General features: G+C 62.9%; 56 protein-coding genes (1 of these 56 cut by a window edge). 26 read left to right on the top strand and 30 right to left on the bottom strand.

Translation table 11 applies throughout. From position 1 onward, the window contains the following. On the bottom strand, positions 1-192 hold the 5' end (the start) of the coding sequence (locus ACIQC5_RS22520) for an iron-siderophore ABC transporter substrate-binding protein (RefSeq protein WP_400287323.1). Its footprint begins 879 nt before the window's first position; only the first 192 of its 1,071 coding nucleotides appear in the window; its start codon is at positions 190-192; its stop codon lies off the left edge, out of view. Positions 193-711: 519 nt separating this feature from the next. Between ACIQC5_RS22520 and ACIQC5_RS22515 the strand changes: the two genes are divergently transcribed. After that, complete coding sequence (locus tag ACIQC5_RS22515; protein WP_400287322.1) at positions 712-1,215, top strand: FBP domain-containing protein; 504 nt, start codon at positions 712-714, stop codon at positions 1,213-1,215. A gap of 26 nt (positions 1,216-1,241) precedes the next feature. Here ACIQC5_RS22515 and ACIQC5_RS22510 read toward each other — a convergent pair whose 3' ends face one another. From ACIQC5_RS22510 to ACIQC5_RS22500, 3 genes are read right to left on the bottom strand one after another with little or no spacing between them, the layout of a single operon-like run. After that, positions 1,242-4,742 carry an ATP-binding protein gene (locus ACIQC5_RS22510; protein ID WP_400287321.1) on the bottom strand — a complete coding sequence of 1,167 codons (3,501 nt, stop codon included), beginning with the start codon at positions 4,740-4,742 and terminating at the stop codon, positions 1,242-1,244. After that, positions 4,739-5,752, bottom strand: coding sequence for a DUF4194 domain-containing protein (locus ACIQC5_RS22505; RefSeq protein WP_400287320.1), 1,014 nt, complete (start codon positions 5,750-5,752; stop codon positions 4,739-4,741). The genes ACIQC5_RS22510 and ACIQC5_RS22505 overlap by 4 nt, the downstream gene beginning before the upstream one ends. Beyond that, a complete protein-coding gene (locus ACIQC5_RS22500; RefSeq protein WP_400287319.1) occupies positions 5,745-7,202 on the bottom strand; it encodes a DUF3375 family protein in 1,458 nt (485 codons plus the stop codon). The genes ACIQC5_RS22505 and ACIQC5_RS22500 overlap by 8 nt, the downstream gene beginning before the upstream one ends. A 256-nt stretch (positions 7,203-7,458) precedes the next feature. Here ACIQC5_RS22500 and ACIQC5_RS22495 point away from each other — a divergent pair, with 256 nt between their 5' ends. Both ACIQC5_RS22495 and ACIQC5_RS22490 read left to right on the top strand, forming a co-directional pair. Beyond that, entirely contained in the window at positions 7,459-7,761 is a 303-nt protein-coding gene (locus ACIQC5_RS22495; RefSeq protein ID WP_400287318.1) for a hypothetical protein, read from the top strand. Between the two features lie 62 nt (positions 7,762-7,823). After that, entirely contained in the window at positions 7,824-9,776 is a 1,953-nt protein-coding gene (locus ACIQC5_RS22490) for an acyl-CoA dehydrogenase family protein (RefSeq protein ID WP_400287317.1), read from the top strand. A 132-nt stretch (positions 9,777-9,908) separates the two neighbouring features. Here ACIQC5_RS22490 and ACIQC5_RS22485 read toward each other — a convergent pair whose 3' ends face one another. Next, positions 9,909-10,313, bottom strand: a complete 405-nt coding sequence (locus tag ACIQC5_RS22485) for a YchJ family protein (protein WP_400287316.1) — start codon at positions 10,311-10,313, stop codon at positions 9,909-9,911. A gap of 186 nt (positions 10,314-10,499) precedes the next feature. Between ACIQC5_RS22485 and ACIQC5_RS22480 the strand changes: the two genes are divergently transcribed. After that, positions 10,500-11,519 carry a hypothetical protein gene (locus ACIQC5_RS22480; RefSeq protein WP_400287315.1) on the top strand — a complete coding sequence of 340 codons (1,020 nt, stop codon included), beginning with the start codon at positions 10,500-10,502 and terminating at the stop codon, positions 11,517-11,519. Between the two features lie 59 nt (positions 11,520-11,578). Here ACIQC5_RS22480 and ACIQC5_RS22475 read toward each other — a convergent pair whose 3' ends face one another. Then, positions 11,579-12,070 (bottom strand): flavin reductase family protein, encoded by a 492-nt coding sequence (locus ACIQC5_RS22475; protein ID WP_400287314.1) that lies wholly within the window; start codon positions 12,068-12,070, stop codon positions 11,579-11,581. A 279-nt stretch (positions 12,071-12,349) separates the two neighbouring features. Between ACIQC5_RS22475 and ACIQC5_RS22470 the strand changes: the two genes are divergently transcribed. From ACIQC5_RS22470 to ACIQC5_RS22460, 3 genes are all read left to right on the top strand, one after another. Next, positions 12,350-13,384, top strand: a complete 1,035-nt coding sequence (locus ACIQC5_RS22470) for an aldo/keto reductase (protein WP_400287313.1) — start codon at positions 12,350-12,352, stop codon at positions 13,382-13,384. A 161-nt stretch (positions 13,385-13,545) separates the two neighbouring features. Beyond that, the gene (locus ACIQC5_RS22465) at positions 13,546-14,649 is read left to right on the top strand and encodes a sulfite oxidase (protein ID WP_400287312.1); all 1,104 of its coding nucleotides are present in this window, start codon (positions 13,546-13,548) and stop codon (positions 14,647-14,649) included. Positions 14,650-14,800: 151 nt separating this feature from the next. After that, positions 14,801-15,178 carry an RNA-binding S4 domain-containing protein gene (locus ACIQC5_RS22460; protein ID WP_400287311.1) on the top strand — a complete coding sequence of 126 codons (378 nt, stop codon included), beginning with the start codon at positions 14,801-14,803 and terminating at the stop codon, positions 15,176-15,178. A gap of 226 nt (positions 15,179-15,404) precedes the next feature. Here ACIQC5_RS22460 and ACIQC5_RS22455 read toward each other — a convergent pair whose 3' ends face one another. Then, the gene (locus ACIQC5_RS22455) at positions 15,405-15,623 is read right to left on the bottom strand and encodes a hypothetical protein (RefSeq protein ID WP_400287310.1); all 219 of its coding nucleotides are present in this window, start codon (positions 15,621-15,623) and stop codon (positions 15,405-15,407) included. A gap of 10 nt (positions 15,624-15,633) precedes the next feature. Here ACIQC5_RS22455 and ACIQC5_RS22450 point away from each other — a divergent pair, with 10 nt between their 5' ends. Next, the gene (locus ACIQC5_RS22450; protein WP_400287309.1) at positions 15,634-16,065 is read left to right on the top strand and encodes a DUF6318 family protein; all 432 of its coding nucleotides are present in this window, start codon (positions 15,634-15,636) and stop codon (positions 16,063-16,065) included. A 38-nt stretch (positions 16,066-16,103) separates the two neighbouring features. Continuing rightward, a complete protein-coding gene (locus tag ACIQC5_RS22445; protein WP_400287308.1) occupies positions 16,104-17,018 on the top strand; it encodes a hypothetical protein in 915 nt (304 codons plus the stop codon). Positions 17,019-17,228: 210 nt separating this feature from the next. On the opposite strand, the gene ACIQC5_RS22440 is transcribed toward ACIQC5_RS22445, so the two are convergent. The 3 genes from ACIQC5_RS22440 to ACIQC5_RS22430 form a co-directional block, all read right to left on the bottom strand. After that, positions 17,229-17,690, bottom strand: coding sequence for a DUF3817 domain-containing protein (locus ACIQC5_RS22440; RefSeq protein ID WP_400287307.1), 462 nt, complete (start codon positions 17,688-17,690; stop codon positions 17,229-17,231). A 60-nt stretch (positions 17,691-17,750) separates the two neighbouring features. Beyond that, positions 17,751-18,359, bottom strand: a complete 609-nt coding sequence (locus tag ACIQC5_RS22435; protein WP_400287306.1) for a hypothetical protein — start codon at positions 18,357-18,359, stop codon at positions 17,751-17,753. Between the two features lie 172 nt (positions 18,360-18,531). Further along, entirely contained in the window at positions 18,532-19,038 is a 507-nt protein-coding gene (locus ACIQC5_RS22430; protein WP_400287305.1) for a hypothetical protein, read from the bottom strand. Positions 19,039-19,168: 130 nt separating this feature from the next. On the opposite strand from ACIQC5_RS22430, the gene ACIQC5_RS22425 reads away from it, so the two are divergent. The 5 genes from ACIQC5_RS22425 (at position 19,169) to ACIQC5_RS22405 (ending at position 24,942) form a co-directional block, all read left to right on the top strand. Further along, positions 19,169-19,885 (top strand): FadR/GntR family transcriptional regulator, encoded by a 717-nt coding sequence (locus tag ACIQC5_RS22425; protein WP_400287304.1) that lies wholly within the window; start codon positions 19,169-19,171, stop codon positions 19,883-19,885. Further along, positions 19,882-20,916, top strand: a complete 1,035-nt coding sequence (locus ACIQC5_RS22420; protein ID WP_400287303.1) for an asparaginase — start codon at positions 19,882-19,884, stop codon at positions 20,914-20,916. Before ACIQC5_RS22425 ends, ACIQC5_RS22420 begins: the two co-directional genes overlap by 4 nt. Before the next feature lie 103 nt (positions 20,917-21,019). Next, a complete protein-coding gene (locus ACIQC5_RS22415) occupies positions 21,020-22,435 on the top strand; it encodes an aspartate ammonia-lyase (protein WP_400287302.1) in 1,416 nt (471 codons plus the stop codon). Positions 22,436-22,572: 137 nt separating this feature from the next. After that, a complete protein-coding gene (locus ACIQC5_RS22410) occupies positions 22,573-24,081 on the top strand; it encodes an amino acid permease (RefSeq protein ID WP_400287301.1) in 1,509 nt (502 codons plus the stop codon). A gap of 189 nt (positions 24,082-24,270) precedes the next feature. Further along, the gene (locus ACIQC5_RS22405) at positions 24,271-24,942 is read left to right on the top strand and encodes a FadR/GntR family transcriptional regulator (RefSeq protein WP_400287300.1); all 672 of its coding nucleotides are present in this window, start codon (positions 24,271-24,273) and stop codon (positions 24,940-24,942) included. Between the two features lie 3 nt (positions 24,943-24,945). Here the strand turns inward: ACIQC5_RS22405 and ACIQC5_RS22400 are convergent, their stop codons facing one another. The 8 genes from ACIQC5_RS22400 to ACIQC5_RS22365 form a co-directional block, all read right to left on the bottom strand. Then, positions 24,946-25,833, bottom strand: coding sequence for an amidohydrolase family protein (locus tag ACIQC5_RS22400; RefSeq protein ID WP_400287299.1), 888 nt, complete (start codon positions 25,831-25,833; stop codon positions 24,946-24,948). Further along, positions 25,826-26,767: an aldo/keto reductase gene (locus ACIQC5_RS22395; protein WP_400287298.1), complete on the bottom strand. Its 942-nt coding sequence runs from the start codon at positions 26,765-26,767 to the stop codon at positions 25,826-25,828. Before ACIQC5_RS22395 ends, ACIQC5_RS22400 begins: the two co-directional genes overlap by 8 nt. Further along, complete coding sequence (locus ACIQC5_RS22390; protein ID WP_400287297.1) at positions 26,764-27,078, bottom strand: L-rhamnose mutarotase; 315 nt, start codon at positions 27,076-27,078, stop codon at positions 26,764-26,766. Before ACIQC5_RS22390 ends, ACIQC5_RS22395 begins: the two co-directional genes overlap by 4 nt. Next, a complete protein-coding gene (locus tag ACIQC5_RS22385) occupies positions 27,071-28,378 on the bottom strand; it encodes an alpha-L-fucosidase (protein WP_400287296.1) in 1,308 nt (435 codons plus the stop codon). Before ACIQC5_RS22385 ends, ACIQC5_RS22390 begins: the two co-directional genes overlap by 8 nt. A 99-nt stretch (positions 28,379-28,477) precedes the next feature. Beyond that, complete coding sequence (locus ACIQC5_RS22380) at positions 28,478-29,473, bottom strand: ABC transporter substrate-binding protein (protein ID WP_400287295.1); 996 nt, start codon at positions 29,471-29,473, stop codon at positions 28,478-28,480. A gap of 70 nt (positions 29,474-29,543) precedes the next feature. After that, the gene (locus tag ACIQC5_RS22375; RefSeq protein ID WP_400287294.1) at positions 29,544-30,581 is read right to left on the bottom strand and encodes an ABC transporter permease; all 1,038 of its coding nucleotides are present in this window, start codon (positions 30,579-30,581) and stop codon (positions 29,544-29,546) included. Then, positions 30,578-32,110 carry a sugar ABC transporter ATP-binding protein gene (locus ACIQC5_RS22370; protein WP_400287293.1) on the bottom strand — a complete coding sequence of 511 codons (1,533 nt, stop codon included), beginning with the start codon at positions 32,108-32,110 and terminating at the stop codon, positions 30,578-30,580. Before ACIQC5_RS22370 ends, ACIQC5_RS22375 begins: the two co-directional genes overlap by 4 nt. 50 nt (positions 32,111-32,160) lie before the next feature. Further along, positions 32,161-33,456, bottom strand: coding sequence for an L-fuconate dehydratase (locus ACIQC5_RS22365; RefSeq protein WP_400287292.1), 1,296 nt, complete (start codon positions 33,454-33,456; stop codon positions 32,161-32,163). A gap of 141 nt (positions 33,457-33,597) precedes the next feature. On the opposite strand from ACIQC5_RS22365, the gene ACIQC5_RS22360 reads away from it, so the two are divergent. Both ACIQC5_RS22360 and ACIQC5_RS22355 read left to right on the top strand, forming a co-directional pair. Further along, positions 33,598-34,527, top strand: a complete 930-nt coding sequence (locus ACIQC5_RS22360) for a fumarylacetoacetate hydrolase family protein (protein ID WP_400287291.1) — start codon at positions 33,598-33,600, stop codon at positions 34,525-34,527. Further along, positions 34,527-35,285, top strand: coding sequence for an SDR family NAD(P)-dependent oxidoreductase (locus ACIQC5_RS22355; protein ID WP_400287290.1), 759 nt, complete (start codon positions 34,527-34,529; stop codon positions 35,283-35,285). Before ACIQC5_RS22360 ends, ACIQC5_RS22355 begins: the two co-directional genes overlap by 1 nt. A gap of 35 nt (positions 35,286-35,320) precedes the next feature. Here ACIQC5_RS22355 and ACIQC5_RS22350 read toward each other — a convergent pair whose 3' ends face one another. Continuing rightward, positions 35,321-36,469, bottom strand: a complete 1,149-nt coding sequence (locus tag ACIQC5_RS22350; RefSeq protein ID WP_400287289.1) for an FG-GAP repeat domain-containing protein — start codon at positions 36,467-36,469, stop codon at positions 35,321-35,323. Between the two features lie 211 nt (positions 36,470-36,680). Between ACIQC5_RS22350 and ACIQC5_RS22345 the strand changes: the two genes are divergently transcribed. The 4 genes from ACIQC5_RS22345 to ACIQC5_RS22330 all read left to right on the top strand — a co-directional run bounded on the left by ACIQC5_RS22345 (position 36,681) and on the right by ACIQC5_RS22330 (position 41,011). Further along, on the top strand, positions 36,681-37,979 hold the full coding sequence (locus tag ACIQC5_RS22345) for an ATP-binding protein (protein ID WP_400287288.1): 1,299 nt from the start codon (positions 36,681-36,683) through the stop codon (positions 37,977-37,979). Between the two features lie 111 nt (positions 37,980-38,090). Continuing rightward, on the top strand, positions 38,091-39,335 hold the full coding sequence (locus ACIQC5_RS22340) for a low temperature requirement protein A (protein ID WP_400287287.1): 1,245 nt from the start codon (positions 38,091-38,093) through the stop codon (positions 39,333-39,335). 207 nt (positions 39,336-39,542) lie between these two features. Further along, a complete protein-coding gene (locus ACIQC5_RS22335) occupies positions 39,543-39,809 on the top strand; it encodes a helix-turn-helix transcriptional regulator (protein WP_400287286.1) in 267 nt (88 codons plus the stop codon). Beyond that, on the top strand, positions 39,806-41,011 hold the full coding sequence (locus ACIQC5_RS22330; protein WP_400287285.1) for a type II toxin-antitoxin system HipA family toxin: 1,206 nt from the start codon (positions 39,806-39,808) through the stop codon (positions 41,009-41,011). Before ACIQC5_RS22335 ends, ACIQC5_RS22330 begins: the two co-directional genes overlap by 4 nt. 57 nt (positions 41,012-41,068) lie before the next feature. Here ACIQC5_RS22330 and ACIQC5_RS22325 read toward each other — a convergent pair whose 3' ends face one another. Then, positions 41,069-41,605 carry a phosphohydrolase gene (locus ACIQC5_RS22325; protein ID WP_400287284.1) on the bottom strand — a complete coding sequence of 179 codons (537 nt, stop codon included), beginning with the start codon at positions 41,603-41,605 and terminating at the stop codon, positions 41,069-41,071. A 109-nt stretch (positions 41,606-41,714) separates the two neighbouring features. Beyond that, positions 41,715-42,503 carry an SDR family NAD(P)-dependent oxidoreductase gene (locus tag ACIQC5_RS22320; protein ID WP_400287283.1) on the bottom strand — a complete coding sequence of 263 codons (789 nt, stop codon included), beginning with the start codon at positions 42,501-42,503 and terminating at the stop codon, positions 41,715-41,717. Positions 42,504-42,606: 103 nt separating this feature from the next. Here ACIQC5_RS22320 and ACIQC5_RS22315 point away from each other — a divergent pair, with 103 nt between their 5' ends. Next, on the top strand, positions 42,607-43,233 hold the full coding sequence (locus ACIQC5_RS22315; protein WP_400287282.1) for a TetR/AcrR family transcriptional regulator: 627 nt from the start codon (positions 42,607-42,609) through the stop codon (positions 43,231-43,233). Here the strand turns inward: ACIQC5_RS22315 and ACIQC5_RS22310 are convergent. After that, complete coding sequence (locus ACIQC5_RS22310; protein WP_400287281.1) at positions 43,211-44,362, bottom strand: serine hydrolase domain-containing protein; 1,152 nt, start codon at positions 44,360-44,362, stop codon at positions 43,211-43,213. The two genes, ACIQC5_RS22315 and ACIQC5_RS22310, sit on opposite strands and share 23 nt — an antisense overlap. 9 nt (positions 44,363-44,371) lie before the next feature. Further along, positions 44,372-45,274, bottom strand: a complete 903-nt coding sequence (gluQRS, locus tag ACIQC5_RS22305; protein WP_400287280.1) for a tRNA glutamyl-Q(34) synthetase GluQRS — start codon at positions 45,272-45,274, stop codon at positions 44,372-44,374. 312 nt (positions 45,275-45,586) lie between these two features. Here gluQRS and ACIQC5_RS22300 point away from each other — a divergent pair, with 312 nt between their 5' ends. From ACIQC5_RS22300 to ACIQC5_RS22290, 3 genes are all read left to right on the top strand, one after another. After that, positions 45,587-46,084, top strand: coding sequence for an Lrp/AsnC family transcriptional regulator (locus tag ACIQC5_RS22300; protein ID WP_400287279.1), 498 nt, complete (start codon positions 45,587-45,589; stop codon positions 46,082-46,084). Positions 46,085-46,197: 113 nt separating this feature from the next. Beyond that, entirely contained in the window at positions 46,198-47,676 is a 1,479-nt protein-coding gene (locus ACIQC5_RS22295; protein ID WP_400287278.1) for a WXG100 family type VII secretion target, read from the top strand. Further along, positions 47,673-48,341 carry a hypothetical protein gene (locus tag ACIQC5_RS22290; protein ID WP_400287277.1) on the top strand — a complete coding sequence of 223 codons (669 nt, stop codon included), beginning with the start codon at positions 47,673-47,675 and terminating at the stop codon, positions 48,339-48,341. The genes ACIQC5_RS22295 and ACIQC5_RS22290 overlap by 4 nt, the downstream gene beginning before the upstream one ends. 78 nt (positions 48,342-48,419) lie before the next feature. On the opposite strand, the gene ACIQC5_RS22285 is transcribed toward ACIQC5_RS22290, so the two are convergent. Beyond that, a complete protein-coding gene (locus ACIQC5_RS22285) occupies positions 48,420-48,875 on the bottom strand; it encodes an Lrp/AsnC family transcriptional regulator (protein WP_400287276.1) in 456 nt (151 codons plus the stop codon). 103 nt (positions 48,876-48,978) lie between these two features. Between ACIQC5_RS22285 and ACIQC5_RS22280 the strand changes: the two genes are divergently transcribed. Beyond that, positions 48,979-49,623 (top strand): LysE family translocator, encoded by a 645-nt coding sequence (locus tag ACIQC5_RS22280; protein WP_400287275.1) that lies wholly within the window; start codon positions 48,979-48,981, stop codon positions 49,621-49,623. Between the two features lie 20 nt (positions 49,624-49,643). On the opposite strand, the gene ACIQC5_RS22275 is transcribed toward ACIQC5_RS22280, so the two are convergent. From ACIQC5_RS22275 to ACIQC5_RS22265, 3 genes are all read right to left on the bottom strand, one after another. Next, on the bottom strand, positions 49,644-50,114 hold the full coding sequence (locus ACIQC5_RS22275) for an SRPBCC family protein (RefSeq protein WP_400287274.1): 471 nt from the start codon (positions 50,112-50,114) through the stop codon (positions 49,644-49,646). Beyond that, positions 50,111-50,476 (bottom strand): ArsR/SmtB family transcription factor, encoded by a 366-nt coding sequence (locus ACIQC5_RS22270; protein WP_400287273.1) that lies wholly within the window; start codon positions 50,474-50,476, stop codon positions 50,111-50,113. Before ACIQC5_RS22270 ends, ACIQC5_RS22275 begins: the two co-directional genes overlap by 4 nt. A 92-nt stretch (positions 50,477-50,568) precedes the next feature. After that, complete coding sequence (locus ACIQC5_RS22265; RefSeq protein ID WP_400287272.1) at positions 50,569-51,537, bottom strand: hypothetical protein; 969 nt, start codon at positions 51,535-51,537, stop codon at positions 50,569-50,571. Between the two features lie 154 nt (positions 51,538-51,691). On the opposite strand from ACIQC5_RS22265, the gene ACIQC5_RS22260 reads away from it, so the two are divergent. After that, complete coding sequence (locus tag ACIQC5_RS22260; protein ID WP_400287271.1) at positions 51,692-52,168, top strand: DUF4383 domain-containing protein; 477 nt, start codon at positions 51,692-51,694, stop codon at positions 52,166-52,168. Positions 52,169-52,267: 99 nt separating this feature from the next. Here the strand turns inward: ACIQC5_RS22260 and ACIQC5_RS22255 are convergent, their stop codons facing one another. From ACIQC5_RS22255 to ACIQC5_RS22245, 3 genes are all read right to left on the bottom strand, one after another. Then, a complete protein-coding gene (locus ACIQC5_RS22255; RefSeq protein ID WP_400287270.1) occupies positions 52,268-53,071 on the bottom strand; it encodes an IclR family transcriptional regulator in 804 nt (267 codons plus the stop codon). Positions 53,072-53,157: 86 nt separating this feature from the next. Beyond that, positions 53,158-54,414, bottom strand: coding sequence for an aminopeptidase P family protein (locus ACIQC5_RS22250; RefSeq protein ID WP_400287269.1), 1,257 nt, complete (start codon positions 54,412-54,414; stop codon positions 53,158-53,160). A 28-nt stretch (positions 54,415-54,442) separates the two neighbouring features. Beyond that, on the bottom strand, positions 54,443-55,819 hold the full coding sequence (locus tag ACIQC5_RS22245) for an MFS transporter (RefSeq protein ID WP_400287268.1): 1,377 nt from the start codon (positions 55,817-55,819) through the stop codon (positions 54,443-54,445). Between the last annotated feature and the right edge of the window lie 363 nt (positions 55,820-56,182).

Below are 56,182 nucleotides of genomic sequence, written 5' to 3'. Positions count from 1 at the left end.
CTTGATGGTGGTCTCACCGAAGACGTGCTTGATGGTCACCGGGAAGGCCGACGATGCAGCTTCCTCAGACGCCGGTGCGGTGGTGGCGGGTCCAGTGGAGCAGCCAGTGAGGGAAAGGGCGACGGCGGCCAGGGCGGCCGTCGCGGTTCCTGCGGTCTTCAGCAGGGCGCGGCGTGGGAGAAGGGTAGCCACGGGACTCCTTAGGTAAGTGATGCGAACCTAAGTAAGGCTAGCCTAGCCTCTCGATAATTACGAAACGTTTGCGTCACGTAATCCCCCCATGGCGGGCGGATGGCGATCAATGCGATGCAGATCACACCACATTGCGCCCCCTCTCCCACATCCCAACCCGTTTCCCTCGACGCACTCTCACATCCCGGCCCGTTTCCCCCGACGCACTCTCATATCCCGTCGTTGGACATGCCCGCCTGAGCTCTGGGAGGATAGCGGCAGCGGACTACCGCTTCCAAAGGATTCGACGAAGGGATGGGCATGCGCACTTTTTCCGTTGCTGCTGCCATGGATGGCGAGGTGGCCGCTGTGGCCTGCTTGGCACTCCCCCGCGCGTCGGCATCTCTCTAGGCACGAGCACTCCCCGTTGCGGGTCTCCTTGTTGTGCTCATTTTGCTTCCACCGATGACCGACACTGCCAGCCATCCCGCGCGCCTTCAATTCCGCGCGGACGTCGAACATTCCGAAAGAAGCTTTGCCATGCAGAAAATTACTCCCAAAGAAATCCGGGCCTCCTTCATTAACGCCAGCCGCTCCGAGGCCGCGAAACTCAACCTGCCCCGCGACTTCGAGGCCATCGACTGGGACGCGCTTGAATTCCTGGGGTGGCGCGACGAAAAGATGCCGCAGCGCGGCTACATCGTGGTCCAGCACCACGGGAAACTGACAGGGATCATGTTGCGCGCCCCGGAAGGCGGTTCTGGAAAGAAGCGCGTTGTTCTCTGCGAACTGTGCCGCGACGTCTTCTCCAAGGACGACGTCTACCTCTGGGTGGCCAAGAAAGCGGGCCAATCCGGCAAGGACGGCAACACAGTCGGGACGCTGATCTGCGCCGAGTTCGGTTGCAGCGCCAACGTGCGCAAGGAACCGCCGGTCAACGAGATCAACCCTGACCCGGCCGTCGTCGTGGTTCGACAAATCGCCGGGCTGCGGTCCAGGGCCGAACAGTTCCTGGACCGCGTCCTCGACGGGTCTAAGCGCTAACCCGGCCAGCGCAGCAGGAGGTGCCCCTACCGCAGAACGATATCCACGGGGTTCGCCTCGGACCGCCATGCTCCGGGCTCGCCCGGTCCGGCGATGACCGGAGCCGTGAGCACACCAGAGCGGTTGGTTCGCTTGTCGCGCAGGATTTCGGTCACGGACCCGAGGTGCCTCGACAGGTCGATCACGTTTTCCGGGGCAGCGAGCAGCAGCTGGAAGCCGAACTCGTGCAGCGCTTTGATGCCCGCACCTGCGAATTCCTCGGACGCGAGCACGAATGCTTCGTCCATCATCACTGTGCCGTACGTCGTGAAGCCTTGCTCTGCAATGCCCAACTGGTAGCTCAACGCCGCAGCCATGATGAACGCTGTGAATCGCTGGCGCTCACCACCGGACATGGAACCGGTATCCGCGTGCATGAAGACTTCTGTCTTCTTCCTGGCCGGCTTGGCGGCGTTGCTGGCTTTACCGGACTTGCCGGGCTTGTTCGACGCCGGTCCGGTCACCTCGCGGTGTTCCTTGCACTGGATGAACAGATGCCCTCGGACGTCCAGGACCTCGGCGCGCCAGCGCCTATCCTCCGGAGTCTGGGAACCGAGCCTCTTCACCAGGGTTTCCAACGACTTGTAGCGGGTGGTGAGCTCGGCGTCGTCGTCCGTTTCCGTCGCCGAGGAGGCAGCGGCGCCCCGCGACGGCCGCGTGTGCTTGGCCTTCAGGGCGTTCTGGATCGCATCCTTGAACTGTTTGGCCGTTGCGGGAAGTGTCTGCTTGATGTCCAGTTCCAGGAAGCTGCCCTCGTGGAAATTGACCTCGGACAGGATCCCGTTGAGCGGCAGGATACGGCTGGTGATGCTGCGGCGTTCCTCGTCCAGGAGATGCAACAGTGTGCTGAACGATTCGTGCGTGCGCTGGTTGAAGAACAGCCGGAACTCGGCCTCTTGGGCTGGCAAGCCGTCGCTCACGATCGCGTGGTACCGGGATTCGAAGTCCCCGGCTGCCCCGATCGATGTGCCGTGGTCCGCACTGATGGCGCTGCCCCAATCACGCACAAACCCCTCGAAAATGCGCGTGAGGCGCTCGGCGGTCGCTTGGCTCCGCGACTCCGCTGCGTGCAACTCATCGAGCAGTTTGTTGCGGACCCCGTTGGCCAGATTGTCGAGTTCGTACAGTTCGGATACCTCGCCGACGCCGGCAAAGTACGGTTCCAGCGCGGCCACGGTGGAGCTCGACGGCGGTGCTTGCTCAAGTTTCAACCTGGCAGCATCGAGCAGGCCGTCAGCCGTGGTCATCTTTTGGTCGAGCGCTTTGTATTCACTCTGCAGCACGGCCGCCGTACCTGTGGAGGACTGGTGCTTGTCACGCACAGCTTCGATGTTGGCACGCAACGGTTCAAGATCGGCCTGGGCCGCCAAAGCATCCGTGAGTCGCTGTTCAATGCGGGCAAGTTCATCCGCAGCAACTGCTGCCGAGACCTGTTCCCAGGACCGCTCGTCTTCTGCAACGCGGCGCAGGGCTTCCAGCTGGCGCGCCATCCCCTGGTGGGAATCTTCTCGGCTTTGGGCCAGTTCAGCAGCCTTGATCAGCTCGTTTTCGAGCTCGCCCACCCGGGCAGCGACCAATTCAAGCTTGGAAGCGTTGTCAAACCCCAGAACGTAGTCCTGGCGGCTCGTGAAACGGTCGTCCTTCTCCACAGTGTGCCTGTTGCGCTTGACCACACCACCCAGGCTGAGGCCCTTGTCCATGGCAGAAAGCTCGTCCGGATCCTCGACGCACGGGTAAGCGAAGTCCACGGCGATCCGCTCCCGGATCCATTCCCCGGCATCGGCGTTGGCGCCCGAGGTGAGAATGCTCAACTTAGTCAAGAGGTCGCCGTCGGACACGTCCTCCACAGCCAGCGCGCCGCCGGGCAGAGGCTTGGATACATCCACGGCGCGAAGGGCGCCGCGAACGGTGTTGTCGTTCAGATAGCGGGTCACCGCCGCGAAGTGTTCACCCGGGACAAGCAAAGTAGTGGCGAGGTTCCGCAGGGCGCGCTCAGCCGCCGGGCGCCACTGTTCTTGTCCTTCTGCGAGGTCCATCAGCTCGCCGCCGAACGGCATCCGCTCTTCAGGGACGCCTGTCGCGGCGGCGATGGCCGCCCGGTTTTCAATGCTCGACGGCGGCAACAGGGACTTGCGCGACCGCAACGACCTGAGTTCCTGCTCAGCCGCGGCAAGCTCGCGCTTCTTGGTCGCATGGCCATCGAACGCCTCGAAACGGAGCTCCTTCAAAGCCTCCGAATCATCCTTCAACTCCGCCGAACGGGCAGCCGCCTGTTCGTGGGCTTGGTCCCAGCCCTCCGCGGACCACTCAAGGTTCAGTCCCGCGTCAGCCAGCGCCTTTCTGGCCGAGTCCTCCACTTGCCGACGCAGTTTGAGGCCCACTTGGGCGTTTTCCAACGACTGCTCAATGGCCGAAATCGCATTGCCGCCGCGGTTGTTGTAATCCAGCTCCAGCTCGCGGAGCTCCTTGGCCAAGGCATCCCTGACCGTTCGTTCGGCCGCGAGTTCCTGTGCCTTGGACTGCGCCAACTCCTTGAACCGGGTCAGCGTCTTCGCGTGCACCGTGACCGCGAGCTGATGCTTGTACGCCTCAAATTCCTCGCCCGCGAGCTCCCGCAGCTTGTTGGCATCAAGCAACGCCTGCGCATAGTCCTTGTTCAGCCCCGGAACCGGAGCCAACTGGTCGCGCTGCTGCCGGACATCTTCCAATCGCTGCCGAATGGACATGAGGTTGCTGAATTCCTCCACAACGTCATCCGCTGCGGCTAGCGTGGCCGGAGCGTCCAGGACCTGGTCACGGAAGAAGGTGTTGACGCTGCCACCCAGGCCCTTTCCGGCCTGAATCACCCGGAGCAGTGGAAGAGCCTGGTCCGAGTTGATGCCCAGCAAACGACGGAACCGCTCGGCGAACGCCTTATGGACATCGAACACCTGGCCGTCCGGGAAAATCGACTCCAACGCGCCCTTGGTAAAACGCTTCCGGGCAATCCCTTCGATCGCGTCGAGGTCCAACGGCTTGCTGTCGATCACGTAAAAACGGCCAACACTCGACTCGGTGCCATTCTTCGGCAGGTCAAAGAGCGCGGAGACCGTCACCTTCGTGCCGGCCGCGTTATCGAACGTCAGTGCGACGGCGGACCAGGTGGCACCAGGCCGCTGGAAGGCACTGGCGGATCCCTCACCGACGGCCTTATCACCAACCTTGCCGCGCATGTACGTGAACGTGGTCCTCTTGTCCTCCACAGCGCCGCCCGAACGCTGTGCAGCCGCTTCATTGGAGCGCGGGCGGGCATCAAAAACGCGGAGCATGGCATCGAACAACGTGGACTTGCCGACGCCGGAATTGCCCGTCAGGAGGGTACCCTTGCGGTCCACATGGATCGTGTGCGCCCCGTGGAAGGTTCCCCAGTTGACCACCTGCACCAAGGCCAAACGCATCTGGCCAGGGTTCGTGAGCTCGCCCAGGGGAAGCATGCTTGCGATGGTCACTTGGTAGTCCCGTCAGTCGTGGTTGCGTCCGCGGCGGTACCGGACACATGCTCTGCATGCTCGCTCGTCCCTCGCTTGGACGCATGCTGCCGCATGTCTCCGGGATCGCCGCTCGTGCCGTTCCCAGGCCCGTCACCTTCTACATCGTCGTCCAGGTCGTCACCTGCGGAGGCGGGTGGGTTTGAGTCGGAATCCAGGTCGATCAACGGCTCCGTGCCCGACTCGTCGGCTGCCACAGCTATCAGTGCTTCGATTTGGGCCGGGATGTCGCCGATGTTCTCGTACGGGAGTGCCAGCGGGAGGGCGTTGCTGATGGTGTAGGTGTCGTCCAACGGGGTGGCCAGGAGGAGTTGGCGCGCCAGGAGCTTGGTGATGGTGCGCGTGACCACGTCCGAGTCACGGAGTGCGTCCTGTTGTCCGGACGGCTGGTAGTTGGCCACGAGGTCTGAGATCTCTTCGCGCGTGATCGTCGGATCCGTTTGTGCTGTGACGTGGCGGTCCAGGAGCAGGCGCAGGCGCAGCAACACGATGGTCTCCACACGGCTCAGTGCGCGCTGCTGGCGCAGGATGCTCGAGCGCGAGCTGCCACCGATCGCGTCCGGATCGACAGGACGGAGTACTGCGATCTTGCGATCGTGGTCCAGCTGCAAGGTCAGGAACAGCTCCGAGAGACGGCTGCGCAGGATCAGCTGGTTGTCCAGAAGCGTGGTCCACAGTTTTTCGTCGCGGCCGCCGTCGATGTATGGACCCTTCAGCAGTTTCACCAGCGCCTGGCGGACCTTCATGGGAAGCACGCCAGTGTCGCCCGGGAACAACGCCGCGCCGTCCACGAACGTGTCGCGCGGCGTCACGCGGAACGGATCACCATGAGCCGCGTGATCAGCGTGAGCCTCCGCATGCGAGTCCGACGATTCAGGCGACACCGACACCGGCTCCGGGCTGACGTCGCTGGCTTCGGCCGTGAAGTCGTCCGCGTCGGTAACGTCCGTCGTCGTGATTTCCTCAGTCATCAGAATCCTCATTCAGCGTGACGACAGGCAAGTACGCAGTGCGGATGCTGCCGTCGATTTGTTCGAAGTCGATGTGTTCCCAAGCCGCCCGGTCAAAGGCCGCGCCGGTCTGCAGTGCGATGGACAGGAGGGAGCGGACGGTGTTGATGTGTCGCTCCTCGGCGGGCAGGTTTTCCCAGGCCTCGCCCAAGGTGGCGGAACCGGCCATCGCCGCACGGACGACGTCGGGCCTCGCCTTTCCGGTCCGGGCCGACCGCACGCGGTCCGAATCGCTGAACGCGATGGGATCGGCAAGGCGCGGTGGCGTGGCGAACTCGTCCGGGTCGAAAAGTTTGACCATTGCCAGGGACTCGAACCCTGCGTTGAACAGGGCCGGTCCGCGCACCAGACCGGGCCTGTCGCGCTCGTAAGGCATGGAGCGGATGGCCTGCTCGGCTTCGGCAAGGACCTTGCGCAGGCTGACCGACTGCCGAACGTCGTCGCTCTGGATGTAGGTGTTCAGGCTCTCGGAGAGCTTGCCGTAAATGCGCTGAATCTGGCTGTGCTGTGTGCGCAACTCGGCCACGAGGTTCTTCAGCGTCTCGCGGTCCTCATGCGAAAGATCGTCCGCGAACTGCCGGCTCAGGACCTCGCCGATCGCCGACCTGAAGCGCAGCTGCTGCTGTGGGTCCTCCAGGAAAGCCGTGAAGGAACGGAACGTACGCCCCTCCGGGCTCTGGCGGAGCCGCTTGTCGGCCTCCAGGACCTGGGCCATCGTGGCGCCCTTGCTGAGCGACTCCTCGATGATCTGGTTGCGGAGTTCGCCCACGAGCTCCTCGATGCGGTCGCGCATTTTCTTGTAGTCGGCGGGAAGGCTGGCTGCGAGGTCAAGGATGTTGCCGGCGGCTTCAACAGCTTCTTCGTCGTCCAGGAGGCCGTCGAACTCACCGGAGCTGATGTCTTCCACCAGCTGCTGGCGTTCCTGGATTTCCTCCTCGAGGGCTTCCAGGCGCGCACTTTGGTCCGGGTTCGTCTCGTTGGCGAGCTTCTCCACATCGCCCAGGAGCGTGCCAAGCCGCGAGCCGTTCAACGTGGAACGCTCGCTGGACAGGCTGTCCAGGAACGCGAGCACGCGGGCTGCGGCCTCAGTGACTTCGTAGACGATCTGGCCGGACTGATTGCGTCTTGTGAGGAACTGCTTGCGGGTCCATTCGTCTCCGAACAGTTTGCCGTTTTGCTGGCCGCCCAGGCCCGGCTCTTGGCGGCGGAGCTGCTCAAGGAAGGCGTCGACGTCGGCGTGGAACTCTTCGAGCGGAAGTTGCGGCCGGGTGCGCGTAAAGGAAGCCTGCAGCACCGCGATCACCCATGGTGCCGAACGCGTCAACGCCCACGCGGGCCCTTTGGTCAGTTGCTCGAGGTCGCGAAGCCTTGCACTGATGGCGTCTGCGGAGGACATGGCTGAACGGGACAACTACTCTCCTTCAGCTGCTGCGAAACCTGGCTGGCAGCGAAAACTGCCCCGTACAAGGTTAACGCAGAGTGGCGCGGCCCCACCGAGAGGGCTGCCGCAACCATTCCGTAATCTACCTCCCGGAATGGTTTCGAATCCATATCAACCGCGTCGCGACACGTTTCCTTGCTGGCCGTAATGCACCCTCGGCCCTAATGTCAAATCATCGACGCATCCACGCCGCATCTACCCACGCAATGTCGCTCCGGGGGGAACCATGAATTTCGATTTCACTGCGCTTGAAACAGGTACGTACGTTGTCATTGGAACGCTGGTCTTCGCCGCAATTTTGGTGGCCTTCGTCGCAACGGCAGCAATGGCAACGATTGTTCTTATCGGCGCCATGGGTTTGGCCTGGTACACCGTCAAGGGTGTCCTCGGCGGCTTGGTCCATGGCATCAACTTCGCGTGGGACCGCCTGGTCCACCACGCCGGACAAGTGGAACTTCCGGGCGACTTCCAGCCCCAGGCTTCCCCTAGCACGGGTAGCTACTCACGGGTAGCATTGAGGGACAGCTGAAGGGTTCCCACCCGCGGCGGACCCTGGCTCCAACCGGCACAACCGGCTAAAGGAGTTCTCCCATGACGTCTGCCACTGACAGCACCACCGTCGATGCCACAGCAGAAGAAGCCCGCGCCGTCGCCGAGGCCGCCCGCGAAACCGAATGGAACCGCCCCAGCTTCGCCAAGGGGCTGTACCTGGGCAGCTTCGATCTCAGCCTGATCCACCCCTGGCCACAAGCCAAAGCGGACGACGTTGAGCGCGGCGAAGAGTTTATGGCCAAGCTGCTGGCGTACGCCAAGACCATGTCCGGACGCGTCATCGAACGTGAAGCCAAGGTTCCGGACGAGTACATTGCCGGGCTCGCCGATCTCGGCGTCTTCGGCATGAAAATCCCACGCGAATACGGCGGCCTGGGCTTGTCTTTGGTCTATTACGGCCGCGCACTCGCCCTCCTCGGCTCGGTCCACCCAAGCCTTGGCGCCCTGATTTCAGCGCACCAATCCATCGGCGTCCCCGAGCCCGTCAAAGTCTTCGGCACGCCTGGGCAGAAGCAGGAATACCTTCCCCGCTGCGCCGCCGGCGCCATTACGGCGTTCCTCCTGACAGAGCCCGACGTCGGCAGCGACCCTGCGCGGATGGGCGCCACTGCCGTACTGTCCGACGACGGCGGTTCTTACGTTTTGGACGGCGTGAAACTTTGGACCACCAACGGCGTGATCGCCGAACTCGTGGTGGTCATGGCCAGGGTCCCGGCCCACACGGATCCCGACGGCACCACTCATAAGGGTGGTATCTCGGCGTTTGTCGTGGAAATGAACTCCCCCGGCATCACTGTTGAGCACCGCAACGCGTTCATGGGGTTGCGCGGCATTGAAAACGGGGTCACGCGTTTCCACCAGGTTCGCGTCCCCGCTGCCAACCGGCTGGGCCGCGAAGGCCAAGGCCTCAAAATCGCACTGACCACGCTGAATACCGGGCGACTCTCCATTCCAGGTCTCTGCGTGGCCGCCGGGAAGTGGAGCCTGAAAATTGCGCGGGAATGGTCCAACGCGCGGACCCAATGGGGCCGCCCTGTGGGCAAACACGAGGCCGTCGGCAAGAAGATCGCCTTTATTGCCGCTACGTCGTTCGCCCTGGAGGCAGTATTCGAACTGTCCGCGGAAATGGCCGACGCCGGCCAGAAAGATGTTCGCATCGAGGCCGCCCTCGCCAAACTTTGGTCGACGGAACTGAGTTGCCGGATCGCCGACGAGCTGGTCCAGATCCGTGGTGGCCGTGGCTTCGAGACCGCCGACTCCCTGGAGGCCAGGGGGGAGCGCGCTGTACCGGCCGAACAGTTGCTTCGCGATCTCCGGATCAACCGCATCTTCGAGGGTTCCAGCGAAATCATGAAGCTCCTGATCGCCCGCGAAGCCGTGGATGCGCACCTGGCTGCGGCCGGAGACCTGGCCTCAGCGGACGCTAGCTTGCAGGACAAGGCGAGGGCCGCCGTCGGCGCTTCTGGTTTCTATGCGCGCTGGCTGCCCAAGCTCGTGGCGGGCGCCGGAATGGACCCCCGTTCGTACGCGGAGTTCGGGCGCCTCGGCAAGCAATTGCGGTTTGTGGAAAGGTCGTCTCGGCGTCTCGCCCGGCAGACCTTCTACGGCATGGGCAGGTGGCAGGCGAAGCTGGAATACAAGCAGGCGTTCCTGGGCAGGATTGTGGACATCGGGGCTGAACTGTTCGCCATGGCGGCGTGCTGCTCGAGGGCTGAGATGCTGCTCCGCACACAGCCCGAGCAGGGCGCGGCGGCGTACGAACTGGCCGAGGCGTTCTGCGAGCAGGCACGCGTCCGGGTGGACGAATACTTCGATCAGCTCTGGCGCAACACCGACGACGCCGACCATGACCTGTCGCGCAAGGTCCTCGCCGGCGACTACGCCTGGCTTGAGGCCGGAGTCCTGGATCAGTCCGAGGGAACCGGGCCGTGGATCGCGGATGCCACCCCCGGACCGTCAATCAGGGAGAACCTGCACCGGAATTATCGGTAGCTTGGCGCATTTGCCGGAAGCTCCGGCGCGTTCCTTCCCACTTGCCTCGACGGGCAGCACCTCGCAGCCGCGCCGCTCCAGGGAAACGCGCGCCGACCAGGCCGCTGCGATGGAGGTAACTGGGCAGGAACGCTAACGGACATCCCCGTCAACGTAGTACCAGCGCTTGTCCTCCCGAACAAAACGGCTGAGTTCGCGCTGGATGCCACGTTCGCCGTCGAGCCTGTAGTGCGCTGCGAACTCAACCGTGCCCGTCGTGTCCAAGGGACCGCCCTTGGTCGTGGAGAGAATGTCCAGGCGGCGCCATTCGATGTCCGGATCCAGGTCCATGGCGTCTGGGCGGGTGGTGGCGCGCCACGTGCGCAGGAGATAGTCCGGATCGAGGACGACAAAAGCCGAGTACCGGGAGCGCATCAGCTGCTCGGCGGTGGGCGCGTCGGCATTACCACGGTGGAAGCGACCGCAGCAATCGTCGTACTGCTCGCCGGAGAGACAGGGGCAGTTGCCATTGCGGAGTCGGGTGAGATCAGCGGTCATGGGGTCCCAATCTGAGGCTGCGGATGAGAGCTGGGCAACAAATCTTCCCATGCCAGATAACAGCTTCGAAACAACCCTCCCAGAGTGGCAGGTGAGGCGTGATTCCGTCGGTGCTGGACCGTAGGCTAGATAAGCAAGCTGGGTGGGCAATGCGCGCATCGCAAAACGACGGCCAGGGGAGGCTACGTGGAGGATCCGACAACACTCGCCATCAACCTGACGTATTTGGGAACGCTGGGGCTGGCGGTCCTCATGTTCCTGGGTCTCGGGTTGATCATCATCATCACTCTGGTGGTGGCCGGAGTCGGGCGACTGGTGTCGATCATTCTCCTTGCGATGGTGGGGATTTTCCCCAAGAAGGACACCGTTCCCATCGTCCATTTGCCCCCGCATCCGGCGCGCATCCCCGTGCCGGCGAGTGCCGGCGTCGCGGGTTCTGCTGCGTCTGCCGAATCCCCGCTGGGCGACTTCTCCTTTGATACTCAAACGTCCACTGTGGTGCCCGCTCCCGGGTCGGCGACCCCTGAATCGGTGGCTGCTGCGGCTCTTTCGGCGCCGACTGTCGAAGCACCGGCCGTTGTCGCACCGGTGGTAGCTGCTTCGGTGGAGCCGGCTATTGTCGCGCCCGCTGCCAGCCCGCCGTCCTCACCTCAACGGGACGTGCTGGGTGGCGTACGACGCCGGATCTCGGCAATGTCGGCACGCCTTCGGTCCGTTTCATGGAAGTCCGCTGTGGATCCGCGGAACTTGCCCAAGCCGGCACAGGTAAAGACCTGGGCGGCGAACACGTCCAAGGCCGTGGTGGAAACCCAGACCACTCATCACCCGCTGCTGGTCGCGGCCACCAAGGAACCACCGGTCCTCGCGAAGGACTGGGCTGAGGCGGTGGCAGAAGCTGACGCCCGGGCAGCCGCCAGGGCAAAGGCCGAGGCCTTGCCGGCCATCAAGGTGACAGTTCGCGACGTTGAGCCAGAGCCTGCATCGGGGCCCACGCCAGGAAGTGGTCCGAAGCCGCCGTCGGCCGGACCAAAACCGGGATCCGGACCGAAGCCAGGCTCCGGCCCCAAGAACCCGGGTTCCGGACCCAAAAGCCCTACCCCGAAAAGCGGCCCCTCAACGAAACAAGGTTCGGAGTCCTCCAAGAATGGAAAATCCCCGAACCCTGCCCGCGACGGCTCACTGAGCGGCGCCAGCCGCAAGTCCTAACCCGCCGGCCGTCCGCGAGCTGGACCCTGCACTGTGCGGTGCCCGGCCGTCACGAACGGCTAAGCCGCGAGTTGCCGGAAGGCCGCGCCGTGATAGATGAGCGGCTTGGAATCGTGGTTGATAGTGGTCGACTTGACCTCCAGCACCACGATCGCGTGGTCGCCGGCGGGCGTCTCGGAAACAACTTCGCATTCGAAGCCCAGCACGGCACCCTCAATCAGCACGGCCCCAGAGTCGCTCACGCTGGTATCCAGCCCGGCAAAGCGGTCCCGGGTCTTGGACGACAACTGAAGGCAGGCCGCCTCCTGGCCTTCAGCGAGGACCGATACTCCCAAACGACGCGCCTGGCGCAGTTTGGGCCAGGTTGTGGAGGAGTTCTGCACTGCGAACATCACCAGCGGCGGCTCCAGTGAAACACCCACCGTGAAGGACGAGGCCACCAGTGCTTCCGGAGTGAAATCCACCATGGCACTGAATGCGGCCACTCCGGACGGGAACTGGGCAAATGCTGCCTTAATGGCTGCCGTTTCTTCCACCGTGGTTTGTGTCATGTCAGTGTCCCCTTCGAGCGTTTGCTGGTTTCCTTTCCCATAATTCACGCGCTTTGACGGACGGCAATATTTGTTGATTCGGAAGTCATTTGTGTTGCCGCATGTCAAGAAATGTCGCGAACTAAGGCCCCCTGGTCGCTCCAGCATTACCCAGTAAGACGAAAAACGAAGAAGTTCTACCGTTTGCGTTTCGGCCTTCGGCAGCCGTGTGTAGCCTCGATTGGACATCCCATCCATGACCTTGAGCCCACCAGCTTTGACCCACCACAGGAAGCCGACATGAGCCTCAACGAGCTACGAACGCTTGGACGCACTGGCGCCCTGATCAGCCCCCTCACCCTGGGCACCTTGAACTTCGGAACGGGCACCGCGCCAACCGGCCCCGCCGAGAGCATCCGCATCATCAAGGCAGCCCTCGACGCCGGCATCACCGCAGTGGACACGGCGGACATCTACTCCCAGGGCGAAGCGGAAACAGTGGTGGGCCAAGCCATCCACAGCCGGCGCGACGACGTCTTCCTCGCCACCAAGTTTCACGGCCAAATGGGTGCCAACCCGGCCCATGCAGGAAACTCCCGCCGGTGGATTGTCCGCGCGGTCGAGGAGAGCCTGCGCAGGCTCAACACGGACAGGATCGACCTTTACCAGGCGCATCGGCCCGACTACAACACTGACCTCCTTGAGACCATCACGGCGTTGAACGACCTCATCCGCCAGGGCAAGATCCTCTACTACGGCACCTCGGTGTTCAGCCCGGCGCAACTGGTCGAGGCCCAGTGGATCGCGAACACCAACCACCTGACACCGCCCGTGGTGGACCAGGTTCCGTATTCGCTGCTGGTGCGCGCCAACGAACGCGACGTCTTCCCCATCACCCAGCAATACGGCGTCGGCGTTTTGAGTTATGGACCGCTCGACGGCGGGTGGCTGGCGGGCGGCTATCGCGTGGGCAACGGTCAACCGGAAAGTTCACGTTCGGCTGCTGTTCCGGGCCGCTTTGACGTCAGCGCACCGTTCAACCAGGGCAAGCTGCACGCGGCCGATGCTTTGGCGCAGGTGGCCGCCCGGCACGGGTTGACCCTTATTCAGCTTGCCGTTGGCTTCGCTTTGAACCATCCTGCGGTGACCAGCGTGATCATCGGGCCGCGCACCGAGGACCACCTGACTGACTATTTGAAAGCCGCAGACGTGGTGCTCAGCGAGGCCGTCCTGGACGAAATTGACGACATCGTTGCCCCGGCGGTCAACTTCCTTGAGCGCGACGCCGGCACGGTCGCCCCGCATCTGGAATACCCGGAATTACGACGCCGGTAGCCGGCCCTGGTTGTGAGGCCTCCTCTGCGTCCCCGGCGCCTCGTTTGACGCGCAGAGCGGGCCCCACAAAAGTCTCTTGACGGCGTCCGGCCGTGGCGTGATCCTTGTCCTAAGTGCTGCGGCACGCACGCAGCGTCCAGGTCCAGTAGAACGCCGCCACCATGTCCAAACACAATGTAAAGCACGCCCCGGAGAAGACCGGGATTCCCGGACAGCCCAGCGAAGGGCTGGTGACCCACGAAGAGCTGCAACTCGCAGGCCGCAACCATTCAATGCCCCTCGAGGCCTTGCACGACGACATCACCCCCGCCGGCCTGCACTACCTGCTGATTCACTTCGACATTCCACACATCTCTGCTGACACATGGCGCTTGCGGCTGGGCGGAGCGGTCGACCGGAGCATCGAACTGAGCCTGGATGACATCAAAGCCAGGCCGTCCGTCACCATGCCCGTGACCCTCGAATGCGCCGGCAATGGCCGTTCGCTCCTGCAGCCCCGGCCAATGAGCCAGCCGTGGGTCCTCGGTGCCGTGGGCACGGCCGAATGGACCGGAACGCCCTTGGCACCATTACTGGAGGAGGCAGGCTTGGCGAGCGACGCCGTCGAACTCGTCTTTACCGGTGCCGACAGCGGCATCCAGAACGGGGCCGAAGAGCCGTATGCCCGCAGCCTGAGCGTTGCCGAGGCCATGCACCCGGAGGTCATGCTGGTGTACGCCATGAACGGCAATCCGCTGCCCCCGCAACATGGGTTCCCGCTAAGGCTGCTGGTGCCGGGCTGGTACGGCATGGCGAGCGTGAAATGGCTGACGTCGATCGAGGCCGTGACCAACCGGTTTGAAGGTTTCCAGCAGGCCGTGGCCTACCACTATCTGCAAGGAGCCGACGGGCCAGGCTTGCCGGTGACGCACATTCGCGTGAGGTCGCTCATGGTGCCGCCCGGTATTCCTGACTTCTTCACCCGCAACCGCATCGTGGAATCGGGACCCGTCATGCTGCGCGGCAGGGCCTGGTCCGGGCACGGCGAGGTGGAGCGCGTGGAGGTAGGAATCAACGGTGATTGGTCGCCCGCGCACCTGGATCCTCCGGTTGGGGACTTCGCGTGGCGCTCGTGGTCGATGGTGTGGGTCGCGAGCCAGGGTGAGTATGAGCTGAGATGCCGGGCGATGGATTCATCGGGCGCGCTGCAGCCAAGTGAGCAGGTGTGGAACTACCAGGGCATCGGGAACAACATGGCGCAGAAGGTGCAGGTGACGGTGCGGTAGGCGGTTTGCTGTGGGGCGGTGTGGGGCGGCATGCCGAGAACGCTGGAAGACTGCGTGATCGCCCGGACCTGTCCCGCGTTCTCGCAGCATTCCAGCGTTCTCGCACTTTGCCACGCTTGGCACGAGGGCCGCGACTAGACTCGTGTCAATCATGAGTAGCCCGACTTCCTCCCCGGCAACCGTCCGTATCGACGCTTGGCTGTGGGCAATCCGCGCCTACAAAACCCGTTCGGCGGCCACCGCTGCCTGCCGTGCGGGACACATCCGCATCAATGGCAACCCGGTCAAGGCCTCGCAAACGGTCATCATTGGCGACACCATCCGTGTGCGCGAATCCGGGTGGGAGCGGATCTTTGAGGTGCGGCGCCTGATCGCGAAGCGCGTCGGAGCGGAGGCTGCGTCCCACTGCTTCACGGACCACACTCCCCCACGGCCAGTAGCGCCCAAGCTCGGCCTGCCCCAGCGCGACCGCGGCACCGGCCGCCCCACCAAGAAGGACCGCCGCGACATGGAGAAGCTGCGCGGGTAGTTGTTTGGCGTGCGCTTTTGCTGGATCGTTCGGCGGACCACGGCTCTTGGTCCTGAGATGGTGCGGATTCTCTGCGTGCAGCCTCCAGCAGAATTGCTCGCCTTTTCGTTGGCGGGTCCTCCAGGTTATCCACAGGCGCCAGTTGCTGATGAGGGCTCTTCGACGCGTCCGACCTAGACTGACCGGCACACCATCAAACAGCCGCTGGGGAGTCTGTCATGCCACGCTATTCGTTGACCTTTTCGTCGTCCGTCCTCGCCAGGGCTGCGGCCTTCGCTGTCGCGGGAGCCCTGTTGCTCAGCGGCTGCCAGGGTGGCACCGCGCCCAGCAACTCACCCACCGAAACAGGTTCGACGACGGCGTTCCCCGCCTCAAGCGCGACGGCCTCCGCCGCACCCACTCCCACTCCGTCCGCCGCGTACAAGCCCGCGGATGCAAACGGCAAGGCACAGAATGTGCCTGTTCCCGTGATGCCGGAGTTGGCAAAGGAGAACACGAAAGAGGGGCTGGAGGCGTTTATTCGGTACTGGTACGCCACGTATTCGTATGCAACAGAAACCGGCGACTTGGGACCCTGGTCACAAGCGACTGATACTTCGACCGCATCCGCCCTGGCATACAAGAGGGCCATCGAACTCAACCACGTCAACGGTCGCTGGGTCATGGGTGGAAAGATAACTACGCCAGTTATCGAAGTCCAATGGAGCGAGGGTGCCGTCTCGCAGTCAACCAAAGTCCAAGTCATCCAAGCGGAAATACAGTACTTCGACGCGGACGGGACTACGGGTCAGGAGCCTTCGCCCGCATCCAATTTTGCCGAAGCTGTCATTTCAGAGTTTAAGGGCGGCAGTTGGTACGCAACTGACAATGGAATGATTGTCAGCTAACCATGCGGACATTTCGATTCGGTCTATTTGCGTTGGTCGTGGCAGTTCTGCAGACCAGCTTCGGAGCCACGGCATCGGACGCGGACGATGATGCTCGAGTCAGCATAGGAAAGCACGAGACAGGGCTCGCAATACGCGCCGAGTTCACTATCGACCCAGTAACGGGTTTGCTTGCCCCAAAGCTTGCTGGCGATTCATCCACCGCCGAGGATCCCAATCAGTACATGGCGGACACGCATTGCCGTGCCGATGGGCCGGACACCGTTGACCCAGGCTGCCTCACCCTCGAATGCCCGCCCACCACAGCCGGCGGCCAAACAGGAACACCCGTGATCTGGAAGCAGGCACCGAAGGCCATCACCAATCCTGGCTGGACCAACTGGACACCCGTCACCGGCCCCACCTGCCTCTACGACCCCGAACCCCAGAACGTCCTCGCCAACATCGCCGCCCGGATCATCAACGACTTCCGCCAACTCCCCGTCAACCCAGGAACCCTCAAAGCCGAACCCTTCCCCCACACCCTGCGCGGCGGACCCACCAACTTCTACACCACCGCCACAAACCAAACCTTCGACATCACCATCCTCGGCCAAAACGTCCACCTGACCGCCACCCCGGCTTCCTTCACCTACACCTACGGCGACGGCACCAGCCTCGGACCCACACCCGTGGCCGGCTACCCCCTCCCCGAAAACCAATGGCTCACCACCGAAACCCGCTCCAGCCACATCTACACCGAAACCGGCAACTACCCCGCCACCATCACCACCAGCTTCACCGGCACCTACTCCGTCAACAACGGCCCACCCCTGCCCATCAACGGCACCCTGGACCTAAGCACCCCACCACAAACCATCCACGTCTGGAAAACAGAAACCCGCTTCGTCGCCGACACCTGCGACGAAAACCCCCAATCCTGGGGCTGCCCCGGCACAGAACCACACCACTAAACAAGGAAGCCGCCCAGATATCGAAGCCGTCGCTTCCCGACTGAGTTTGACCCCAAACCACCCCCAAAACACCCCAAAAGCGCGCCATCCAACCCCAAAGAAGGTCACGAAGACACACCCACCAGCTACCAAAGGCAGGTCAGGAAGACACACCCAAGTCGAACAGCAGGCTACACAGCGAGCAGCCAGCCGTGGAGTAAGGGCCAGGTACTAGGAGAACCAGGTGTCGGGAGGCCCCATGAAGAGCAGGAAACCAAACACTGCCCCAACTGCCACGAGGGTCACCACCACGGCGAGGATCGGATTGCCCAAAACCCAGGCCTGAACCTTTTCCAAGGCCCCTCGCGGTTTCTCTCCCCCGGCGGCCAGACGCCAGCCACCGGCAAGCAGACCCCGACGGTCGAGTGACTTCTCCACGGGAATGGTGGCGTAGGGAATCACTGCGGAAGCAACTGCAAGAAGCCCGGTCCGAGCAGGCCACTTCTGGTTGATCCACGTGAAAGCGGCCGTAGCGGCGTAACAAAGGAAGACAAACCCGTGGATGCCACCTGCGATGCTCACACCGACGTCGGTGGTGCGCGTGACGTACTTAAGGAATAACCCAATCAACAGCAACGTCCACGTCACGGCTTCGGCGAAAGCAACGGTCCGGAACAGGGTACGCGGCGACATGAAGGTCCTCAGCTGGGAAACGGGAGTCACATCCAATTTACCGTGATCGACGGATGCCCTTCACATCGGCATGGGCAGGAGCACGCCGTTCCGGATCCGGGATTCGCCGAATGCAACAGGTATGGGTGCAATCTCGATGGGTGGCTGGTGGCGGGTCTTCGGTTGTCCGACGGCGATGTGCGGCACCCATCTCGGCGATCTGTAGCCAAGGGCTGGTGAGCTGAGGATGAAGTCGTCGATGTTGTCCAAGCCGAGTTGGTCCAGGAGTACGTGGAGTCCTTGGACCAGAAGGCCTTGGTAATCGTGCACACCTTGGGGCACGTCCACTTCGAGCCCGCTGACGCGCCCATTGCCCAGAGTGATGACCCTGTTGGACATTCCTAAGAATCCTTCGAGCACGAGCAGTTCCCGCAACCAACTGACAATTTCGGGCGTGGCCTCATCTGCTCCGGTGTTGCCCTTGGTCCAAGCCACGATGTCCCCGACAAGGTCGTCCAGGATTCCGAGATGCAGCAGGGTCATGTGCAGCCCCCGGGGTCGGCGAAGAGCATCAACAAATCGTCCGAGACCTTCGTAGTCGTCGGGACAGGCGCCAACACCCAAGACAGGTACCTCCACGGTGATCCGGGGGACCTGCGGGCCAAATTTTCCTCGCTGACCTGCCGTCATGGACGCCATTATGCTCCGACGCCGGTCGCGGCGCAGCAGAAAGCGGCGCAGCAGAAAATTGCGTCGTCCAAAGCAGCAAGCCGACACGAACGAAAGCAGCCCAAGCTGGCAAGACTCGACGGCGGCAGCCGACCACCGCCGTCGTACATAAACGCCTGGGTACCTCTACCGCCTATTTCTTCGGGCGTGCTTGAACCAGGTTCGCGAACGGCAGCCGACCGTGAGCAGCGACGAATGCTGCGTGATAAGTGGCTTCAGCGGCATTCACCTCAGCAGCAGGGAATTCCTTCCACGCGATGAGAAGATCCAACGCGTCCCGCAGCTGCCAGATCAACCGGGCGTCCCACACTACGGTCGGCCGGCCACGGCCATAGTCCATGAACTCCTGGATCTGCTTTCGGAGTCCACGGTTGCCCTGGCTGCCCGAACTGGCTTTGCCGAGGTATAGGACGGATGCGTCGGGGACCCATTCAGACTCCAATGCGGCAAGCTTCAGTGACGGGTCCTTCTTCTTGAAAGTGCCGGCGGCGCTCTTGTTGAGGAAGACTGGTTCGAAGGCGGCGGGGCAGAGAATCGCGTAGATGCCCGGGCCTTGCGGGACACGCATGATGTCCACCTCGTCCAAGGGGCGGAAGCCTGTGAAGCCGTCTTGGGTGAGAGTCTTTTTCGTGAAGAGCATGATCCATTCTGCGGGATCGGGGCGGACTGAGGCCCAAAACGCCCGGGCAAGCCCCAAGCACGCCGCCAACAAGCCTGAAGCAAGCCTTTCAGCGTTGACACACCCTTGTGACCCGTGCCATATTCAAAACGTGAACCTGTCAGACAGCCGGACAGCCGGACAGCATGAACCCGCAGCGCATATGCCCATCTCGCGCATTTCCGCAGCCGAGGCGGTCTTCGCTGCCCTCCGCCGCGCCATCGAGGGCGGCCAGTTCGATATCGGCACCAAACTGAGCTCCGAGGCAACGCTCGCAGGCCAGTATGGAGTCAGCCGTTCGGTGATCCGGGAAGCACTCAGGTCCTGCAACACGCTGGGCCTGACAGTAACCAAGACGGGCAAGGGCACGTTCGTCGTGGCAAACAAGGTCGCCAATGACCTTACCTTGGGTCAGTACAGTGCGCGCGATCTTAACGAAGCGCGACCACACATTGAGATTCCTGCTGCAGGGCTGGCAGCCGCGCGGCGAACTGAGGACGAACTCGAACACTTGAAGGAAATCGTCCAGGAAATGCTGAACGAGAATGACCCCGAAGCCTGGGTGAACCTCGACGCCAGCTTCCACTCCGCCGTCGCACGTGCCAGCGGCAACAGGGTCTTCGCCAGTGTCGTCTCCGACATCCGCGAGGCCTTGGCACATCAGTCAGAGACCCTCAACCTCGTGGCCGACCGGCAACACCGCTCGGATGAGGAACACGTCGCCGTGCTGAACGCCATCGAAGCAGGTGACCCGGAAGCCGCCAGCAAGGCGATGGCCGATCACCTGCAGGCCGTCAGCGTCGCCCTGGACACGATCCTCAGCAAATGACTTCCGCAAAGGACACCATGCCCGAAGCACCGGCAACCCAAGCCGAACCACAAACACAGCCCCACCCGGCCCTCACCCGCCATCCGCAACACGTACCGCTCGTGGAGCAAACCCGCGACGGCCTGGTGGAAAGCGTGCACTACGGTTCCTTCATCGCCATCGACGCGCATGGCCGCACCATTCTTGAGGCTGGTGAGCCGGACGCCCCGATGTACCCGCGCTCTTCGCTGAAGCCACTGCAGGCTGTCGCCCTGCTGCGGGCCGGCCTGGATCTCCCTGAAAACCTGCTGGCCCTGACGGCAGCCAGTCACTCGGGTGCGCAGATGCACCGTGACGGCGCGGCGGAAATCCTGAAGCTGCACGGCCTGACCGAAGCGGCGCTGGCGAACAGTACCGACCTGCCCTACGGCGTCGGCGAGCGCGAGGCGTGGCTTCGCGACGGAAACGGTCCAACGCAATTGGCCCAGAACTGCTCGGGCAAACATGCTTCCATGGCGTCCGTCTGTGTCATCAACGGGTGGCCTGTGGAGGAGTACTTGCACCCGGAGCACCCGCTACAGGTTCTGGTCCGGGACATCATTACGGACCTCACGGGCGAGGAAGCAGCTGCGGTCAGCACAGATGGTTGCGGAACCCCGCTGTTCGCGCATTCACTGCACGGCATGGCCCGCGCCTATGGACTGCTGGCATCTGCCGCGGCGGACAGCGCCGAAGGCAAAGTGGCCAACGCAATGCGTCGCTATCCGGAGATGGTGGCGGGCGAGGGCCGCGACGTCACCGCATTGATGCGCGCTGTTCCGGGCCTGCTCGCGAAGGACGGATTTGAAGGCCTGCAGCTGGTGGGCCTGCCGGACGGCCGTGGAGTCGCCGTCAAGATTTCCGACGGCGGCGATCGCGCCCGCATGCCGGTCACCGTCCAGATCCTCCGTGAATTGGGGGTCGACGGCGGCAGCCTGGAACCGCTGAAAAGCCCACCCGTGCTGGGCGGCGGCCAGAGCGTCGGCGAGCTCCGCGCGGCACTCTTCAACTAGAAGCCCTTCAACCAGCCGCTCCTCAACAAGCCGCTCTTCAACCAGGCGCTCCCCAACCAGCCGCTCTTCAATAAGCCGACATCCCCAAGCATTAAGGACAGCTATGACCACCGTCGATCAGGCGATCCCCCTCCGCTCCGAGCACGACCTCCTGGGTGACCGCGATGTACCTGCGGCTGCCTACTGGGGTGTTCACACTCTGAGGGCCATCGAGAACTTTCCCATCACCGGCCAGCCGCTTTCAACCAATAAGCACCTGGTAAGGGGTTTGGCCGCCGTCAAGCAGGCAGCAGCACGCACCAACCACGAACTTGGGCTGCTGGATGCAGAGCGCGCGGGAGCGATTGAGCAGGCGTGCCAGGACATCATGGATGGCATGCTCCAGGAGCAGTTCATGGTGGACGTGATCCAGGGGGGCGCGGGTACCAGCTCCAACATGAACGCCAACGAGGTCATCGCCAACCGGGCCTTGGAAATCCTGGGCCACCCGAAGGGCGACTACTCCAAGCTGCACCCGAACGACCACGTCAACCTGAGCCAGTCCACCAACGATGTCTACCCGACGGCGGTGAACCTCGCCACGATCTTCTCCGTCAAGGAACTCCTCCTCGCATTGGAAGAGCTCGAGTTAGCATTTGCCGAAAAGGGCCGTGAGTTCAGGACCGTCGTGAAGATGGGCCGCACGCAGCTGCAGGATGCCGTACCCATGACGTTGGGCCAGGAGTTCGGCGGATATGCCGTGACGATCGGCGAGGACCGGGCCCGCCTGGACGAGTCCCACATGCTGATCCACGAGATCAACCTGGGCGCCACGGCAATCGGCACCGGGCTGAATGCCCCGGCGGGCTACGCCGAGGCAGCATGCCGGCACCTTGGCGAGATCACGGGGCTTCCCCTTCTCACGTCCGCGGACCTCATTGAGGCCACCCAGGATGTGGGCGCTTTCGTGCACCTGTCCGGCGTGCTGAAGCGTGTTGCCGTGAAACTCTCAAAGATTTGCAACGACCTCCGCCTGCTGTCCTCCGGACCGCGTGCGGGACTGGGTGAGATCAACCTGCCGGCAGTTCAGTCCGGCTCGTCGATCATGCCCGGCAAGATCAACCCGGTGATCCCGGAAGTGGTCAGCCAGGTGGCGTACGAAGTCATCGGAAACGATGTCACCGTCACCATGGCCGCGGAGGCGGGACAGCTTCAGCTGAACGCCTTCGAACCGATCATTGTGCACAGCCTGCACAAGAGCATCTCCCACCTGGAGGCAGCGTGCCGCACCCTTACGGCACGCTGCGTCCGGGGCATCACCGCAAACACCGAACGGCTACGGCTTACCGTGGAGCAGTCGATCGGTCTCGTCACGGCATTGAACCCGCACATCGGTTACGCCTCCGCCACAGCCATCGCCCAAGAGGCACTGGCCACGGGCAAGGGTGTTGCAGAACTCGTCCTGGAGCACGGCCTGTTGACCGCCGCCCAGCTTGAAGAACTGCTCAGCCCGGAACGTCTGGCGAACCTGAGTAAATAGGCCAACACCGGCCAGCAAGCCCAGCAGCTCGTTGAGCTGTCCCGCCCGATGAGGCACACCCCACGAGGCCCTGTCCCGTGCCCCGGTCCCCGCCGGACACGGTCAGGACACCCAACAGGACACCCCTAAGGATTCCAATGACCAATCCCATTACGGACCACACGGTCCCGCCCCAAGCGCATGCCAGCGAGAAGGCCCTCCACAAGGAGGACTCCGGCTACCACAAGGACTTGAAGCCCCGCCAGATCCAGATGATCGCGATCGGCGGTGCGATCGGCACCGGCCTGTTCCTGGGAGCCGGTGGCCGACTCAACGCGGCTGGCCCTTCCCTGGTCATCGCGTACGCCGTCTGTGGTTTCTTCGCTTTCCTGATCCTCCGGGCGCTCGGCGAACTCGTTCTGCACCGCCCGTCGTCGGGGTCCTTCGTCTCCTACGCCCGAGAATTCTTTGGTGAAAAGGCTGCGTTCGTCTCCGGCTGGTTCTACTGGATCAACTGGGCTACCACCACCATCGTGGATATCACGGCGGCGGCGCTCTACATGAACTTCTTCGGGAACTACGTTCCGTGGATGGCGACCGTTCCGCAGTGGGCATGGGCACTCATTGCTCTGGTTGTCGTCCTTTGCCTCAACCTGGTTTCCGTGAAGGTCTTCGGTGAAATGGAGTTCTGGTTCGCGCTGATCAAGGTGGCCGCCTTGGTGGCCTTCCTCCTGGTTGGAACCTACTTCGTGATCTTCGGTACCCCGGTTGATGGCCAGGAAGTTGGTTTCAGCCTCATCTCGGATAACGGCGGCATCTTCCCGAACGGCATCCTGCCAATGATCATCCTCATGCAGGGTGTGCTGTTCGCTTACGCTTCAATCGAACTCGTGGGCACGGCGGCCGGCGAAACGCCCAACCCGGAGAAGATCATGCCCAAGGCCATCAACTCCGTGGTGTTCCGTATCGGCGTCTTCTACGTCGGCTCGGTCATCCTGCTGGCATTGCTGCTCCCGTTCACCTCCTACGAGAAGGGCGTCAGCCCCTTCGTGACGTTCTTTGGATCCATCGGAGTCGAGGGCGTGGACATCATTATGAACCTCGTGGTGCTCACCGCAGCGCTGTCTTCGCTCAACGCGGGGCTCTACTCGACGGGCCGCATTCTTCGCTCGATGTCCGTGGCCGGTTCCGCTCCCAGGTTCGCCCAGCGGATGAACAAGGCGGGCGTCCCTTACGGTGGCATCGCGATCACGGCAGGCGTCTCGCTGCTCGGCGTTCCGCTGAATTACCTTGTCCCCTCAGAGGCCTTCGAGATCGTCCTGAACGTCGCTTCCGTTGGCATCATCGTCACGTGGGCCACGATTGTCCTGTGCCAGATGCAGCTCAAGCGATGGGCGGACAAGGGCTGGCTGAAACGCCCGTCATTCCGGATGTTCGGAGCCCCGTACACCGGCTGGCTCTCCCTGCTCTTCCTGGCGGGTGTCCTGATCATGGTGTTCATCGAGTCCCCGCTGACCATGCTGGTGACGGCCGTGGCTTGTGGACTCATGGTGCTCGGCTGGTTCCTGTGCCGCAAGCAGATCCATGAACTCGCAGCCACCCGCGACGGCTTTACCGGCAGTGCACCGGTGATCGCGAACCGACCGCTTCCGGGCGGCGACAAGTAACAACAGAGTGCCCGACGGCGGCGCCCGGTTCCGTACAAGCGGAACCCGGGTGCCGCCGTCGTTGGTTAACGGCCCAACTGAGTCGCAGATGAGCGCGTTTTGGGCGGTCAAAACGCGCTCATCTGCGACTCAGTTGGGTGAGGACGTGGCAAACGCAGACATCGGACCATTGGCGACTACTATGGGTCCATGGCTGTCACAGACGAGGCGATCAGCAAGATCAAAGACATGCTGATCCGAGGCGAACTCAAAGCCGGCGACCGTTTGCCGCCGGAAAAGGAACTGAGCGAAAGGCTGGGCCTCTCGCGGAGCTCCCTGCGCGAAGCGGTGAAGGCACTCGAACTGATCCGGGTGTTGGATGTGCGCCGCGGCGACGGAACGTACGTGACCAGCCTCGACGCCAAGCTGCTCAACGAAGCTGTGGCGTTTGTGGTGGACCTCCACCAGGATCGCTCCATTCTTGAGCTCTTTGAGGTCCGACGAATCCTGGAACCAGCCACGGCCCATCTGGCCACCGGCAAGATCACCACGGAGGAGCTCCTTGCGCTCCGCGGGACCATGGACGGAATCGACGAGAACACGGACGTCGAAGAGCTGGTTGCCCACGACCTCGAGTTCCACCGGATCATCACCGAAGCCGCGGGAAACGACTACCTCGGCAGCCTGCTCGAAGCCCTCTCCAGCAGCACTGTCCGGGCAAGGATCTGGCGCGGACTAACTCAGGAGAAGGCTGTCGCCCACACGCTCGCGGAGCACCGCGCCATCGCCGACGCGTTGGAACGCGGTGACGCAGAACTGGTGCGGGCACTCGTGACCGTGCACATCAGCGGCGTTGAGAGCTGGCTGCGGCAGGCCCTCTAAGCGTCATAGCCGGTACGTCCGGGCCGCGGTCCCCTCAAGCACGGCATCCTGTTCGTCCCGCGCAAGCTCGGACACGAGTTCCAGAAGCACCTCCAAGGTCCGGCCGTAGGGCGCGCCGAGCGTGCTGACCGGCCAATCGCTGCCGATCATGAGCCTCCCCGGACCAAAAACAGCCAGGGCTTCGTCAAAGAGGGGCCGTAAGAATTCTGCGGAATACTCGACGCCGGGCAAGTGCAAGCCGGAGAGTTTGGCAACGGAGTTCGCCTGCCGTCCGAGTGCACGGAAATCCGCCCGCCAGGCGTCCATCGCCCCCGAATCAGCGAGCGGCGGCTTGCCCAAATGGTCCAGAACCACAGTGAGTTCCGGCAGGTCCCGGGCAAGGCGGACCGCTTGGCCGAGGTGCCGCGGGAACGCATCGGGAACGTCGAAGGCCAGGCCGCGCTTCGCGAGTAAACCCAGGGATTCGCGCACCGCGGGGAGCTCAAGGAAGTCGTCCCGCGGATCGTCGTGCACCAGGTGCCGCACTCCCCGGAACACCGGATTCGCTGCGAACACGTCCAGCTGGGCTGCTGCGACGGAGGGCGTGTCCAGCCGGATCCAGCCCACGACGCCGCGAACCCAAGGGTTCCGGGCCGCGACGGCGAGCATGCTGTGGGTGTCGGCAACAGTATCGTCGGCTTGGACCAGCACCGCGCCCCTGACGCCAGCGGCTTCCAAAACCGTTCCGGCTTCATCTTCGCCGAAGGTTCGGAAGAGCGCGCCATGCTGCGGCCCGAGCCAGGAATAGGGTCGCTGCCCATCGCCACTTCCGACGCCGGACCCCGGCTGAGCGCCGACGTTGGGCTCCGGAAGCGGCCCGAGGTCCCACACATGCAGGTGGGAATCAATCACCCGGCACACCCGCCAAAGCGGCCCAGAGCTCCTCCGGCACTTCTTCATTCATCCGTGCGGCGTTGACGGTCATTTGCTCCGGGCTGCTGGCCCCCACCGTCACGTTCACAACAGCCGGATGCCGCAACGCAAACTGGAGTGCCGCCGTCGGGAGTTCCACACCGAAGTCGCGGCAAATCGCCGCGAGCGCCCGTGCGCGCTCCACCTGCGCCTGAGGCGCCCGCGAATAGTTGTAGTGCGCGTCTTCGGGGACTGCCGCACGGGCCAGGAGCCCTGAGTTGAACACGCCAACATTGACGACGCCGGTGCGGAGCGCCGAGCAGCGGTCCAGCAACGGAACGCCGGGCTGCTCGAGCAGCGTGTACCGGCCGGCGAGCATAACGAGATCGAGGTCCGCAGCTTCGACGCACTCGAGCGCAGCCTCTGCCGAGTTGGTACCGACCCCGATGGCTTTGACCAAGCCCTCGGCCCGCAGCTTCTCCAAGGCCGGCAGCGCATGGTCGATTCCGGACCGGAGATCGTGGACGTCGGGGTCGTGCAAGTAGGCGATGTCCACGTGGTCCAGGCCAAGCCGCTCAAGGGAATCCTCAATGCTGCGCCTGATTCCCGCTTCGGAGAAGTCCCATTGGCGTTTGGTGGTGGCCGGGACATCGAAGCCTTCGTCGTCCGTGCCGGTTCCCTCGGGGTTGGGCACCAGGAGCCGCCCCACTTTCGTCGACAACGTGAAGTCACCGCGCGGTTTTTCGCGGAGCACGGCGCCAAGGCGGCGCTCCGACAATCCCAGGCCATAGTGCGGTGCGGTGTCGAAGTAGCGGATGCCTGCATCCCAAGCGGCATCGACCGTCTCGGAAGCTTGGGCGTCCGGCATCGCTCGGTAGAGATTGCCGATGCCGGCCGCACCAAAGCCGAGGTTGCCCAGTTCTACAACACTCACGAAAGCTCCCATACCAGCGGAATGCCCGAATCATTGCCCGAGTAGTCGTCCTGGACCTCCAGCAGTTCCGCCATCCGCGCCTGCCACGGAACGTTGGCCGGGTGCTCGGCGAGCGCATGCCGCATGGCCTGGTAGTCGTCCACATCCACCACGTGGAAGAGGTCCAGTCCACTGCGCCAGATCCGCCAGTTCCTTACACCGGCCCCTTTCAGCGCGGCGACGAGTTCAGCAGGAATGTGCGCGTGGGCGTCGGCGTACTCCTGCTCGGTACCCGGCTTCAGGCGGGTGTGAAGGGCGATGGTTTCAACCACGGTGGGCCTCCGGTTTGAGGAACAGTTCCAGCACGGGCACGGCGACGTCGGGCCGCTGCACGGGGAGCTTGATGGTGAGCGTACCCGCGGGCTGGCCGCCGGGTGTCATGTTGATGGCTTGTTGCTGCGGGTCAACCTCCTTGAGGAACACCTCCGAGGCGTCGTTGAGTAACTGGGCGTACTCCACCTTGCCGGCCAGATCCGGAAGATGGACGTACTCAAACGGCCAGGCGAACAGGTGCACGTACAGCCTGTCTCCGCTTTGGGTGTAGCGTGCGTCCGGCGGTGCCGTGAACTCCGAGGCACCCGCCCCGTAGATGGAGCGGGAATGTAGCTTCATCCACTCGCCGATTCCCTTGAGCGGGGCAAGCGCGCGCGGGTCGATGCTTCCCCGGCCTGTCGGTCCCACGTTCAACAGCAGGTTGCCGCCCTTGGCCACACCATCGATCAGCATGCGGATGAGCAGGTCCACGGATTTGTAGTTCACATTGTCCCGGTCGTAACCCCAGCTGCCGTTGAGGGTTTGGCAAGCCTCCCAGGTGACCGGAACGCCGTCGACCATCATGGGTCCGGCTGGCTGGTACTGCTCGGGCGTGACAAAGTCTCCCGGGATGTCCAGCCGGTCGTTGACCACGATGCCCGGCTGGAGTTCCCGGACCATGGCCAGGAGCTTTTCCGAGCCCCAGTCCTCACGGCCCTTGCCACCCCAGAACTCTTCCTGGCCGTTGTCTCCGTGTCCGAAACCTGCGTAAGAGAAGTCGAAGAACAAGTAATCAATAGTCCCGTAGTTGCTAAGGAGCTCACGAACCTGGCCGTGCAGGTAATCGCGGTAGCGGGCCATGTCGCGTCCGGCGTTGAGGCTTTCGACGTCGGCCGCGTTGCGTTGCGGGTGAACGCCGTCAACCGTGAAGTCAGGGTGGTGCCAGTCGATGAGCGAATGGTAGAAGCCAACTTTCAAACCTTCGGCACGGAGTGCATCAACGTAGGGACCCACCAGGTCCCGGCCCGCAGGCGTGTTATTGGCCTTGTAGTCCGTCAGCGCCGAATCCCACAGGCAGAAGCCGTCGTGGTGCTTGGTGGTGAGGACCACGTACCTCATCCCGGCCTGACGCGCGGCGCGGGCCCACTCGTGGGGATCGTAGAGGTCGGGGTCAAAACGGCGGAAGTACTTGGAGTACTCCTCAACAGTGATTTCCTCACGGTTCATCACCCACTCGTGGCGGGCAGGCAGGGCGTACAGGCCCCAGTGCACAAACATGCCAAATCGTGCCTCCTCGAACCATGGTGCGTGCTGAATCAACGGGATGCCTTCCGTGTGCCGATGTGCCTTGGACCTTCTTGGAGCGTCAAGCGGGCTCGGATTGGGAGGAGTGCAGCCCCACCCAATCCGAGCGTGATTCTATTCGTACAGGTTTGGCTTGATGGTCTCGGAGTCGATGTTCTTGGCGTCGTACCAGTAGAAACCCGTATCGATCTTGCCCGGCAATTGTTCTCCCTTGATCGCCGCGACTGCCGCCTTCACGGTCTCGTAGCCAATACCGACGGGGTTTTGGGTCACCGCGCCGGCCATGAGCCCGGACCTGATGGCGTCGATCTGTGCCTTGCCGGAATCGAAGCCGACGATGGTCAGCTTCCCCTTGAGGCCGAGCTCCTCTACGGCCTTCACCACGCCGATCGCCGAGCCTTCGTTCGTGCCGTACATGCCTTTGAGGTTCGGGTTGGCGGTAATGATTGCTTTGGCGGCGTCTGCAGAGAGCAATTGGTCGCCACCGGCATATTGGACGGCCACGATCTTGATGCCGGCGTGGTTCTTCTCGATGTATTCCTTGAAGCCGTCCCGGCGGTCGGTGCCGGACTTGGAAGTCTGGTCGTGACCGATGATGGCGATCTCGCCCGTCCCACCAATCAGTTCCGCCAGATGCTTGGCAGCCTCCGCGGCGGCGGCCTTGTTGTCGGTGGAGGCGGTGGTGGCCGGAATGTTGGAGTCAACGCCGGAGTCGAAGGCAATCACTGGGATGTTCTTGCTCTTGGCCTCTTCCAGGAGTGGGGTGGCTGCCTGTGAATCCAGTGCAGCGAAGCCGATGGCTGCAGGGGACTTGCCCAGGGCCGTGGTGAGCATCTGAATCTGCTGATCCACGTCCTTCTCGGTGTTGGGGCCCTCAAAGCTGACTTCGACGTTGAATTCCTTGGCCGCTTTGTCCGCTCCCTGCTTCACGGCCTGCCAGAACTGATGTTGGAAACCCTTGGATACAACCGCGATGTAGGGTTTGGCGCCATTGGCTGTGGCCGCGCTGGCGGATCCGGCGGGTGCCTCGCAGCCGGCAATGGCCACGGCGCCGAGGGCCAGACCGGTCAGGGTGAGAAATGAACGGCGGTTATGAATGGATTTGCTCACGATTTGAAGACTCCCTTTTTCTCTGAGGATTGTTCTCTGAGGATGCGAATGGTTGGAGCGAATGCAACGGCTATTTGGCGGTCTCCTTCCTGCGAAGCATGTCCAGGTAGACCGCCACGAGGATCACGATGCCGATTGCCACGTTCTGCCATTCCTGCGGCACGGAGATGATGCGCAGGCCGTTAGTCAGGACGGACATGATGAGGGCGCCGATCACTGTTCCCACAATGGAGCCTTTGCCGCCGGCGAGAGACGTTCCACCGATCACGACGGCGGCAATCGCCTGAAGCTCGTAGCCCATGCCCTGCCCCGGCTGCGCCGAGTTAAGCCGAGCAGCAATAATGACGCCGGCGAGCCCTGTGAATGCGCCAGCGGCCGTGTAGATCCACAGCTTCCAATTGCGGACGTTGATACCGGACAGCGCGGTGGCCTCCTCGTTGGAGCCGATGGAGAACGTGTATCGGCCCAGAAGAGTCTTACTCATGACGAGCCCAGCCAGTACCGCCACAGCGAAGAAGATGAAGACTGCGTTGGGTACCACCAGTCCTGGGATCGGCTTGCCGAGGGCGAGGTTGGAGAAGCCTTCCGTGCTGGTGAAGTAGATGGGTTTGGTGCCGGAAACCACCAAAGCCAGGCCCTGGGCCACGAGCATGGTGGCAAGTGTTGCAATGAACGGCGGAATCTTGAGGAAGGAAATCAGGAATCCATTGACTGCCCCGATCAAGGCACCCATCAGGATGCCACCAACCACACCGGCCCAGAGCGGGAGTCCCAGATAAGTCAGGACCACACCGGTCATCACCGAGCACAGGCTCATTCCGGTTCCTACGGAGAGATCGATGCCGCCAGTAATGATGACGAAGGTTGCGCCCAGGGCCAGCAAACCGATCACTACTGTGGACAGCAGTATGTCCGAGAGGTTGCTGGGAACCAGGAACCTCGAGTTCATCACCCCGAAGAAGATCACCAGGACAATGAGCGAACCGAATGCCAGGAGCTGCTGGAGGGATGAACGGAACCGGACCGCGAGTTGGCGCACGGGCGCCGGTGCTGCGGGTTCAGGCTGGGTGTCCGTATTCCGGGGTGCTGGTGTCTCTACAAGGCTCAAGTTGTCACTGCTCCTGGTGTGGCGGGGGCGCGGCGTGTGGCCAGCTCCATGATTTCTTCCTGGGTGGCTTCAGCGTTGCTAAGGAAGCCTGTGATCCGGCCTTCGCTCATGACGGCGATCCGGTGTGACATGCGCAGTACTTCGGGAAGCTCGGAGGAGATCATGATGATCGATTTCCCGCCTGCGGCCAGTTCGTCAAGGAGTTTGTAGATTTCCTCCTTGGCGCCAACGTCGATTCCCCTGGTGGGTTCATCGAAAATGAGAATGTCGCAGTCCTTGACCAGCCATTTGGCAATGACCACCTTCTGCTGGTTGCCACCGGAGAGATTGCGTGCCAGCTGGTGGATGGACGGCGTCTTGATCCGCAACTTCCGGCTGTATTCCTCAGCGGTCCGGCGCAGCGCAGCCTCCTTGATGAAAACGCCAGGGGCATTCGCGGCCAGCGAGGAGAGCATGATGTTTTCCTTCACGTCTCGCTCAAGCATGAGGCCCAGGTGCTTGCGGTCCTCTGAGAGGTATCCGATGCCCAGCTTCGCGGCAGCGGCCGGATTGGGGATGGTGGTGTCAGCACCGCGTACCCTCAACCGGGTGAAGGCGGCGCGGTCGGCGCCCACCAATGCGCGGGCCACCTCAGTCCGGCCTGCGCCCATAAGCCCGGCGAAGCCAAGTATTTCGCCGCGGCGCAGCTCGAAGCTGACATCGCGCAGCAGGCTCCGGGTGGACAGTCCCTCGACGGAAAGAACGACGTCGTCCGGCACTTCAGCGGGGACCACGGTCGGCCGCTGTTCTCCCGAAATCGGTCGTCCCACCATCAGCGATATGACTTCCTTCATGGTGGTGTCGGCCGTGCTGACGGTATCAACGTATTCGCCGTCGCGTATGACGGTGATGCGCTGCGATATCTGCTTGAGTTCGTCCATGCGGTGGGAGATGTAGATGACTCCGGTCTGCGGCGAGATGAAACCCCGGATAATCCTGTGCAGGGTGGCGACCTCGGCGTCGTTCAGTGCAGCCGTTGGCTCATCCATGATGATCACTTTGGAGTGGTGGCTCAGTGCCTTGGCAATTTCCACCATCTGTTGCTTGGCCACGGTCAGCTGGCCCACTTTTTGCCGCGGATTCAACTGCAGCCCGATGCGGTCCAGCAACTCCTGGGTGCGATGGTTGAGGGCACGCTCATTGAGCAGTCCGAAGCGCCGGGGCTCGCGGCCAACGAAGATGTTCTGGGCCACGGTGAGGTCCGGCATCAGGTTGAATTCCTGGTGGATGATGCTGATGCCAAGTTCCTGGGCGTGCTTGGGACCGTTTGGCATGAAGGCTTTGCCGTCCAGTTCAAAGCTTCCACTGTCCGGGACATGGATGCCGGACAACAGTTTCATGAGGGTCGACTTTCCGGCGCCGTTCTCGCCGACGAGCGCCAGGACTTCGCCATGATGGAGATCGAGCCCCATATTGTGAAGGGCCCGGACGCCTGGGAAACTCTTGCTGACCCCGTGGACCGAGAGCAGCGGTGATGCTTGCTGGGTCATGCCATCACTTCCTTGTGAGTGCGCGTGCACGTGCGTTGCGGTGTGGCTTATCAGGCCCACATGGGACCGTCAGGGAAGCTGAATGCGGACAGTGTTTCGGGGAGCATTTCGTTTCCGGCGCCAGGAGCCGACGGCGGCCAGTAGGCGCCGCTGTGCACAACCACGGGAGTGATGAAGTGCTCGTGGAGGTGGTCCACGAACTCGATCATCCGGCCCTCCCTGGTCCCGGAAACGGCCACGAAATCGAACATGGACAAGTGCTGCACCGCTTCGCAGAGGCCCACTCCCCCGGCATGCGGGCAGACACGGACTCCGAACTTGGCCGCCAGCAGGAGGATGGCGATGTTCTCGTTGACGCCGGCAACCCGTGCCGCATCAATCTGCAGGACCTGAAGGGCACCTGCCTGGAGCATCTGTTTGAAGACCACACGGTTCTGGACGTGTTCACCGGTGGCCACGGGGATCGGCGCAACACCGCGGGCGATGGCAGCATGGCCAAGGATGTCGTCCGGGCTGGTGGGTTCCTCGATCCACGCGATGTCGTAGGGCGCCAAATGGGCCATCCAGTCGATCGCGTCCTGGACGTCCCAGCGTTGGTTCGCGTCCACGGCAATCCTGATGTCCGGCCCCACAGCGTCCCGCGCAGTCCGGACACGCCGGATGTCGTCCTCCAAGGAGGCACCGACCTTCAGCTTGATCTGGGTGAATCCGTCTGCCACGGCTTCCTTGGCCAGCCGCGCGAGCTTTTCGTCGCTGTAACCCAACCAGCCCGGCGTTGTGGTGTAAGCAGGATAGCCCTCGGCGCGAAGTGCCGCTGTGCGCGCTTCCCTGCCGGGTGCCGCGGTGCGCAGAATCGTCAGGGCTTCGTCGGGCGTCAGTGCGTCTGTGAGGTAGCGGAAGTCCACTAACGCTACGAGTTCCTCCGGGCTCATATTTGCCAGGAGTTCCCAGAGCGGCAACCCTGCACGCTTGGCCTTCAGGTCCCACAGAGCATTTACGACGGCGCCGATCGCCATGTGCATGACGCCCTTTTCAGGACCGAGCCAACGGAGTTGGGAATCGTGGGCAAGTAGTTTCCACGTGGCGCCCATGTCAGCCAACAGCTCTTCTACGTCGCGGCCCAGAATGTGATTCCGCAGGGCATCGAGTGCCGCCGTTTCAACCTCGTTACCGCGTCCGATGGTGAACACGAAGCCGTGGCCCTCGTGCCCGTCGCCGGCGTCCGTGCGGATGATCAAGTACGCCGCCGAATAGTCGGGGTCCGGGTTCATGGCATCTGAACCATCGAGTTCCAAAGATGTGGGGAAGCGGATATCAAACGTATCCACTGCAGTAATGATGCTCATGGGGCTCCTGGTTTGGTGTCACGATTCTCCCCAGAGCCTAAACATCCGATGTCTACCTTGTCAATGGGTCACATTTCCGTATTATGGACGGAAACAGCACACTAGAGCTCGGATGTTAGTCCCAAACGCACGGAGGAAGCCATGACCTTGAAATTCGCCAGGCTGGGCACGGCCGGAAACGAACAACCGGCAGTCATCGCCCAGGACGCCGACGGCAATGAGAAATACTTCAGCCTCGCCACGCTGACCACAGACATCGACGGCGGGTTCCTCGCCGCGGACGGTATCGCCCGCACCCGCGAAGCCCTGAAATCCGGGAACCTCCGTGAAATCCACGCCGAAGGCCAGCGCATTGGAGCGCCGGTTGCACGCCCGGGATCGGTCATTTGCATCGGCCTCAACTACACCGCCCACGCGGCCGAATCCGGCGCAACGCCGCCCGAGGTTCCCGTGGTTTTCCTGAAACCGACAAACACCATTACTGGCCCGTTCGACGCCGCGCCCATTCCGCCGTCGTCGGAAAAGTACGACTGGGAAGTCGAATTGGGCATAGTGATCGGCCGCGAAGCGTCATACCTTTCGTCGGTGCAAGAGGCTGCAGCCTGCATCGCCGGCTACACCGTGACCAACGATCTCTCCGAGCGCGAGTACCAGATCCCCGGCGCCGCAGGTCAGTGGACCAAGGGCAAGTCCCTTCCGGCCTCCACCCCCATCGGCCCATGGCTGGTTCCGGCGTCAGAGGTCGACGCCGGAAACCTCGGCCTGCGAACCTGGGTCAACGGCGAGGTCCGCCAGGATTCGAACACCTCGGACATGATCTTCGACCCTGCCACCGTGGTTCACCACCTTAGCCAGTACATGGTCCTGGAACCGGGCGACGTCATCCTCACCGGCACCCCGGAAGGCGTTGCCCTCTCCGGACGGTTCCCGTACATCCAGCCCGGCGACGTCGTGGAACTCGAAGTGGACGGACTCGGTCGCCAGCGCCAGGAGTACTACCGCGCACAGGCCGGCGGTTCCGGCAGCTCTGGCAGCCAAGCGTCAGCGTCCTTCGCCGGCACCAACGCCTGATGGCGTCGTCGATCATGGAATTCGAAGGCCTCACAGCACTTGTCACCGGCGGCGCCTCCGGTATCGGAGCGGCCATCGCTGACCGGCTCGCCGCGGGCGGTGCGCAGGTAGCAGTCCTCGATCTCGCCCCGGAAGCCAGCCCGCACTTCGGTGTGCAGTGCAACGTGGCCGATGACGCCTCGGTGCGTTCCGCCGTCGAGACCGTCGCCAAGCAGTTCGGCCGCCTCGACATCGTGGTCAATAACGCCGGGATCGGCGCACAGGGCGACATCGCAGCGAACGACGACGACGAATGGCTGCGCGTCCTCAACGTCAACGTTGTGGGCATCGCCCGCGTCAGCCGCGCAGCCCTGGCGTACTTGCGCGAGTCCCCCGCCGCGGCGATCGTGAACACCTGCTCGATTGCCGCGACGGCGGGGCTGCCGCAGCGCGCACTGTACTCCGCCTCGAAGGGAGCAGTCCTGTCACTGACACTCGCGATGGCCGCGGACCACGTGCGTGAGGGCATCCGTGTGAACTGCGTGAACCCGGGCACCGTGGACACCCCGTGGGTCAACCGCCTGCTGGATTCCGCCGGGAACCCGGACGCCGAGCGTGCTGCCCTCAACGCCCGCCAGCCGCACGGCCGGATGGTGGACCCGGCAGAGGTAGCAGGCGCCGTCGCGTACCTCGCCAGTCCGTTGTCAGGCTCGACGTCGGGAACCTCCTTGGCGGTCGACGGCGGCATGCAGGGTCTGCGGTTGCGGCCCGTTCAGTAGGTTCTGGGGCTGGTTCAGTAGGTTCGGGGGCTGGTTCAGTAGAGCCCGTTGAAAATGTTCCAGCCCCAACCGACTGTCTCCGCGCCCTTCCAACCGCCGCGGCCGTCACCGTAGTACATGACCAGATCGCCGGCTGCGTTGACGCCGTGGACGTCGTTGAAGCCATCGCGGTCGAAATCTCCGGCGCTTCCAATCATGGTCAAGACGTTCCACCCCTGGCCGATCTGGCGCACAGTGGTCCAGCCGCCGTGGCCATCTCCGCCGTAGAAGTACAGGCGTCCCACTTTGTCCTTGGCCAGAAGGTCGACGTTGCCGTCGCCGTCCCAATCCCCGGGGCCAATCAGCAGATCCATCACGTCCCAGCCCTGGCCGACCTTGATGCGCGGACTCCAGCCTCCAAAGGGCTGCGACGGGAAGACATAGAGGCTGCCATTTGCCTCGCTGCCCAGAAGATCATTCAGACCATCACCGTCGAAGTCTCCGGGTCCCACCGCTTTGTCCATGGCACTCCACTCCCAAGTGGCGTTGGGGTAAAGGGTATGGAACCCGCCGTCGCCGGTTCCTGGGAAGCGGTAAAGCGTATCCGGGCTGTCCTCGACCATGAGGTCGGCGACGCCGTCGTGGGTCAGATCGCCGCCGGCAATGATCTTGGTGAAGCCACCCCAACCAGGCCCTACCCGTCGAATGTCCTTCCAACCCTTGGATGCGTCCTTGCCGAGGTACAGCATGAGGGAGCCGTCGTGGGTCCGGCCCAGCAGTTCGAAGACTCCGCGGCCCGTGAAGCCCTCCGCGCGCATTGGTTCCTTCCGGATCTCCGCCGATTCGCCGGTGACCACTTTCTGATCGGCGCACTTGCTGGGTGAACCCGTGACGATCGCCGAGATCCGCCCTCCTTCGTCATTCGCTTCAAGGACGTAGAGGGAGGGGGAATATTTTGGGTTCGATTCCACCGGCTCGCCATCGCGCAGCCACTGGATGGTGTATCCAGGGTCCCCGAATCCCCCACAGTTCGCGAAATATTCCTGAGCGCCGTCAACGGACAACTCCGCGCCCACGATCGGATGTCCATGCACCCGGACGTCCTCCGCATCTGCTGCCTGGGCGGCTGGCACCAGTGATATCCAAAGGAGCACAGCGGCAAGCACGCCTGTTCCGGCGATTCTTTTCCCAGAAAACAGGCCCACGACTCTCCCTCGCCAACATTCGCCACACCGCTTTGTTGCGCCCATCTTAGGTGGGAGCTAGGACAGTGAACGGAACGCCCGCGGCGACAGGCCGCCGTCGTACGTCGCTCCGTAACGCAACGGACCCGCAACGTCCGACGCCGATGGTTCGCCTATGCTCAACACCAAGGAATCAACGGCGACTCACTTCACAGACCCAGGAGACACGGCCATGAGCAACTGGCGCATCAGGGACTTCCACTCGTCCGACTTGGACGGCATCCTGCATCTCTGGGAGTCCCTCAAGGCAGACGGTGTAGAGCCGGTTTATGCGTTGTCCGAGGTCCTGGCCTCGTGCGAAAAGGACCACGCTGTGGTCGCCGTGCACGGCGATCAAGTGGTGGGCGCGGCCGTCGGACGCGCCGCGCACGACCAAGGCTGGATCGTGTTCCTCGCCACCCTGACTGAGTTCCGTGGCCGCGGCATCGGCACGTCGCTGCTGTCCGCCGTCGAGAACCGCATGGCGCCGCACGGCCTCAACAAGTTGTCGGCACTCATGCCCGAAACCGAGACGCGAGTTGAGGCGTTCCTCGGCCGTGGATTCGTGGTGAAGAAGAACCTGCGGTACTTCGAGCGGACCATTCCCGTGCAACGCCAGGAACTTGAGCCTCTGAGCCTCCTCGGCGGGCGCATCCTGGCACGGGATCTCTGGGAGAACGTGGCGGGAATGCGTCGCGAAAAGGAACTGCTGGAGCGGCGATTGGTGCTGCCGCTGGCAGAGGCCGACCTCGCCGACGAGTACGGTGTGGTGCCGCCGCGCGCCGTCGTCCTTTTCGGTCCGCCGGGGACGGGCAAGACGACGTTCGCCAAGGCGATCGCTTCGCGCCTCGAGTGGCCGTTCGTGGAGGTCTTCCCATCCCGGCTCGCTGCTGACCCCAAGGGCCTGGCCGGCGCACTGCGTGAGACGTTCCTGGAAATCGCCGAGCTGGAGCACGCCGTGGTGTTCATCGACGAGGTGGAGGAGATCGCGTCGCAGCGCGCGGGCGATCCGCCATCGCCGCTGCAGGGCGTCACCAACGAGCTGCTCAAGATCATCCCGGCGTTCCGTGAACAGCCCGGCCGCCTGCTGGTGTGCGCCACCAACTTCATCCGCGCCCTGGACACCGCATTCCTGCGCCACGGCCGGTTCGACTACGTCATCCCCATCGGCCTCCCCGACGTGCATGCCCGCGAAGCCATGTGGCAGCGCTTCATTCCGGCCACAGTGGTGGATTCGGTGGACATCTCGTTGTTGGTGGAACGGACCGAGGGGTTCTCGCCCGCCGATATCGAGTTCGCCGCGCGAAGCGCCTCCCAGCGGGCGCTGGAAAAAGCCGTGTACGACGACGGCGGCTCCGGGGTTGCGTCCAACGGCCGAAAGGGGCCGATCACCCAGGACTACCTCGATGCGATCGCTGATACCCGGACAACTGTGAGCGAGGAAGTGCACCAGGACTTCCTCGAAGACATCGACGTACTGGGGCGCGTGTAGGGGTTTTCGTCGAGTTCGCCGGAATGCTGCGGGATCGCCGGAGCCATCCGGCGATCCGGACGCGTTCCCGCGATCTCGGCATGTAGCGCGGGCACCGGTAATCTTTGAGCCATGTCCACGAATCCACTTCGGCATGCCATGGCCCGCATGGGCGGTCGCGATCCCCACGAAAAGCACCGCACCGCCACCCCGCTGGAGCTGTTCTTCGACCTGACCTTCGTCATTGCCTTCGGCGTCGCGGGAAGCCAGTTCGCCCACGCCGTCGCTGAGGCCCACTTTGGCGCCGGACTTCTTGGCTTCGCGTTCGCCATGTTCGCGGTGATCTGGGCATGGATCAACTTCACCTGGTTCGCCAGCGCCTACGACACCGACGACTGGGTTTTCCGCGTAGTCACCATGGTGCAGATGGTGGGTGTCCTCATTCTGGCCATGGGCATCGAGCCGATGTTCCACTCGCTCCTGGAGGGCGACCATGTGGACAACGTCGCCATACTGATCGGCTACATCGTCATGCGCGTTGCCCTGATCTTCCAGTGGATACGGGCGGCGAGCCAGGACCCGGACCGGCGGGAAACCTGCCTGCGCTACGCGAAGTACCTGGCCGTGGTGCAAGTGGGCTGGATTATCGCGTTGGTGATCGAGACCGACGTGCTGACCACGTTCCTCATGGCTGCACCGTTGTTCTTCCTGGAAATGGCCACACCGTACTTCGCCGAACGAAAGATCCGCACGCCCTGGCATGCCCATCACATCGCTGAGAGGTACGGGCTTCTGGCGATCATCGCCTTGGGCGAGTGCCTGATCGGCGCCATTGAAACGCTCCGCGCCATAGTGGCCCTCCACGGCTGGTCCGTGGACGCGGCTTTGGTTGGCTTGAGCGGAACGGGCTTGGCCTTCGCCATGTGGTGGATCTACTTCATCCTGCCTTCCGGGCCAGCTCTTCACTTCCAGCGGCACAGGTCATGGATCTTCGGCTACGGGCACATCTTCATTTTTGCTGCCATCGCGGCCACAGGCGCAGGGCTGCACGTGGCCGCGTACTTCATCGACCACGAAGCCCACATCCCCGCCGCCGTGGCCGTTGCTTCGATCGCGATCCCGATTGTGCTGTTCAAGATTTCCCTCACAACGCTCTACAGCACCATGCTTGGGCCCGATCGCACGCTTCTCTGGAGCACTGCCATAGTGGTGGCTGCCCTTGCCGGGAGTGTCGCCATGGCTGCGGCGGGAGCATCGGTGCCCATGTGCATGCTGGAAATGATGGTGGTCCTGGGCCTCTCCATCGTGTTCGACGAACGCCGAGGGCATAAAGGCCGCGCAGCAGCGCTTCGGCGCTTGGAGGCCGCGGCGGGATAGGCACTTCTTCGGCCGTTGTGGGGCCCGCTCTGCGCCCCAAACCACAGCCCAAGCGCGCAGACCTGGCCCCGCAACGCAGGATTCGCGTTGATATGGGCGGCACGAACGTACCGGTTTATGGAGGCGGCACCTTGATTCCCTCCGAATACAAGCGCAAAATGAGCGAACCGGCACGTTCGTGCCGATAAGCCAGGGCAGGAGAAACGCGTGGCAGTTGAGGATTTCATGGCCGGCCTGGGTTCCGAAGTTCGCGCGCGCCGCGATTCGTTGAGCCTGAGCCAGCGAGACCTTGCGGACCTGGCCGGAGTTTCGGAACGATTTGTGCGCTTCGTCGAGAAGGGCAAAGCAACCGTCCAACTTGAGCCGCTGCTGGCCGTCCTCACGACGCTCGGTTTGGAGTTGGCAATCCGTTCAGCCGGCAGCCCGATCGTCAACGCGGCCGGAAGCCCTGGAGCCGCCGAGGCAATGAAATGACGTTCCACCGCATCGCCGACGTCTACAAGCAAGGCACGCTCGCCGCCAGGTTGGAACGCCATCAGGGCGGCACAAAGTTCAGCTACCTGCCGCGCTACCTCGACGCCGGGCTCCCCGCCGTCGCCAGCACACTGCCGGTATCGGCCAGGCCCGTGTTCACGGCCAGCGGCGCCGTCCCACCCTACTTCACGGGCCTGCTCCCGGAGGGCCGTCGACTCAATTCGCTCCGGCGGCAGGTCAAGGCCAGCGCAGACGACGAACTCGCCCTCCTCATGGCAGCAGGCGGCGATGCGGTGGGCGATGTCCAAACCGTCCCCCATGGCGAGGTGCCCACAGAAGGAGGTGCCGCCGTCGTACTTGACCCAAAGCTGCCGCTCGACTTCGATGCCCTGTTGGGCGACTCGGGGCTGATCGACCCGGTGGCGTTGGCGGGTGTGCAGGACAAGTTGTCCGCCGGGATGATCTCGCTGCCGGTCGCGCAGGCCGGTAAGCGCTACATCCTCAAGCTCAATGCTCCGGAGTTCCCGTTCGTGGTGGAGAACGAGTTCCTGATGTTCCGTTACGCGAGGAAGCTGCGGATTCCGGTCAGCACCGTGCAGTTGGTGCACGACGTCGGTGGGCGGGCCGGGCTGCTCGTGGAGCGTTTCGATCGGATCACCGCGGCCGACGGCTCACCACTGCGGCTGGCCGTGGAGGACGGAGCCCAGGTGTTGGGCCTCTACCCGGCCGACAAGTACAGCATTCCTTTCGGCGACGTGTGCGGAGCCCTGGCCGCACACTGCCCTGCTCCCCTTCCGGCACTGCGGAATCTCGTCATCCAATTGGCCTTCGCGTGGCTGACAGGAAACGGTGATCTGCACGCCAAGAACGTTTCGATCGTAGAGTCGCCGGGCATTCTCGGCCAGCGAGAATTCACCATTGCGCCGGTCTATGACATCCCCTCCACAGTGGTCTACGGAGATAAGACCCTGGCGCTGGCCATGGGCGGCAAGAAGACGGGCATCTCCCGGAAGCACTTCCTGGGCTGGGCGGAGAAACTGGGGCTTACCGATCGGGCGGCCCAGCATTCTCTTGACCTCGCGCTCAAGGCAAGCGGTCCGCTGATCGGCGACCTCGACGCCGGAGCATCGCCATTCGGGACAACGCAGACAAGGGAATGGGTCAAGGAACTCAAACACCGTCGCCGCCTGGTTGAAGGGTGAGGCGGTCGGGTTGTTGAGGCCAGTCCTGTCTCTGAACGACCGGTCCGGGCTCGAAGCCTACTCGGGCACGATCCTCTCAAGCTCCGGCAGCAGGTGCGGGTTGATGCGCTGCAGGATCAGGCGCACTTCCGCCCGGGGAACAGCCGAGTAAAGAACCGGGCGGGCGTCCGCGTAGCGCGTTGTCTGCGGCTTGTCCGGCCATTTCTCGGCGAGCGCCTGAACCCTCTCAGGAAGTGAGTTGTGTGCGTTGTCCGCAATCTTCACCAAGGTGGCGTCGTGGTCCTCGGCTACGTACAGAATGCCCGCTTGGTAATCGTCGGGATCGTCATGGAATCGGCGCGTGACCCGTTCAATGATGGCCAGGGCTCGGTTGGAGACGCCCATGTCCAACAGGGCCTGCCGCGTTATGGGCGTATCTTCCGCGATGTCGTGGAGGTAGCCGGCAATCTGGATGTCCTCGTCAAAGTCGGCGAGCGCATCCCCCACTGCCAGCACATGCTCCCGGTAAGGTCGCTTCAGTTTGTCCTTTTGGCGGTTGTGGGCCACCTCGGCAAGGACCTTGGCGGTCTCAACGGTGAAGCGTGGTTCGGGCATGCTGGCCTCCGGATAGATGTGGCCTCGCAGCAAGCGAAACCCTCCGTTCAGGCTATCCGCTGGCTGCGACATCGGAAACCACGCTGCCGCTCACCTGTCCTGCACAGCACTACTCCTGAACAGCCCGCGCAGCGATCGCAAGCGTCACGGCCCGTGGCAAGCGCTGAGCAAATCCTGCCGCCACCCTATTGGCCCACCCCGAAACCATGCTGGCCGGAGTCGCGCTCCGGTCGATGGCCTTGAGGGCTGTTTTCACCACTTGGGCAGGGCTCTGCATCCGGCCAAACGCTGCTGACTCGCTGCCGAGGACATCGAAGAACTCAGTTTTCGTGGCACCCGGGCAGAGTGCCAGCACACGGAGACCTGAGCTCTTGGTCTCATGGGCCACAGCTTCAGTGAAGCTCAGGACGAACGCTTTGGTGGCTCCGTAGACGGCCATGCCCGGAATCGGCTGGAAAGCCGCCGTGCTGGCGACGTTCACCAAGGCACCCTTACCGGAGGCGAGCATGCCCGGCAGGAACGCGCGGGTGATGTCCACCAGTGCTGCCACGTTCAGGGCGATCTCGGAAGCGATAACTTCCGGGTCTTCCTCCACAAGGGGAGCCCTGGTACCAAAACCGGCGTTGTTGATCAGGGTATCCACCGTAATGCCACGGCTGGACAGTTCACGTTGCAGCTCGGCACCGACTCCCGCGCGACCGAGGTCCAGGGGAAGGACAGTAACCGTGACGCCATGGGCTGAGCGCAGGTCCCGCGCCAAGGTTTCCATTCGATCAGCACGGCGGGCTACCAAGACAAGGTCCGAGCCGCGTTCCGCGAATCGCGTGGCGAACTCAGCGCCGAGTCCCGAGCTTGCACCCGTGATGAGGGCGGTGGTGCCGGAGTAGGTCATGGTCATGGCAATTCCAATCTGTGGACGATCGACTTGAAGTAGTCAATGTCAACATCGTAGGCAGTGTCTACATTGTTGTCAATGACTACTTGCGGGCTATACTTGTCACATGACCCAGCCCTATCACCACGGAAATCTGCGCGAGGCCCTGTTGCAGCGTGCCATGGTGACCATCGAGGACGCCGGCGTCGAAGGCCTTTCCCTGAGGCAACTGGCCCGGGATTTGAACGTAAGCCACGGTGCTCCGGCGAAGCATTTCCGCGACAGGCAAGCACTCATCGACGCCTTGGCCCTGGCCGGCTTCGAGTCGATGAACGGGCGGATCCTGGCGGCTTCCCAAGCGACGAAGGATCTTCGTGGCCGCTTCGCCAGCGTTGCCACTGCCTACGTGGACTTCGCCGTGGCGCACCCTGCCCTGCTAACCGTCATGTACGCCACTAAACACCACACCGATTCCGGTTCCGAGCTCCGCAGCATCGGCGAACTGGGGATCAAGGTTGCCCGCGACCTCATCACCGAGGCCCAGGCCGCTGGAGCACTCGCGCAGGGCGACGCCGAAACCCTGGCCTTCGTGTGTTTCGTGAGCCTCCACGGTGCTGCTGTCCTGGCCGCGGGCAAACACCTGGATGCCCTCTCCGTTTCTGACGTGGTTACCGCAACCACCGACACCCTGTGGGCGGGCATGGTGGCCGGGGTCCCATCAGCCGGACGAACTAGCCAGCCAGTCCCGCAATAGCCTGCCGGACGGCAGAACTGAGCTGGACGTTGCGGCAACCTATTCCACCCGGCTCAGCCTGCTGGGGCACGTAACCAAACCCGAGCTCATACACAGGGTCCGCAAACCCCAAAGACGCGCTGGCGCCGTCGTGCCCGAACGCTCGATGGCTGCCGAACGGCATCCGGCTATGCGACTTCATGAAAACTGTGGCGAAGCAGCCGGCCTCGCCAAACACGCGGTCGATTCCGAAGACCTGCTCGGCGGACACCGCCCGAATGGTCTCCTCCGTCAGGAAAGGCATGACGGCGCCCTGGCCACCTTCCGCGGCCCCCGCGTCGGCCGCTTCACCCGCCAACCCCGTTACCGCCGCAGCGTAGATCCTGGCCATGCCCTCAGCACTGGCCACCCCGGCGGCCGAACTCAACCCGGCGGATCGGACTTCGCGAATGTTCGGCAAATCCAGGATGTCACCCACAGAGGCGTTGGCTGCCAGGCCAAAGTGACTGGCAGGGTCTACCCAGGGCCAGGTGGGGTCGGCCGCCCAGCGGAAAGGCGCGAAGCGTTCTTCCTCAGCATCCGGTAGGCCAAGGTAGAAGTGGGCACCCGTGACGGATCGGATGCGCTGTTCAAAGACCTCCTGGAGCGTGGAACCCGTGATTCGACGGCACAGTTCTTCCATGAAGATGCCGATGGTCAGCGCGTGATACCCAAAAGCAGCCCCGGGCTTCCACAGGGGAGGGAGTTTGGCGAGCTTGGCGGCCGCCAGCTCTGAGTTGTTGACCTCCTCGAGGGTCAGTCCACCCTCGACTCCCAGAAGCCCGGCCTGGTGGGACAAGAGTTGCGCAACGGTGATCGATGCCTTCCCTTCAACCCCGAACCCGGGCCAGTACTTGACCACTTCGGCATCCAAATCCAGCTCGCCGCCCTGCACCAGGAGGGCAATGACCAGCCCAGCCATTCCCTTCGAACACGAGAAGACTCCGGTCACAGAATCGGGTCGGATATGCGGGCCACCACTAAGGTCCAGCACCTTGATACCGCGGTGATACGCGGCGACCTGCGCGGAATACTCCGGATCCTGTTCGAGAAAACGACCGAACAACTCTGCGACGGGTTCGAAGCCTGGGGCGATCACCTGTGAATGCATCCAGACAGCCTACTGGGATGTCAACCGGCTGCTGGAAGTTGTCCACACCCAAGGCTCTTTTGGAAGGCTCGCGGGGTCGAAGTCCAGGAGGGCTTCCGCCAAGGTCCCGGCGGGCAGTCCAAGGGACTCCAGGATGAGGTCACGCACCCGCTCGGCGGGGACTCCGACGGCGGCAAGGTCGCCCAGCGTTACAGCACCGTCGCGCTTTGCCAGCCTCACGCCGTCGTGGTTTACCACCAGCGGCACATGCGCGTATTTCGGGGCCTGGAGCCCCAACAGCGTGGCCAGATACGCCTGCCGCGGAGTGGACGGAAGGAGGTCGTCGCCGCGCACGACTTGGTCAATTCCCTGGGCGGCGTCATCCACCACAACTGCCAGGTTGTAGGCGGTGACGCCGTCATTTCGGCGAAGCACAAAGTCGTCCACCACACCCACATATTTCCCGTGCAACTGGTCCTCAACAGCCCACTCAGTCACGTCAGATCGCAAGCGTATCGACGCCGGCCGCGACGCCCGCCGGATCTCTCGTTCGGCGTCGGACAGCATCCGGCACGTCCCCGGATAGGCGCCCTGCGGCGAGTGCGGCGCAGACGGCGCCTCCTGGATTTCGCGACGCGTGCAAAAACACTCGTAAGTGCGGCCTTCAACGGCAAGCCGGTCAATCGCCTGCGCGTACAGCGCGCCCCGCTCGGTCTGGCGCACGACGGCGGCGTCCCAACTGACGCCGATGGCCTGCAAATCGCGGAGCTGCTCGGCCTCCGCCCCGGATCGGGCGCGGTCCAGGTCCTCCACGCGCAGGAGGAAGTCGCGACCTGTGGACTTGGCGAAGAGCCAAGCCAGGATTGCTGTCCGCAGGTTGCCGACGTGCAATTCGCCCGAGGGGCTTGGGGCGAATCGTCCTGCGGAAGTCATGGTCCAAGCCTATGCGCCCCGGCCTGACCCAACACAAGAGCCCCTCAGCTACCGCAACGATCCGGTGGCTCAGGGGCTCTTACTGTGCTGCCCTTACGACGGGCGAGTGCAGAATGACAATGCTGTGAACAAGAGTCAATCAGCGGCTGCTTCCTTGCGGGAAACCTGCGCAGGGCTCCGGGTGGTGTTCCGGATTCCTGGTGCCTGCGGGGTCCGGCGGTAGCCTCGCCCTGCTTCGTTGCCACTATTTCAGCAGGAGGCATACAGTTGGTGCAATAGTCATATGATTAATTGGTCGATCTGACCACTCTGATGCAGAAACATCGACAGGAAGTGGTCACTTTGCAGGAACTGGACGCCACCGACCGCCGGATCATCGCCGCCTTGGACGAGGATCCCAGGGTCCCGATCATGGTCCTGGCGCAGAGGCTTCACTTGGCGCGCGGCACCGTCCAATCGCGCCTCGAACGGATGACGGCGTCGGGAGCCCTGCGTGCCAACAGCAGCCGGGTGCTGCCCTCGGCACTTGGACGCGGAGTGGCGGCGGCAGTCAGTGCCGAACTGGACCAGAGCCACCTTAATGAGGCCATCGCGGCGCTGCGCGAAATCCCGGAGGTACTGGAATGCCACGCACCCGCGGGCGATACCGACCTCATCATCAGGGTTGTTGCCAAGAGCCCTGACGATCTGTACCGGGTCTCGGAGGAAATCAGGCTGTGCCCGGGAATCGTTCGAACCTCCACCAGCATGTTCCTGCGGGAAGTCATTCCCTACAGGACCACGGGCCTGCTGGCAGAAGATCACAGCTAGCCTGGATTTCGGCCCCAAAGTTATGCACATAGGGAAGTTGTGCCCATGTGCCCGCTTCCGTTGTCTGCCTAGGATGGGGGCAGCTTCAACGGCTTACAACTCATGGGGGAAAAGTGGCGGGCAATTTCTACGGCGCAGACGTCGCGCAACTGCGGCAACTGGCCAAGAACCTGGCCCGCAATGCTGATCGGCTCACCGAACTGGGCCAGCAGTTATCGGGTTCCATCACCAACAGCCCGTGGAAAGGGTCCGACGGCGATCGGTTCCGTGACGTCTGGAACAGCTCACACTTACGGGCCCTCCAGAGTGCGGCTTCCGGCATCATGGCTGCGTCCGAAGGCCTTCTGAAGAATGCCCAGGAGCAAGAGTCCGCCAGTTCGGGTGGCGGCCCTGCAGGTTCCGGCGGGTCCGGCACTCCGGGCGGGGGAAGTGGCCAGGATTTGACGGATCTCTTGAACGGGATGACGCCGGAAGAACGCGCCGCCTACCTACGGGGCGACGACTTCAAGGCGTGGGCCCTCGAGCACCCTGATGAGGCCAAAGCCGCCATGGACGCGGCCGCCGATACGGGACTGATCAACAAGAAGTCCACCGAGTACTCACAGTTCCTCAGCGACTACTGGAATCAGCAGGCCATGCGTGAGATGGGCATCGATCCGTCTACGTGGGACACCAGCAAGGGTACGGAATACAACTGGGAAACCATCAAGAAGGTCTACGACTTCTACGGCCAGGCCTTCCTCTCCAACCCCGACCTGCAGTGGGCAGGGATGGCCAACATGATTGGCCCCTCCTTTGCCGGGGGCTTCAAGGACATGGCCATGTTGCGGGAATTGGCCCAGCAGATCGCCGACAACCCGGCATCGGATATCCCCGTCCCGGTGCTGGACCAGATCGAGCAGCTCGCCAACATGACCGACGCCGAGATCAAGTTCTACGAGACGTCCATGCTGGACATGAACAAAGAGATCTTCCTGGACCAAGCCCGGCAGCATCAGGCCTACATGAACGGCGGCCTCGAGGAAATCAACAGGCTCCGCGACTCTGGCGCCATCGATCCAGGCACCGCAGAAGCATGGGCCCAGATCGATTCCGGCGACCCCGCTCACATCAAGGAGGGCAACGCTGCCCTGCTGTACCGAGAACAGAACGAGATCATCGCAGACGACTACACGGCGATGCGCGACCACCCCGGCGGTGAAGCCGTGACCTACATGGTGACCCTGGCAGGTGAGCCGTCCATCCCGGGAGCCAAGAGCTACCCGGAGGTTTTCCCCTACAAGTTCAGCGTTGAAAGTCCGGGCCCGGAGAACGTACCGTTCACCAACTGGGACAACCCCACCCAGTTCCGCACTGACTTCACCACGGGATTCCCCGACGGCAATATTGCCGACGCCGACCAGCGCTGGGCGCTCATCAAGCAGGACACCTTGCCGGCCTACCAGGACCTTCTTGCCAACGATCCTCAGGAAGCCCGACGCATCATTGGCTCCGACTTCAACGATCGCGTTGAGCAGTACAGGCCCACCAACAACATTCCCGGAATCATGGACCGTTTCCTGGACGGCTTCGACGCGGAGGTTCACCAGTGACCCGGTCGTTTCGCCGTCCCGCAGTCCACCTCTTCAAACTCGGGAGTGCCATCCTCATCGTCATCGGAACTCTCGCCACCACGGCTTGCCAACCGCTGCCGGCTTCAACGTCCCCAGCCTCAGGAACATCCTCATCGTCCCAAGGGAGCACAGTGATTACCTCGGAATACTCCAGCCTCGATGCCAGCGGCGTTGAAAAGATCAAGTCCGATCAACAAGCCCGGCTCGATATGAGCAATGGAACGCTGCTCAAGGCAGCGGTCCGTGTTTCCGATGACAGCTACGGACCTGAAATCAACAATCAGGGTTCAGGCAAGATCGCGCTCACAATCGTTGGGCCGGCCGGCGATATCACCGCCCAAACGGACCGGATCCGCTTCAAGACCACGGACGCCCGCCCGGATTTCACCGAGATCACGTACTTCCTCACGGCAGAATCGGCGGAGGACTTCTACGCGCTGATCCGTGACGGCGTAGAAAAGTACGGGATCGACAAGGGCGACGCCGAACGTTGGATCACTTCCACCACCCAGGACCCCGCCTCGAAAAGCGACTACTCCCTTACCTCGGGCGCCAGCATCGGGTTGGACGTCAATTACGATCTCCGGTTCGACGGGGCCAAGGACACGCAGGTCATCATCGTGCACGTCAGCCCCGTCGGCTGAACGGTCGGCTGACCGGTCAGCTGAACGGTCTGCCGGACAGCCAGCTGAAACCGTCAGCAGAACTGGGGCAAACGCCAGTCAGACCGGCGGGCCGCTGTTGGACTTCAGGTTCTTCATCACCAGCGTTGACGTGAGACGTTCGACGCCGGGAAGCGCCGCCAGCTCGTCGTCGTAGAAGCGCTGGTAGGCGGGAAGGTCCACAGCGATGACCTTCAACAGGTAGTCCGGCGAGCCAAAGAGGCGTTGGGCTTCGACGATGTTGGGGCTGGCGGTCACCCTGGCCTCGAACGCCGCCATTATCGCCCGGTCCACTTGCCTCAAAGTGACGAACACGATCGCCTCGAAACCAAGCCCGACTGCGGCCGGGTCTATGTCCGCACGGTAGCCGCGGATCACGCCGGATTGCTCCAAATCGCGGAGCCGTCGATGGCAGGGCGCCACTGTCAGACCCACCTTCGAGGCGAGCGCGGTGGCAGTCATTCGACCATCCTCTTTAAGATGGCGCAAAATGCTTCTGTCGATTCCATCAATCACGCAAATATCTTACCCAAAACACTGATCCGAGGGATAAAAAGGCGAACACTTATGGGGCGTTTTTCCCTAGAGTTTTCCTACCAGCACAACCCTTGGAGAGATCGTGAATCCGCAACTGTTCCTCGCCTTCATACTTGTTGCAGCCGCATTGGCCTGCACCCCCGGCATCGACTGGGCGTACTCGATTTCAGCGGGCCTCCGTCAGCGGAGCTTCGTGCCGGCGGTCGCGGGGCTGTGCAGCGGCTACGTAGTTCACACGGGCCTGATGGTGGCCGGGCTCGCGGCGCTTCTTGCCGGTGTCCCCGGCCTGCTCGGATGGCTCACGATCGCCGGCGCCGCATATCTTCTGTGGCTTGGCTTTACCACCATCCGCTCGTGGCGAGGCGCCAGTTTTTCGGCGGAAGGCGCCGTCGTGCAGTCCGGAACCCAACTCCGCACCTTCCTGCAGGGCATGGGCACCAGTGGCATCAACCCCAAAGGCCTGCTGTTCTTCGTCGCGCTGGTTCCCCAGTTCGTGAGCCCCGAGGCTGCTCTTCCGGTACCCGTCCAATCGGGACTGCTGGGTTTGACGTTCGTGATACTGGCCGCCGCCGTTTACACCGGAGTTGCCCTGACATCACGCAGGTTGCTGGCCTCGCGGCCGGGGGCCGCCCGTGTAGTGACGTTGGCAAGTGGGATCATCATGGTCGGCCTCGGCGCCGTACTCCTGGCCGAACAGGTGGTCCCACTGATCACTGCCCACGCATAACCGGCTCCGCCATTGGCGAGCTACGCCACCAGCAACTCATCCAGCTTTTCGTATCCTTCGACCACGCCGGAGTTCATCCCGGTGGCGAGTGCCATGTCGCGCGCTTCCACTGACGGGTACACCTCGTGCACGACGATCTTGGTGCGGCCCTCGATTTCCTCGAACCTGGTGGTGCTGAGGCCTACCTGGCTCGGGGCGCCGTCGAATTCGAAGGTCATGATGATCAAAGATTCGGCGTCCACGGTGTGGAAGATGCCGCGGAAGCCATAGGTCCCGCCGCTGCCGTCCCCTCCCCCGTAGTTCCAGCTGCCGCCAGTGGTGGCGTTGTATTCGCCGATATTCAGCGAAGTGTCGCGGGGTCCGAGCCATTTGGCCAGGAGATCCGGGTCCACATGCGCTTTGAAAACGGCGCTGACGGGAGCGTCAAACTCCCGGACGGTGTCGACGAACGGCACGCCTTCATCAGCAGTGATTGTTGTTGGATTGCTCATTTCAGTTCCTCTTCCTTGTGTTTTTCCTTCAGGTTTTCTGCCGGGACTGAGCCGGACAGGAGATCGTCGAGCCGCCGGAACTGACGCTCGGCGATCATTCGGTATTGGTCGATCCATGCCGTCAATTGCTCGAGGGCGGCGGCGTCCAGGTGAACGGGCCTGCGCTGGGCGTCGCGGGAGCGCGTTACCAGGCCCGCATGCTCGAGGACTTGGATGTGTTTGGAAACGGCCTGTTTGGTGATGGCGAAAGGTGCCGCGAGCTCGTTGACGGTGGCATCGCCCCGGGACAGGCGGGCAACGATGGCGCGGCGGACGGGATCCGCCAGTGCCATGAAGGCCTTATCCAGTGCGTTGGGATCCATCGCGTGTGCGACCTTCCTTTGTCAATCAAATGCTTTATCAACCATTTGATTGATTACAGACTACGCCTGAACCAACAGGGAAACAAGAAGGTTTACTCGCCGCCCAGGCGCTTGAAGTCGTTCTCCCATAGTCTGCGCATTTCGGCGTCCTTGCGGATCACTTCAAGGGTCTCAAGCTCGGGAGGAGCCTGGCGTTTGGAACGGGGAGTCAAAGTGCGACGACCCTGATCCAGGGCCAACAGGGCACGGTCCGTGAGTGCGTCATTACGCAAGGCCAGGCTCGTTTTCCGCCGACGAAGAACCTCTTTCAGGGCAGTCTGGGCGGATTCGAAGTCTCCACGGCTCCGCTGGGAACGCGCCCGGATCAGCAGCAACGCGGCCGAGAGATCATCGGTGTTCAGCAAGCCTTCCGTCCAGAGAACCACGTCCCGGTGCCGGCCCAGCTGAGACGCAGCTGTGCACCGCGCCAAGGCGGAAGGCAACGACGGCGGCAACCCCACCACCGCCTCCAAAGCAGACTCGGTCATCCCCATTTCCCGCAAGCAATGGGAGAGCGCCAGGAAAACGGACTCCTCACTGAACAGAACCGGCACCTCGATGCGTTCGGCGACTTCCACCCGGGTGACCACCTGCCCAAGATAGATCGCCGAGAACTGGCTGGCGTCGTCGTCGATCCTTGTCGCCAAACCGCGCTGCAGCAGTTCCGAGGCACGCAGGAAACCGCCATGTTTATACGCCAACAGCCCTGCCATCACGTGGCAAAGGCCCGCCCACCCTGGATAAAGCCGGCCCACCGCGATAAGGCGATCCGGTTCAGTGGACGCGAAAACAGCCGCATGCATGGCCTTGGCCTGTTTGCTGGAAAGCCGCTTCAGCCGGGGAACGTCACCGACCACAGTCAACCGGGCAGGGTCGCGACCGGTCAGCACGCCGGACAGCACCTCTCCCACGCCGTCCGCCAACCCGCGCACCGGCGTCCGGACATATCCGTCCCGAAAAGGGGTTAGATCGCGGGTGTCATGGAAGATCGACTGGAATTCTCCGTTCGGTCCTTCACTCATGAACCCATGCTAACCGGCGCGGAACCGGCCGTTTCCCCTGCTATTGGAGGCAATTCAGGAGTATTATGGCGGCGTCGGCAAGGTTTTCCGACAACCCTGCCGCGGTCCGGCTCTCCAAGAGAAGAGCCGGAAAACAGCGTGAAAGGGAGGACTTATGACCACCGCTTCGCACCCAGCCGAACACCACCACATGATGGGGTTGACACTCCACAACACCGCCATGGGCGTTGGCATTGTATTTCTGCTGGTAGGCGTCTTGGGATTCATCCCGGGAATCACCACCAATTACGGCGCCATGACCTTTGCGGGACATGAATCCGGCGCCATGCTGCTTGGAGTTTTCCAAGTATCCATACTCCACAACATCGTCCATCTGCTGTTCGGCGTGGCTGGCTTGACCATGGCGAGGACCGCTCGCATGTCACGTTTGTTCCTCTTGGGTGGCGGCGCCGTCTATATCGTCCTCTGGATCTACGGCTTGGTCATCAACCAGGAAACGGGCGCCAACTTCGTTCCGTTCAACACCGCTGATAACTGGCTGCACCTGATCCTCGGCGTGGCCATGATCGGTTTGGGTGCGTGGCTCGGTAGGGACGCCATGGACGAAACTCCGAGGAGAAGCGCCAGGTAGCGCCTTCCTCCGGTTTGGTTAACCAACGACGACGGCCGTCCCCTCAGCGGGGGCGGTCGCCGTCTTCTTGTGCCCAGTTGGCAGTCGATGATGCCCGGCTTAGCGCGGGGCTCGCCCACCCAACCGCGTGGTGACCTTGGCGGCCGCGTCCGCGCAGGCTTCGCCCAAGCTGTTGAGGGTATCTTGTGAGACCCGGAATTTGGGCGCCGGGATCAGAACGGAGGCCACGATGTCGCCCCTGTGGTCATAGACAGGCGAGGCCACACCGACTTCTTCGATGGACGTCTCCCCAAAGTTCACGGCCCACCCACGCTTCGTCGAGTCCTCCAAGCGGAGCAGGTAGGCCTCCATGGAGGTCTCGTCCAAACCCGGAAGCGTGATAGTGCCGCTGCTCAGCAGGTTCCGCACCCGGTCGGCATTCTCGACGGCAAGGAATACCTGGACCGAGGAGCTGAGTGCTTCGTTGTATCGCGCCCCCAACGGAGCAAGGTGCTTAACCTGGTGCCGGCTGGGGATCTGTTCCACGCACATGGACTCACTGCCGTTCCAGACCATGAGTGCGCTGGTCTCCCCTGTGCGCTCCGTAAGTTCGCGGAGCACGGGGTAGGCCACCCGGCGCTCCTCGAGTTCCGCCAGGAGCGGGCCCGCCATGGCGATCATTCCAAGCCCCAAGCGGAACCTGCGCGAATCGACGTCGCGCTCTACCAGGTGTTCCTGCTCCAACGTTGCCAGGATGCGGGACACCGTACTCTTGTGCAGGCCGATCCGTCCGGCGATCTCCGTGACTCCCAGGAGAGGTTCATCGGCGGTGAAGCTTCGCAACACTGCGATGGCGTTGACGATAACCGAGGTGCCCTTGCTGTCGCCGTTGCTGGGTGCGTCGTTGGTTTCCGAGGGAGTCATGAGTTCACTATATTTCGCCTGGGTCCGCGCAACCGGACCCGATCGGACCGGTGGACGCCGTGCACTGCACCCACCGGCCGCATCACCTAGGCTCCGACGATGTTGTACTCGGGGCCGAACGGGAACTTGGTGATGTTCTCGGCACCGTCTTCACCGACCACCAGGATGTCGTGCTCGCGGTAGCCACCGGCCCCGGGCTGCCCGTCCAGGACCGTGATCATCGGTTCCATGGACACCACCATGCCGGGTTCGAGCACGGTGTCGATGTCTTCGCGCAGTTCCAGGCCGGCTTCGCGGCCGTAGTAGTGGCTGAGCACGCCGAACGAGTGCCCGTAACCGAAGGTGCGGTTGGCGAGCAGACCGTGGTTGACATAGATCTCGTTGAGCTCGGCCGCGATGTCCTTGCAAACGGCACCGGGCTTGATGAGCTCCAGGCCGCGTTTGTGGACCTCGACGTTGATGTTCCACAGTTCCAGCGAACGGGCATCCGGTTCACCATAGAACAGAGTCCGCTCCAGTGCCGTGTAGTAGCCGCTGGTCATCGGGAAGCAGTTCAGAGACAGGATGTCGTGCTCCTGGATCTTGCGAGTGGTGGCCCAGTTGTGCGCGCCGTCCGTGTTGATTCCGGACTGGAACCAGACCCAGGTATCGCGGATCTCCGAGTCCGGGAAGGTGCGGGCGATCTCGTGGACCATGGCTTCGGTGCCGATCAGGGCAACCTCGTACTCCGTGATTCCTGCGGTGATCGCGTTGCGGATGGCCTCGCCGCCCAGGTCGCCAATGCGGGCACCGTGCTTGATGACCGCGATTTCCTCATCCGATTTGATCATGCGCTGACGCATCGCAGCCTGGGCGACGTCCACCAGCGTGGCTCCGGAGAAGGCGGCCTGGATCTTGTTGCGATTGTCCAGCGGCAAGGAGTCATCTTCGACGCCGATGCGGCGCGGGTTGATGCCGCGGGTGCGAAGGACTTCCTGGATGGCGTGGATGTAGTTGTCACGGCGCCAATCCGTGTACACCAGGTTGTCGCCGTAGCTGCGGCGCCAAGGCATACCGGCGTCGATGTTTGCCGTAATGGTGACAGTGTCATCCTTGGTGACCACCATGCCGTAGGAGCGGCCAAAGTAGGTGAAGAGGAAATCGGAGTAGTACTTGATGGAGTGGTAGCTGGTGAGGATGACGGCGTCGAGGTCCTTCTCGGCCATGATCCGGCGGAGGCCGGCGAGCCGGCGCTCGAATTCGGCGTCGGAGAAGGTCAATGAGACTTTCCCGCCGTTGTTGAGGACCTTGAGGCGCTCGAGCTTGGCGACGTCGTTGATGGCTTCGTTCTCGGTGATGGTCATGCGGTGGTTCCTTTCAATGGGTTGGTTTTCAGTCCTGCAGCAGAGGCTTCTTGGAAGTCTCCGCAGCGAAGAGGACTGCGACGAGGGAAACGAGGGCGGCGGCCACGAGGTACCAACCGGGGGCCAGCTGGTTATGGGTCATGCCGATGAGGAGCGTTGCCATGAACGGTGCAGTGCCGCCGAACAGGGCGTTGGAGAGGTTGAAGCTGACGGCGAATCCTGTGTAGCGAACCTTCGTGGGGAACAGCTCCGCCAAGAAGCTCGGCAGGGTGCCGTCGTTGAGGGTGAGCATTCCGCCCAGCAGGATCTGCACCAGGACAATCACCAGGAAATTGCGCGTGTCGAGGAGCATGAAGGCCGGGACGGTCAACAGTATGAACAGGACTGATGCGGTGATGAGCATGCGTTTGCGCCCGAATTTGTCGGATGCGATGCCCGTCAGGAAGATGAAGCCGATGTAGCTGGCCAGGGCGATGGTGGTGGCCAGGAATGACTCAGCCGCACCGAATCCCAGTTCCACCGACAGGTACGTGGGCATGTAACTGAGGATCACGTAGAACCCCACCGCGTTCAGCAACACCGCGCCCGTGGCGATGATGAGTTGCTTTCGGTATGTCCTGAACATGGCCAAGGCGGGTGCCTTGACGGCCGTGTCCTTTTCGGACAGTTCCCGGAATGCCGGCGTGTCCTCGAGCTTGGTCCGGATGTACCTGCCGATCAAGCCCATGGGCGCCGCCAGCAGGAACGGCAGGCGCCAGCCCCACTCGTTGAGCTGCTCGGCAGTCAACACCGAACTCAGCAACGCGGCCAGCAAAGAGCCCAGCAGCAGTCCCGCTGCTGTACTGGCAGGCACGACGGCGGCATAGAGTCCGCGTCGATTGGCCGGCGCGTACTCCACCAGGAACGCGGAAGCTCCGGCGTACTCCCCTGCCGCCGAGAAGCCCTGGACCACCCTGACGAGCAACAGCAGGATCGGGGCCATCACGCCGATGGTCGCGTACCCCGGGATCAAGGCGATGCAGAAAGTGGCTACGGACATCAGGACGATCGACAGCGAGAGCGCTTGTTTGCGGCCCAGCCGGTCGCCGATGTGGCCCCAGATGAAGCCACCCAGCGGCCTCACGAAGAAGCTGATGGCAAAGACTCCGAATGTCGCGAGCAGGGCCGTTTGACGATCGGACTCAGGGAAGAAGACGGTCGCAATGATGCCCGCCAGGTACCCGTAGACCGCGTAATCGAACCATTCGACGAAGTTGCCGATGAAGCTTGCGGTGACGACGCGGCGGCGCGTGTCCTTGCTGACTGTGTAGTTGGCGCTAGACGTGGAGCCTGCGGGAAGGGGGGCGTGTCCGTCATTGGACCGATTTCCCGCAGCGGCCGCCACAGAGGAAATTTCGTTACTCATGTGTCCACCAAAATCTTTTGGGTTGCATTCAGCGCAACACTGTTGCACCAGACTAAGTGTGCGCGACGTTACGGTCAAGGGTTTGTTGGAAACTGGATTACGACGAGCAGATAGAAGCCGGCCGACATCCACGGCGTTATCCTCGATGCGCTGGAGGTCCGAATTTGTTGCAGATACACCAACGTAGTTGCGCCGAGCGACCAGCGCTCTCTCACATCATTACCGCTTTTCCCGAACGCCCCCTCACGTCCCGGCGCCTATTCGTGAACGCCCGTTACCTTTTTCGTAGCCCCTTTCTGGTGAAGGATGTGGGTGTGCTGGCCTGCCGGTCCCGGCATGATTGCGACGCTCTGTTTTTGATGA

Source organism: Paenarthrobacter sp. NPDC092416 (genome assembly GCF_044755025.1).
Lineage (GTDB): Bacteria > Actinomycetota > Actinomycetes > Actinomycetales > Micrococcaceae > Arthrobacter.
This window is presented reverse-complemented; position numbering and strand designations above follow the sequence as displayed.

What these genes read in the sequence shown, in the direction of transcription:
- ACIQC5_RS22310 (WP_400287281.1), bottom strand. Translation starts at nt 44,362, where the DNA reads ATGCATTCACAGGTGATCGCCCCAGGCTTCGAACCCGTCGCAGAGTTG.
- ACIQC5_RS22300 (WP_400287279.1), top strand. Translation starts at nt 45,587, where the DNA reads ATGCAGAAACATCGACAGGAAGTGGTCACTTTGCAGGAACTGGACGCC.
- ACIQC5_RS22340 (WP_400287287.1), top strand. Translation starts at nt 38,091, where the DNA reads ATGTCCACGAATCCACTTCGGCATGCCATGGCCCGCATGGGCGGTCGC.
- ACIQC5_RS22405 (WP_400287300.1), top strand. Translation starts at nt 24,271, where the DNA reads ATGGCTGTCACAGACGAGGCGATCAGCAAGATCAAAGACATGCTGATC.
- ACIQC5_RS22275 (WP_400287274.1), bottom strand. Translation starts at nt 50,114, where the DNA reads ATGAGCAATCCAACAACAATCACTGCTGATGAAGGCGTGCCGTTCGTC.
- ACIQC5_RS22315 (WP_400287282.1), top strand. Translation starts at nt 42,607, where the DNA reads ATGACCCAGCCCTATCACCACGGAAATCTGCGCGAGGCCCTGTTGCAG.
- ACIQC5_RS22345 (WP_400287288.1), top strand. Translation starts at nt 36,681, where the DNA reads ATGAGCAACTGGCGCATCAGGGACTTCCACTCGTCCGACTTGGACGGC.
- ACIQC5_RS22440 (WP_400287307.1), bottom strand. Translation starts at nt 17,690, where the DNA reads ATGTCGCCGCGTACCCTGTTCCGGACCGTTGCTTTCGCCGAAGCCGTG.
- ACIQC5_RS22470 (WP_400287313.1), top strand. Translation starts at nt 12,350, where the DNA reads ATGAGCCTCAACGAGCTACGAACGCTTGGACGCACTGGCGCCCTGATC.
- ACIQC5_RS22410 (WP_400287301.1), top strand. Translation starts at nt 22,573, where the DNA reads ATGACCAATCCCATTACGGACCACACGGTCCCGCCCCAAGCGCATGCC.
- ACIQC5_RS22370 (WP_400287293.1), bottom strand. Translation starts at nt 32,110, where the DNA reads ATGACCCAGCAAGCATCACCGCTGCTCTCGGTCCACGGGGTCAGCAAG.
- ACIQC5_RS22420 (WP_400287303.1), top strand. Translation starts at nt 19,882, where the DNA reads ATGACTTCCGCAAAGGACACCATGCCCGAAGCACCGGCAACCCAAGCC.
- ACIQC5_RS22245 (WP_400287268.1), bottom strand. Translation starts at nt 55,819, where the DNA reads ATGAGTAACGAAATTTCCTCTGTGGCGGCCGCTGCGGGAAATCGGTCC.
- ACIQC5_RS22360 (WP_400287291.1), top strand. Translation starts at nt 33,598, where the DNA reads ATGACCTTGAAATTCGCCAGGCTGGGCACGGCCGGAAACGAACAACCG.
- ACIQC5_RS22255 (WP_400287270.1), bottom strand. Translation starts at nt 53,071, where the DNA reads ATGACTCCCTCGGAAACCAACGACGCACCCAGCAACGGCGACAGCAAG.
- ACIQC5_RS22430 (WP_400287305.1), bottom strand. Translation starts at nt 19,038, where the DNA reads ATGCTCTTCACGAAAAAGACTCTCACCCAAGACGGCTTCACAGGCTTC.
- ACIQC5_RS22495 (WP_400287318.1), top strand. Translation starts at nt 7,459, where the DNA reads ATGAATTTCGATTTCACTGCGCTTGAAACAGGTACGTACGTTGTCATT.
- ACIQC5_RS22355 (WP_400287290.1), top strand. Translation starts at nt 34,527, where the DNA reads ATGGCGTCGTCGATCATGGAATTCGAAGGCCTCACAGCACTTGTCACC.
- ACIQC5_RS22320 (WP_400287283.1), bottom strand. Translation starts at nt 42,503, where the DNA reads ATGACCATGACCTACTCCGGCACCACCGCCCTCATCACGGGTGCAAGC.
- ACIQC5_RS22460 (WP_400287311.1), top strand. Translation starts at nt 14,801, where the DNA reads ATGAGTAGCCCGACTTCCTCCCCGGCAACCGTCCGTATCGACGCTTGG.
- ACIQC5_RS22465 (WP_400287312.1), top strand. Translation starts at nt 13,546, where the DNA reads ATGTCCAAACACAATGTAAAGCACGCCCCGGAGAAGACCGGGATTCCC.
- ACIQC5_RS22270 (WP_400287273.1), bottom strand. Translation starts at nt 50,476, where the DNA reads ATGGATCCCAACGCACTGGATAAGGCCTTCATGGCACTGGCGGATCCC.
- ACIQC5_RS22415 (WP_400287302.1), top strand. Translation starts at nt 21,020, where the DNA reads ATGACCACCGTCGATCAGGCGATCCCCCTCCGCTCCGAGCACGACCTC.
- ACIQC5_RS22250 (WP_400287269.1), bottom strand. Translation starts at nt 54,414, where the DNA reads ATGACCATCACCGAGAACGAAGCCATCAACGACGTCGCCAAGCTCGAG.
- ACIQC5_RS22475 (WP_400287314.1), bottom strand. Translation starts at nt 12,070, where the DNA reads ATGACACAAACCACGGTGGAAGAAACGGCAGCCATTAAGGCAGCATTT.
- ACIQC5_RS22330 (WP_400287285.1), top strand. Translation starts at nt 39,806, where the DNA reads ATGACGTTCCACCGCATCGCCGACGTCTACAAGCAAGGCACGCTCGCC.
- gluQRS (WP_400287280.1), bottom strand. Translation starts at nt 45,274, where the DNA reads ATGACTTCCGCAGGACGATTCGCCCCAAGCCCCTCGGGCGAATTGCAC.
- ACIQC5_RS22260 (WP_400287271.1), top strand. Translation starts at nt 51,692, where the DNA reads ATGACCACCGCTTCGCACCCAGCCGAACACCACCACATGATGGGGTTG.
- ACIQC5_RS22485 (WP_400287316.1), bottom strand. Translation starts at nt 10,313, where the DNA reads ATGACCGCTGATCTCACCCGACTCCGCAATGGCAACTGCCCCTGTCTC.
- ACIQC5_RS22505 (WP_400287320.1), bottom strand. Translation starts at nt 5,752, where the DNA reads ATGACTGAGGAAATCACGACGACGGACGTTACCGACGCGGACGACTTC.
- ACIQC5_RS22325 (WP_400287284.1), bottom strand. Translation starts at nt 41,605, where the DNA reads ATGCCCGAACCACGCTTCACCGTTGAGACCGCCAAGGTCCTTGCCGAG.
- ACIQC5_RS22515 (WP_400287322.1), top strand. Translation starts at nt 712, where the DNA reads ATGCAGAAAATTACTCCCAAAGAAATCCGGGCCTCCTTCATTAACGCC.
- ACIQC5_RS22435 (WP_400287306.1), bottom strand. Translation starts at nt 18,359, where the DNA reads ATGACGGCAGGTCAGCGAGGAAAATTTGGCCCGCAGGTCCCCCGGATC.
- ACIQC5_RS22265 (WP_400287272.1), bottom strand. Translation starts at nt 51,537, where the DNA reads ATGAGTGAAGGACCGAACGGAGAATTCCAGTCGATCTTCCATGACACC.
- ACIQC5_RS22490 (WP_400287317.1), top strand. Translation starts at nt 7,824, where the DNA reads ATGACGTCTGCCACTGACAGCACCACCGTCGATGCCACAGCAGAAGAA.
- ACIQC5_RS22365 (WP_400287292.1), bottom strand. Translation starts at nt 33,456, where the DNA reads ATGAGCATCATTACTGCAGTGGATACGTTTGATATCCGCTTCCCCACA.